This is a genomic window from Streptomyces sp. LX-29, assembly GCF_029541745.1.
Taxonomy (GTDB): Bacteria; Actinomycetota; Actinomycetes; order Streptomycetales; family Streptomycetaceae; genus Streptomyces.
Genome location: NZ_CP089746.1, coordinates 7120062 through 7177732 on the forward strand (window position 1 = coordinate 7120062; position 57671 = coordinate 7177732).

27 protein-coding genes and 2 pseudogenes (2 of these 29 cut by a window edge) are annotated in these 57671 nt (G+C 74.1%); 23 read left to right on the forward strand and 6 right to left on the reverse strand.

Annotated elements, in window-relative coordinates; genetic code table 11:
- Nucleotides 1-1398, forward strand: partial view of a 3-carboxy-cis,cis-muconate cycloisomerase gene (gene pcaB, locus LRS74_RS29785; RefSeq protein ID WP_277743900.1) — the 3' portion only. It extends 96 nt beyond the left edge of the window; 1398 of the gene's 1494 nt are visible here — the last part of the coding sequence; its start codon lies off the left edge, out of view; it ends in the stop codon at nt 1396-1398.
- 843 nt (nt 1399-2241) lie between these two features.
- Here pcaB and LRS74_RS29790 read toward each other — a convergent pair.
- Nucleotides 2242-2532: a type II toxin-antitoxin system Phd/YefM family antitoxin gene (locus tag LRS74_RS29790; protein ID WP_277743901.1), complete on the reverse strand. Its 291-nt coding sequence runs from the start codon at nt 2530-2532 to the stop codon at nt 2242-2244.
- A gap of 117 nt (nt 2533-2649) precedes the next feature.
- Here LRS74_RS29790 and LRS74_RS29795 point away from each other — a divergent pair, with 117 nt between their 5' ends.
- The 17 genes from LRS74_RS29795 (at nt 2650) to LRS74_RS29875 (ending at nt 46148) form a co-directional block, all read left to right on the forward strand.
- Entirely contained in the window at nt 2650-3492 is an 843-nt protein-coding gene (locus tag LRS74_RS29795; RefSeq protein ID WP_277743902.1) for a thioesterase domain-containing protein, read from the forward strand.
- 153 nt (nt 3493-3645) lie between these two features.
- Nucleotides 3646-4299: an ATP-dependent Clp protease proteolytic subunit gene (locus LRS74_RS29800; protein ID WP_277744990.1), complete on the forward strand. Its 654-nt coding sequence runs from the start codon at nt 3646-3648 to the stop codon at nt 4297-4299.
- Between the two features lie 108 nt (nt 4300-4407).
- Nucleotides 4408-4731, forward strand: coding sequence for a hypothetical protein (locus LRS74_RS29805; RefSeq protein WP_277743903.1), 324 nt, complete (start codon nt 4408-4410; stop codon nt 4729-4731).
- 513 nt (nt 4732-5244) lie between these two features.
- Complete coding sequence (locus LRS74_RS29810; RefSeq protein WP_277743904.1) at nt 5245-11601, forward strand: type I polyketide synthase; 6357 nt, start codon at nt 5245-5247, stop codon at nt 11599-11601.
- The gene (locus LRS74_RS29815) at nt 11594-17209 is read left to right on the forward strand and encodes a type I polyketide synthase (RefSeq protein WP_277743905.1); all 5616 of its coding nucleotides are present in this window, start codon (nt 11594-11596) and stop codon (nt 17207-17209) included. Before LRS74_RS29810 ends, LRS74_RS29815 begins: the two co-directional genes overlap by 8 nt.
- Nucleotides 17206-20373, forward strand: coding sequence for an amino acid adenylation domain-containing protein (locus tag LRS74_RS29820; RefSeq protein ID WP_277743906.1), 3168 nt, complete (start codon nt 17206-17208; stop codon nt 20371-20373). Before LRS74_RS29815 ends, LRS74_RS29820 begins: the two co-directional genes overlap by 4 nt.
- Nucleotides 20374-20486: 113 nt before the next feature.
- Complete coding sequence (locus LRS74_RS29825) at nt 20487-21251, forward strand: alpha/beta fold hydrolase (protein ID WP_277743907.1); 765 nt, start codon at nt 20487-20489, stop codon at nt 21249-21251.
- Nucleotides 21252-21374: 123 nt separating this feature from the next.
- A complete protein-coding gene (locus tag LRS74_RS29830; RefSeq protein ID WP_277743908.1) occupies nt 21375-22373 on the forward strand; it encodes a class I SAM-dependent methyltransferase in 999 nt (332 codons plus the stop codon).
- 267 nt (nt 22374-22640) lie between these two features.
- A complete protein-coding gene (locus tag LRS74_RS29835; protein ID WP_277743909.1) occupies nt 22641-23018 on the forward strand; it encodes a GYD domain-containing protein in 378 nt (125 codons plus the stop codon).
- A gap of 163 nt (nt 23019-23181) precedes the next feature.
- Nucleotides 23182-28404: a type I polyketide synthase gene (locus LRS74_RS29840; protein WP_277743910.1), complete on the forward strand. Its 5223-nt coding sequence runs from the start codon at nt 23182-23184 to the stop codon at nt 28402-28404.
- Nucleotides 28401-31844 carry a bifunctional LLM class flavin-dependent oxidoreductase/SDR family oxidoreductase gene (locus LRS74_RS29845; protein WP_277743911.1) on the forward strand — a complete coding sequence of 1148 codons (3444 nt, stop codon included), beginning with the start codon at nt 28401-28403 and terminating at the stop codon, nt 31842-31844. The genes LRS74_RS29840 and LRS74_RS29845 overlap by 4 nt, the downstream gene beginning before the upstream one ends.
- Nucleotides 31841-35254, forward strand: a complete 3414-nt coding sequence (locus tag LRS74_RS29850) for an amino acid adenylation domain-containing protein (protein ID WP_277743912.1) — start codon at nt 31841-31843, stop codon at nt 35252-35254. The genes LRS74_RS29845 and LRS74_RS29850 overlap by 4 nt, the downstream gene beginning before the upstream one ends.
- Nucleotides 35251-40566, forward strand: coding sequence for a MupA/Atu3671 family FMN-dependent luciferase-like monooxygenase (locus tag LRS74_RS29855; protein ID WP_277743913.1), 5316 nt, complete (start codon nt 35251-35253; stop codon nt 40564-40566). Before LRS74_RS29850 ends, LRS74_RS29855 begins: the two co-directional genes overlap by 4 nt.
- Nucleotides 40567-40646: 80 nt before the next feature.
- The gene (locus LRS74_RS29860; RefSeq protein ID WP_277743914.1) at nt 40647-41453 is read left to right on the forward strand and encodes a methyltransferase domain-containing protein; all 807 of its coding nucleotides are present in this window, start codon (nt 40647-40649) and stop codon (nt 41451-41453) included.
- 151 nt (nt 41454-41604) lie between these two features.
- The gene (locus LRS74_RS29865; protein ID WP_277743915.1) at nt 41605-43836 is read left to right on the forward strand and encodes an MMPL family transporter; all 2232 of its coding nucleotides are present in this window, start codon (nt 41605-41607) and stop codon (nt 43834-43836) included.
- 114 nt (nt 43837-43950) lie between these two features.
- Complete coding sequence (locus tag LRS74_RS29870) at nt 43951-44658, forward strand: response regulator transcription factor (protein WP_277743916.1); 708 nt, start codon at nt 43951-43953, stop codon at nt 44656-44658.
- A 95-nt stretch (nt 44659-44753) separates the two neighbouring features.
- Nucleotides 44754-46148 (forward strand): HAMP domain-containing sensor histidine kinase, encoded by a 1395-nt coding sequence (locus LRS74_RS29875; protein WP_277744991.1) that lies wholly within the window; start codon nt 44754-44756, stop codon nt 46146-46148.
- Nucleotides 46149-46257: 109 nt separating this feature from the next.
- Here LRS74_RS29875 and LRS74_RS29880 read toward each other — a convergent pair.
- From LRS74_RS29880 to LRS74_RS29890, 3 genes and pseudogenes are all read right to left on the reverse strand, one after another.
- Nucleotides 46258-47363 (reverse strand): annotated as a pseudogene (locus LRS74_RS29880) (LLM class flavin-dependent oxidoreductase); the annotation flags it as partial.
- Between the two features lie 140 nt (nt 47364-47503).
- Complete coding sequence (locus LRS74_RS29885; RefSeq protein ID WP_277743917.1) at nt 47504-48280, reverse strand: hypothetical protein; 777 nt, start codon at nt 48278-48280, stop codon at nt 47504-47506.
- Between the two features lie 561 nt (nt 48281-48841).
- Nucleotides 48842-49659, reverse strand: a protein-coding gene (locus tag LRS74_RS29890) for an IS5 family transposase (RefSeq protein ID WP_277743918.1) whose coding sequence is annotated in 2 segments (ribosomal slippage) — nt 48842-49317 and nt 49317-49659 — 819 coding nt in all. Because the reading frame shifts where the segments join, the coding sequence is not laid out codon by codon here.
- A gap of 76 nt (nt 49660-49735) precedes the next feature.
- On the opposite strand from LRS74_RS29890, the gene LRS74_RS29895 reads away from it, so the two are divergent.
- The 4 genes from LRS74_RS29895 (at nt 49736) to LRS74_RS29910 (ending at nt 55139) form a co-directional block, all read left to right on the forward strand.
- On the forward strand, nt 49736-51730 hold the full coding sequence (locus LRS74_RS29895) for a glycoside hydrolase (protein ID WP_277743919.1): 1995 nt from the start codon (nt 49736-49738) through the stop codon (nt 51728-51730).
- A gap of 116 nt (nt 51731-51846) precedes the next feature.
- Complete coding sequence (locus tag LRS74_RS29900) at nt 51847-54123, forward strand: serine/threonine-protein kinase (RefSeq protein WP_277743920.1); 2277 nt, start codon at nt 51847-51849, stop codon at nt 54121-54123.
- Nucleotides 54124-54175: 52 nt separating this feature from the next.
- On the forward strand, nt 54176-54583 hold the full coding sequence (locus LRS74_RS29905; protein WP_277743921.1) for a RidA family protein: 408 nt from the start codon (nt 54176-54178) through the stop codon (nt 54581-54583).
- Nucleotides 54584-54683: 100 nt separating this feature from the next.
- Nucleotides 54684-55139 (forward strand): cold shock domain-containing protein, encoded by a 456-nt coding sequence (locus LRS74_RS29910; protein WP_277743922.1) that lies wholly within the window; start codon nt 54684-54686, stop codon nt 55137-55139.
- Between the two features lie 225 nt (nt 55140-55364).
- Here the strand turns inward: LRS74_RS29910 and LRS74_RS29915 are convergent.
- Nucleotides 55365-56288, reverse strand: a pseudogene (locus tag LRS74_RS29915) (LysR family transcriptional regulator); the annotation flags it as partial.
- Nucleotides 56289-56469: 181 nt separating this feature from the next.
- Here LRS74_RS29915 and snpA point away from each other — a divergent pair.
- A complete protein-coding gene (snpA, locus tag LRS74_RS29920) occupies nt 56470-57120 on the forward strand; it encodes a snapalysin (RefSeq protein WP_277743923.1) in 651 nt (216 codons plus the stop codon).
- A 148-nt stretch (nt 57121-57268) separates the two neighbouring features.
- Here snpA and LRS74_RS29925 read toward each other — a convergent pair whose 3' ends face one another.
- Nucleotides 57269-57671: the 3' portion of a siderophore-interacting protein gene (locus LRS74_RS29925; RefSeq protein ID WP_277743924.1), read on the reverse strand. Its footprint extends 323 nt past the window's final position; only the last 403 of its 726 coding nucleotides appear in the window; its start codon lies off the right edge, out of view; the stop codon is at nt 57269-57271.

Consider the following 57671-nt stretch of genomic DNA (forward strand, 5'->3'; position numbering starts at 1 on the left):
GAGGCGTGGCTGGCGGCCATGCTCGACGCCGAGGCCGCGCTCGCCCGGGCGCAGGCGCGCCTGGGCACCGTGCCGCCGAAGGCCGCCGAGACCATCACGGAGGTGGCCCGGGCGGGCGGGCTGGACGTACGGGCGCTGGCCGTCGCGGCCCGCGAGTCGGCCAACCCCGTGGTGGCGTTGGTGCGGATGTTCACCGAGGCGGTGGCGGCCGCCGACCCGACGGCCGCCGAGTACGTCCACCGCGGCTCCACCAGCCAGGACGTCTTCGACACCGCCGCGATGCTGGTCGCGCGCCGGGCGGTGCGGCTGATCCGCGAGGACCTGCGCCGCACCGCGCACGCGCTGGCCCGGCTGGCCGCGGAACACCGCGACACCGTGATGGCCGGGCGCACCCTCGCCCTGCACGCGGTGCCCGTCACCTTCGGACTCAAGGCGGCCGGCTGGCGCCAGCTGGTGCGGGACGCCGACGACCGGCTGGCGCGGGTGGAGCGGGACGGGCTGCCGGTCTCGCTCGGCGGCGCCGCCGGCACGCTGGCCGGATACCTGGAGTACGCGCGCCTGGACTCCGCCGCCCTCCCGGAAGGCTCCGAGGGCGCTGAGGGCTGTGGGGGTTTCGACCCCGCCGGATACGCCGTACGGCTGGCCGACGCGTTCGCCGACGAGACGGGGCTCGCCCGCCCCCGGCTGCCCTGGCACGCGCTGCGCACGCCGATCGCCGACCTGGCGGCCGCGCTGGGGTTCACCGCCGGGGCCCTGGGGAAGATCGCGGCCGATGTGCAGACCCTGGCCAGGACCGAGATCGGGGAGGTCGCCGAGCCCGCCGTGGCCGGCCGCGGCGCCTCCTCGGCCATGCCGCACAAACGCAACCCGGTGCTGGCCACGCTGGTCCGCAGCGCCGCGCTCCAAGTCCCCGCGCTGGCCGGCGGACTGACCCAGCTGCTGGTCTCGGAGGACGAGCGGTCCGCCGGCGGCTGGCACGCGGAGTGGCTGCTGCTCCGTGAGTGCCTGCGCCTGGTCGGCGGCGCCGGTTCGACCATGGCGGAGCTGGCCGAGGGGATCGAGGTGCGGCCCGAGCGGATGCACGACAACCTCCGCCTCACCGGCGGCCAGGTCGTCTCCGAACGCGTCAGCGCCGTGCTCGCCCCGAAGCTGGGCAGGACGGCCGCCAAACGCCTCCTCGACGAGGCGTCCACGACCGCGCGGCGCACCGGGCGACCGCTCGCCGAGGCCCTCGGACGACTCTCCGAGATCGCGGGCGTCCTCACCGCCGAGGAACTCGCCGAGCTGTGCGCCCCCGAGCGCTATATCGGCGCCGCCGCCACCCTGGTCGACCGCGCCCTCTCCCAGCCGGACGCCCACCCCGCCGACCAGGCACCGGCCCACCCGGCCGCACGGTAACCACCGGCGCCGCGCGCCACACTCGACACCGGCGACGCGAGGTGCGCGGGGCGCCGACCAGGCGCGCCGACGCCCGGCACCAAGGCCAGGTGCCAGGGCCCGGCACCGACGCCCGGCGCCAACGACGCGCCCTGCTCGGCGCCGGCCACGCGCGCTGTGGCCGGCGTCGACCACCCGAGCTGTGTTCGGTGCCGGCCGCGCGCGCCGCCGCCTGGCACCAAGGCCCGACACCAATGACGTGCGCCATGCTCGGCGTCGACCGCCCGAGCTGTGTTCGGCGCCGGCCGCGCGCGCCAACGACGCGCGCCATGCCCTGGCGCCAACGCCCGGCACCAACGCCCGGCCCAACGACGTGCGCCGTGGCCGGCGTCGACCACCCGAGTTGTGCCCGGTGCCGACCACGCGCGCCGACGCCCGGCGCCTACGACGCGCGCCATGCCCGGCGCCGACGCCCGGCACCCACGACGCGCGCCCTGCCCGGCGCCAGCCGGGTAAGCGCTCCGGGGGACGTGCCGCGACATGCGTCGATCGCCTGCGGGCCCGTGGTGGCCGGTCGCGCAGTTCCCCGCGCCCCTTCAGGGCGCTCCCGGTGTCGTGGCGTGTCCGAAGACGCCCCGGGGGATGGCTGGCGCCCCGCCCGACCCTCGACAGTGGCGCACGCCTCACCAACCGCGGGAGCGCATCGGGCGCCTCCCCACGATCGTGGGGGCTGACCGGCCGTCACGGCCGAGTCGCGAGGGCCGAGCCGCCACGGCCGTGCCGCGATGGCAGGGCCGCTTCGGCATGCCCGCGGGCGGACCGACGCCCGCCCCGTGCGTCCCGGCGCGGGTGCGCCGTACGGGCTCAGTACGACCCGTAGTTCCCGTAGGGCCTCTGGTACTCGGCGACGAGGCCGAACTGGAGCGGCTCGGCGGGGGTGGGCGGGACGTCCGACACGACGGACACGGTCTCGATCACCTGCTCCGGAGCCTCCTGTTCGGCGGATTCGAGCCGCTCCAGCTCCGCGGCGGACACGAGGGCGACGAGCGGCTTGCCGTGCCGGGTCACCACGACGCGTTCGCCGCCGTACACCACGCGGTTGATGAGCTCCGCCAGCTCGGACCTGGCTTGCGTCACCGGAATCTCATAGGCCATGCTGCGTATCCTACGTTCTGTACGTCCTGTACATTTGGCTGACAACGTTTTCGCCGGGGGGAACGCACGCGTTGCCCGTCGGTCGACCGTGTACGAGAGCGACAAGGAGCTGTTGAAGTGGGCGGGAACCTGGTCCGTCTCAGGGAGTCCAGCGGACGGCACGCGCTGGTCTTCATCCACCCGGCGAGCGGATCGGCGGCGTCGTTCCGTGCGCTGCAGCCGCACCTGGGCTCGGACTGCTCCGTGTACGCCTTCCAGGCGTCGGGCATCGACCCCTCCGCCCCCCGATCCATCGAGGGGATCGCGGAGACCTACCTCGCGCAGTTCCGCGCGGCCGACGCCGACGTGACGCCGATCTTCGTCGGCTGGTCCTTCAGCGGCCCGGTGGCCGTGGAGATGGCGCGACTCAGCGAGGAGCGGGGGCACGCTCCGGCGGGCGTCATCCTCCTGGACAGCGCGACCCACGACATCCTGGACGGCCGGACGACCGACCCGGTCACGGAGGTGGGCGGCCTCCTCGGGGTCGACCTCTCCGGCACGGGCGCCACCTCGGTCGACGAACTGCTCGACCACGCGGCGGAGTTCATCGCCGTGGCGAGCGAGACCCCCGGTCTGACCGGCGCGGACCTGCGTCCCTTCTGGGACGTCTACGCCTGGCATCAGGGGATCTTCGACGGGGGATGGCAGGCGCGGCCCTGTGCCGCGCCGCTGCTGATGATCAGGGCGCGCGACGAGACCGGCTGGAACGCGGCGCCGGACTGCCTCGGCTGGTCCACGGTCGTCGGGCGTCCGGTGCCCGTCGCGTGGGCCGGCGGCACGCACTACTCGATGATGGACGAGGGTCGGCTCGCCGACGTCGCCCGGGTGATCGACCAGGCCGTCGACGACTGGGCGGCGACACCGGCACCCCACGGCGAGCCGGCGGCCTCCGCCGGGGCCGGTGCCACGGCGCAGCGGTGAAGGCCCGCTTCCGGGTAGCCGCCCACACCGCGAGGTGCGGCACGACACCACCTCGCTCGCCTCGCGCGGTCCGCGGTCCGCGCGGTGCGCACCTTTCGTAGCTTCGACAATCGCCCGTCGGGCGGTTTCCGCCAGTTGAACCAGGAGGACTTCGTGAATCCGAACACCGCCGCCCACGCCGCCGACCGACTGCCCCGCGCCGAGGCGCGCTATGTGGTGCCGCGATTCGTCGAGCGCACCGCTCACGGGACCCGTGAATACGACCCGTACGCCAAGCTTTTCGAGGAGCGCATCATCTTCCTGGGCGCGCCGATCGACGACGCGTCGGCGAATGACGTCATGGCGCAGTTGGTGTGCCTGGAGTCGATGGACCCGGACCGGGACATCGCCCTCTACATCAACAGCCCGGGCGGCTCGTTCACTGCGCTGACGGCCATTTACGACACCATGCAGTACGTGAAGCCCGACATTCAGACGGTGTGTCTCGGGCAGGCCGCTTCGGGTGCCGCCGTGCTGCTGGCGGCGGGTACTCCGGGAAAGCGTATGGCGCTGCCCAACGCCCGGATCCTCATTCACCAGCCGTACACCGAACTGGGGCGCGCCCAGGTCTCGGACCTGGAAATTCAGGCCGCGGAGATCCTGCGGATGCGGGACCAGCTGGAAGAGCTCCTCTCCAAGCATTCCAACGCGCCGCTCGAGAAGGTCCGCGAGGACATCGAGCGCGACAAGATCCTGACCGCCCAGGAAGCCCTGGAGTACGGAATCGTGGACCAGGTCGTCGTGCCCCGCAACAACCAGCTGGGCTAATCGGCGTGCCGGGTGCCGGCGGGCCGCGCGCGGTCCGGCCGTCACCCGGCGCGGGAGAGGTCGCCGAGAGGGCATGGAGAAGTCGAGTACAGACAGGAGGTCGCGTCCATGATGTTTTCCGAAGGTCCCCGAGTCCCGGCTCTCACCGAGGCCGAAGGCCAGGTGGTGGATGCCTACCTGGCAGTGCTGAAGCGTCTGAGCAGCGTCAACCCCACCCAGACTACGGGGACGTACACGGCTCTGCGGGCCGCGCAGGCGCTCGTCTCCGAGACGCGAGCGCTGCGTGACGCGCTTTCTCTGATGTTCGAGCGTCATGAGAAGGAGATTCATGTACGCACGATGACCAAAGCTTTGCAATCTCTTGATGGCGACCGATTCCTTCCGCGTCTCGGTCCTTCCGGGGAGGAGGTGCCGCCCGGCGGCTCCTCCTGAAACATACCTCCTTCTGTGCGGGCACCCACGGCCTTGGATCGCCGTCGGTGCCCGTCCGTCGTTCTGCTTCGGTAAAGAAACTCCAAAGCGGCGCGGTCGAATGGGTGCCGCATTGCCATGAGGTAATAGTTGTAGACTGCATCTAGTTGCTTTTATCTCGCCGATCACATCGATTGCGTCTCGCTGGTCACGCGTCGTTATCGAGTGGCTCCGTAATGCCGTCAATATGACGGATTCTATGGGTCGATACCCGGAGATAACGGACATTCAACTGGTTCGCCGAGGAAATTGATTGACTGGTCTTCGTCGGTCGGGTTACAAAGAAGTTGATCTTCACTCGCGGCCTCCGGTTTTCCGGGTCGAGAGCATTCCGCGTTGCGGTGGTTCCGTGCTGCCCACGTATGCGCTCGGCTTCCGGCGAGAGGTTCCGCATTCCGGGTAAACAACCGGTCAGTTTCACGTCATGTTTCTCTCTTGGTTGTCATTCATCATCATGGAGCGGGGGGCGCGGAAGTGCGTACCGTGGACGGCATCGCCGACTGGCTTAGGCAAGAAGTAGAGAAAGAAGTCGGAACAGCGGTCCGCGACGCCGACATGGACACCCAGTTCCGGGATCTGGGGATGGACTCCGAGGGCATGACCGCCCTCACCGCGCGACTGGCCGCGCACCTCGGGATATCGCTCGCGCCCACCGTGGCCTGGCACTTCCCGACGATCGCGGGCCTGTCCGGCGCACTCGCCGACGGCGGTCCCGAGGCCGAGCCGTCCGCGTCGTCGCCCGGCCTCGGCGCCGCGGCGCCGGCCGACGAGCCCATCGCCGTGATCGGCATGGCCTGTCGCTTCCCCGGCGCCCCCGACGTGGAGGCGTACTGGGACCTGTTGCGCTCCGGAACCGACGCCGTCACCGACGTGCCCGCCGAGCGTTGGGACTCCGCGGCCCTGTACGACCCGGACCCGGCCGCCCCCGGGAAGCTGAGCACCCGTCGCGGTGGCTTCCTCACCGACGTGGACCAGTTCGACCCGCGGTTCTTCGGGATCAGCCCGCGCGAAGCCGCGCAGATGGACCCCCAGCAGCGGCTCTCCCTCGAACTCGCCTGGAGCTCCCTGCAGGACGCCGGGGTGCGCCCCTCGTCCCTGAAGGACAGCGGTACCGGCGTCTTCCTCGGCACCCTGTGGAGCGACTACGCACGTCTGGCCGGGCGTGGCCTCGACGCGATCGAACAGCACACCGCCACCGGCCAGGAGCCGAGCATCGTGCCCGCACGTGTCTCGTACACCCTCGGGCTCCAGGGGCCCAGCATCGGCGTCAACACCGCCTGCTCCTCCTCGCTCGTCGCCCTCCACCTGGCCTGCCAGAGCCTGCGGTCCGGCGAGAGCACCCTGGCCCTGGCCGGAGGCGTCAACCTGGTGCTCGCGCCGGAGGGCAGCGCCGCGATGTCGAAGCTCGGCGCCATGAGCCCGAACGGGCGGTCCGCGGCCTTCGCCGCCTCCGCCGACGGCTACGTCCGCGGTGAGGGCGGCGGCGTCGTGGTCCTCAAGCGCCTCTCGGCGGCCCTGGCCGACGGGGACCGGATCCACTGCCTGATCCGGGGCAGCGCGGTCAACAACGACGGCCCCAGCAACGGCCTCACCGCCCCCAACCCGGCGGCGCAGGAGGCCATGCTCCGCGCGGCCTACGCCCGCTCCGGCGTCGACGCGCACGACGTGCAGTACGTGGAGGCGCACGGCACCGGGACCCGACTCGGCGACCCCATCGAGGCGCACGCCCTCGGTACGGTCCTCGGCGCGGGCCGGCCGGCGGACGCGCCCCTGCTGGTCGGTTCGGTGAAGACCAACATCGGCCACCTGGAGGCGGCGGCCGGCATCGCCGGGCTCATCAAGGTGGTGCTGTCCATGCGGCACCGCGTGCTGCCCGCGACCCTCCACCACACCGCGCCCAACCCCGACATCGCCTTCGCCGACCTGCGCCTCGCCGTCCCGGCCGAGCCCACCGACTGGCCGGCCCGCGGCGACCGGCTCCTCGCGGGCGTCAGCTCCTTCGGCTTCGGCGGCACCAACTGCCACGTCGTCGTGGAAGGCCCGCCCACCAGCCCCGCGCAGCCGCTCGCGCTGTCCGGCCCCACCCCCGAAGACCTGAGGACGGCGGCGGGCGCGCTGCTGGACGCGGTGACCGACACACCGACGCACTCCGTCGCGGACTGGTGCGCGTCCGCCGCACTGAACCTCAGCGGCCACCCGCACCGCGTGGTGGCGACGGTCCGCACCCGGGACGAACTCGTCGGCGCCCTGCGCGACATCGCCGGCGGCGTCACCCCGCCCACCACGACGGCCCCCTCCCGCCTCGCGTTCGTCTTCTCCGGCCAGGGCTCGCAGTGGTGCGGCATGGGCCTCGACCTGCTGCACGGCGAACCCGCATTCCGTGCCGCGCTGGAGGAGTGCGCGGCCCTGATCGACGCTCAGTCCGGGATCTCCGTCGTCGAGGAACTGCGCCGCGGTGCCGCGGACTCCAGGCTCGACGACACGGCCGTGCTGCAGCCCGCCGTCTTCGCCGTCCAGATCGCCCTCGCCGCCCTCTGGCGCTCCTGGGGCGTCGAGCCCGACGCCGTCGTCGGACACAGCCTCGGCGAGGTCGCGGCCGCCCATGTGGCGGGCGCCCTCAGCCTGGAGGACGCGGTGCGGGTCGTGTGCGAGCGCAGCCGCCTGATGAGCCGGATCGAGGGCGACGGGGCCGTGGCCGTCGTGGACGTGCCCTTCGCCGACGTGCCCCGGCTCCTCGCCGACCACCCCGGCGTGGACGCCGCGGGCGCGAACTCCCCGACGACCTCGGTCCTGTCCGGCGACATCGACGCCCTCGACGCGCTCCTGGCCGACCTGAACGCCCGCGGCGTGCGATGCCGACGCGTGAACATGGGCGTCGCCTCACACAGCGCGCAGTGCGACCCGCTCCTGCCCGAACTGCGCGCCGCCCTGAGCGGGATCCGGACCACCACGGCATCCCTGCCGATGGTGTCCTCGGTGACCGCGGACGTCGTCGACGGCGCCGAACTCGACGCCGACTACTGGGCGGACAACCTGCGCCGGCCCGTGCTCTTCGCGCCGGCCGTGCAGCTGCTCCTGGACCAGGGCTACGACCACTTCCTCGAGGTCAGCCCGCACGCCGTGCTCACCGGCCCGGTGACGGCCGTCGCCGCCGACCGCGGCGCGCGAGTCCAGGTGCTGGCCTCCCAGCGGCGCGACGAGAGCGCCCGCGAGACCCTGCTGAGCGCCCTCGGCGAGCTGTACCGCTCCGGACGCGACCTCGCCTGGCGCAAGATCCTCCCCGCCGACCTGAACCCGGCCGAGCTGCCGCCCGCGGCGGAGAAGTTCGCCGACCCGGCCGTACCGGCCCACGGCGTGCGCGTCCTGCCCCTGAGCGCCCACAGCGCCCCCGCGCTGCGTCAACTGGCCCGCGACACCCGGGGACTGGTCGAGGGGACGGGCCGGGTCGACCTCGACGACCTGAGCCACACCGCCGCCCACGGCCGCGACCAGCACGAGCACCGCGCGGCCGCCGTCTTCACCACCGCGGGCGAACTCGCCGACCTGCTGGAGGCGTACGAGGCCGGCCGCGCGGCCGAGGGCCTCATGACGGGCAAGGCCCGGCGCACCACGAGCGGACCGGTCTTCCTCTTCTCGGGACAGGGCGCCCAGGCCGCGCGCATGGGGTGTGAACTCCTCGCCCACGAACCCGCCTTCCGCGACGTCCTCGAACGGTGCGACCGCTGGCTGACCGCACAGGCCGGCTGGTCCCTGATCGCGGAACTGCACGCGCCCGAGGACTCCTCGCGCATCGACGAGACGGAGATCACCCAGCCCGCCCTCTTCGCCCTCCAGGCCGGCCTCGCCGAACTCCTGCGCTCCTGGGGCGTCCGGCCCGCCGCCGTCATCGGACACAGCGCCGGTGAGATCGCCGCGGCCTACTGCGCCGGAGCCCTCACCCTGGAGGACGCGCTACTGGTCGCGCTGCACCGGGGCCGCACCCTGCAGAAGGCGACCGGAACCGGCCGGATGGCCGCCGTGGGCCTGGCGGCGCCGGACGTGGCGAAGCTCCTGGAGACCGGTTCCGGCGAGGTGTCCATCGCCGCCGTCAACGGGCCCCGCACCACCCTGGTGAGCGGCGAGACCCAGGCCCTGCGCGCGCTGCTCGACAGCCTCGCCCCGGCGGTCTTCCGGCGGGAGCTGCGCGTCGGCTACCCCTCGCACAGCTCGCGGATGCGCGCGTACGAGCAGGAGCTGGGCCGCCTCCTGGCCGACGTCCGGCCGCGGGCGTGCGACATCCCGGTGTTCTCCACCATCGACGCGGAGTTCCGCCCCGGAACGCACTTCGACGCCGCGTACTGGGTGCGGACGATCAGCGAGCCCGTCCGGTTCGCGCCGGCCGTCGAGGCGCTCGCCGCCGCGGGACACCGGACGTTCGTGGAACTCGGGCCGCACCCCGTGCTGGTGGCGCCGGCGGCGCAGAGCCTGGAGCACACCGGCCACGAGGGCGTCGTCGTCCCGACCATGCGCCGCGAGACGGGGGAGCGGCGGGCTCTGCGGGAGGCCGTCGGCACCCTCTGGGCCCAGGGACACCCCATCGACTGGAAGGCCGTACGCCCCGCGGCCGGGCGTCTGGTCACCACGCCGGAATACCCGTGGCAGCGCGAACGGCACTGGATCACCCCGGCGCCGCTGACCGCGACGGAGCCCGCCACGGGCACGCTCCTCGACCTGCTGGCCCGCGGCGAGGTGGACCGGGTCGCCGACGAGATGGCCCGCCGCGGCGGACTGTCGAACGCGGAGCGCGAGCTGCTCCCCGCGATCCTGCGACGGCTCGCGGCCGGCGACGAGGACGCGTACCCGTGGCTGCACCACCTCGGGTGGCACGAGCGACCGCTCACCGGCACGGCCGGGACCGCCGACCCCCACGCGTGGATCGTGCTGACGGACGACCCGGAGGGGCCGCTGACCCGCTCGGTCTCCCAGGCCCTGCGCACGGCCGGACAGCGCTGCACCGTACTCCCGGTCCCCGCGGAACCCGAGACCCATCTCCCCGACGCCCTGCGCCAGGCCGTCCGCGCGTCCGGCCCCGCCTGCCGCGGCGTGCTGCACCTGGTGGGCGACGCGCCGGACGCGACCCTCGAGGAGCACCTGGAGCGCTCGCTGCGCCCGGCGCTCGCCACGGTGCGCGCCCTGGCCTCCTGGGAGGACGGAAGGGCGCCGCGCGTCTGGCTGGTCACGTCGGGGGCGCAGCCCGTGGGCGAGCGGCCCGTCGAGGGCTCCGCCGGTCAGGGCGCGCTGTGGGGACTCGGGCGCGTCGTCGCCCTGGAGCACCCCGAGGTGTGGGGCGGTCTCGTGGACCTCGACCCGGCACCGGGGGACACGGCGGGCACCGCTCTCGTCGCCGAACTCCTCGCGGGAGACGGCGAGGACCAGGTGGCCTTCCGCGCCGGACGGCGCCATGTGGCGCGGGTGACGGCCGCGGAGAAGGAGCCCGGCACGACCGGACCGGTGACGATGCGGGCCGACGGCGGCTATCTGATCACCGGCGGACTCGGCGGAATCGGCCTGGTCGCCGCGCGCTGGATGGTCGACGCCGGGGCACGGCACGTGGTGCTGGTCGGCCGCCGCTCGCCCGGTGCGGAAGCCCGCGCGACGCTGGCGGAGCTCAGGTCGGCGGGCGCCCGGGTGGACGTCGTGCACGCCGATGTGACGCGCGCCGACGAGGTACGCGACCTCGTGGCCTCCTTCGGCCGCGAACGCCCGCCGCTGCGCGGCGTCTTCCACGCCGCCGGTGTCCTCGACGACGGCACCCTGCTCCAGCAGGACTGGGACCGGTACCGCGCGGTGCTGGCACCCAAGGTGCACGGCGCCCACCACCTGGACGTGTGCACCCGCGAGCTGCCGCTCGACTTCTTCGTGCTCTTCTCGTCGTTCGTCGCCGTCCTCGGCTCCCCCGGGCAGGGCAACTACGCGGCCGCCAACGCCGCGCTGGACACCCTGGCCCACCACCGCAGGGCGCTCGGACTGCCCGCCACGAGCGTCAACTGGGGCCCCTGGCAGGGCGTCGGTATGACGGACTCGACGGCCGCGGCGGCCTACCGGTGGAGCGAGCGCGGGGCCCGGACCATCGACCGGGCACAGGGCGCACCGCTGCTCGACCGGATCCTGGCCCGCGACACCCCCCAGCTGGGTGTGTACTCCGTCGACTGGGCCACGTACCGGAGCTGGCTGCCCGCCACCGCCAACAGCGACCTGCTCGCCCTCGTGCACGGTCCGGACGGAGCCGTCACCGAGGACGCCGCACCGGACGCGGAGGACACCGCCGCCGCGCTGTCGCTGCCCGACCGGCTGGCCGCGACCGAACCCGGCGACCGGCTGGAGCAGCTGATCGCCCACCTGAGCGCCCTGGTGGCCGACATCGCGGGCTTCTCCGCGGACCACACCGTCGACCCCGACACGGGCTTCTTCCAACTCGGGCTGGACTCACTGATGAAGCTGAAACTCGTGACGCGGCTGCGCGAGGACCTGGGAGACCGCCTGACCATCCCCGGGACGCTGCCGTTCGACCACCCGACCTGCGCCGCCCTCGCCGCCCACCTCCTCGACGAGCTGGCGCTCACCCCGGGCGCCCACGAGGCGGACGCCGAGCCCCCGCGGGACGCGAACGGCGCGCCCACCGCCCACGACGCCGACGCCGCGGACACCTCGGATCCCGCGGATCCCGCGGACCCGGACGACATGGCAGCACTGCTCGCCGAGGTGGAGAGCCTGTCCGCCGACGAGGCGGCCCGGTACCTGGACCAGCTCACGCTGGGGAACGAGCCCGGAGGGGACACGACCCATGACTAGCATCGCCGACCGCATCGCGGCGCTCCCCGCCGCCCAGCGGAGCCTCCTCGAGGAGCGCCTGCGCCGCCAGCGGTCCCACGCCACCCCGCCTCCCGAGCCGATCGCCGTGGTGGGCATGGGCTGCCGCTTCCCCGGAGGCGTCGACGACGCCGAGACGTACTGGAACCTGCTGCGGTCCCGGACGGACGCCACCTCCACCGTCCCCGAGGGGCGGTGGGACGCCGAGAGCCTGCACGACCCCGAGGGGGCACGCCCCGGCACCACGCGGGCCAGACGCGGCGGGTTCCTCGAGACGATCGACACCTTCGACGCCGAGTTCTTCGGCATCCCCCCGAGGGAGGCCGAGACGCTCGACCCGCAGCACCGGCTGCTCCTGGAGGTCGCCTGGGAAGCCCTGGAGCACATGGGGCAGGACCCCACCGCCCTCCGGGGATCCCAGACCGGCGTGTTCGTCGGCATCGGGATCGACGACTACAAGCTCCTGCAGACCGCCGACCTGACACGGCTCGACGGGCACATGGCCACCGGCAACCTGTTCTGCGTGGCGGCCGGTCGCATCTCGTACCTGCTGGGCCTCCACGGCCCGTCCCTGGCGGTCGACACCGGGTGCTCCTCGTCCCTGGTGACCGTTCACCTGGCGATGCAGAGCCTGCGCTCCGGGGAGTGCGACCTCGCGCTGGCCGGCGGCGTCCACCTCATGGTCTCCCCGGAGATGACCGTCGACCTGTCCCAGGCCGGGGTGCTCTCGCCCCAGGGACGCAGTCGCGCCTTCGACGCCGCGGCCGACGGGTACGCCCGCGGCGAGGGCGCCGGAATGGTCGTGCTCAAGCGCCTGTCGGACGCCCAGGCCGACGGGGACACCGTGCTCGCCGTGCTGCGCGGCTCCGCGGTGAACCACGGGGGCCGCGGCAGCGGCCTCACGGTCCCCAGCGGCAGCGCCCAGAAGGACCTCATCGCCACCGCCCTGAAGGCCGCACGGGTGGCGCCCGCGGACGTCGACTACGTGGAGACCCACGGCACCGGCACCCCCATCGGCGACCCCATCGAGGCGAACGCGCTCGGCGCCGCCTACCGCGGCGGGCGCTCACCGGAACGCCCGCTCCTGATGGGCACGGTGAAGACCAACCTCGGTCACCTGGAGGCGGCCGCCGGCGTCGCGGGCCTGATGAAGGTGGTGCTGTCGCTCCAGCACCAGGAGATCCCGGCCCATCTGCACCTGGGGGAGCGCACCCCGCAGGTCTCCTGGGACGAGCTGCTGCTCGACGTGCCCGCCGAGGCCCGCCCCTGGCCCCGGGGCGAGCGGCCCCGCACGGCCGGGGTGAGCTCCTTCGGCATCGGCGGCACCAACGCCCATGTGATCGTCGCCGAGGCCCCCGCCGTCTCCCCGCCCCCGCCCGCGGCCGGGGACACGGCCCGCCCGGCCCTGCACCCGGTCGCGCTGTCCGCGCGGGACGAGGCCGCCCTGGGCCGCGTCGTCGAGCGCTACCGTCGGCACCTGGAGCTCCACCCCGAACTCGACTGCGCGGACCTGGCGTACTCCGCCGACACCGGACGGGCCCACTTCGCCCACCGCGCGTTCTTCGCCGCGTCCGACACCGAGGACCTCGCCGTCCAGCTCGCCGCCTGGCGGGCGCCGGCCACCGGGTCCGCTCCGCGCGGCGGCGGCCGGGAGTTCCGCACCGCCTTCCTCTTCACCGGGCAGGCCTCCCAGTACGTCGGGATGGGCGCCGGTCTGTACGCCACCCAGCCGGTGTTCCGCCAGGCGCTCGACACCTGCGCGCGGCTGCTGCGGGAGCGGTACGGCTGGTCCCTGACGGACCTCCTGTACGCGGACGAGGCCGACCCGACGCTCATCGACCGCACCGAGTACGCCCAACCCGCCCTGTTCTCCCTGGCCTACGCACTGGTATCGCTGTGGCAGTCGTGGGGCGTCAAGCCCTCCGTCGTCCTCGGCCACAGCATCGGCGAGCTGTCGGGCGCCTGCGCCGCCGGAGTGCTGCGCCTGGAGGACGCCCTGACGCTGGTCGCCGAACGCGGCCGCCTCATGGGACGGCTGCCCGGCGAGGGCGGGATGGCCGTCGTCGCCGCCGACGAGGACACCGTCCGGGCCCTGCTGACCCCCTTCGACGGCCGGCTGAGCGTCGCGGCGGTCAACGGCCCGCACCAGACCGCCGTCTCCGGCGCCGCCGACGCCCTGGACGAGCTGCTGACACGGGCCCAGGCCGAGGGGGTCGGCGTCCGCCGCCTCACCACCTCGCACGCGTTCCACTCGGCGCTCATGGATCCGATGCTGGAGCCGTTCGGCGCCCTGGCCGCCGACGTGCCGCACGCGCCGGCGACGGTCCCCGTCATCTCCACGGTGACCGGCGGGCGCGTCCGCGGTGAGGACATGGCGGGGGCGGACTACTGGCGGCGCAACGCCCGCGACGCGGTCCGCTTCCTGCCCGCCGTGGCCACGCTGCTGGAGCGGCGCTTCGACGCGGCCCTGGAGATCGGCCCCGACCCCGTCCTGACCCGCCTGGTCACCAAGCAGGGCCTGGACCCGCGAGGGGATCGGCTCTGGCTGCCCTCCCTGTCCCGCCGCACCGACGACGAGCGGCAGATCCTCCAGACCCTGGGGCAGCTGTACGAGGCCGGGGCCGACATCGACTGGCGGGCGGTGCACGCCGGATCGGGCGGACGTCGGGTGTCCCTGCCCACGTACCCCTTCGGACGCAAGCGCTACTGGCGGGACACCCGGGGCGCACGCGGCTCACGGCCGGCGGGCACGCCCGTCTTCCCCGGCACCCGGCTGAGCTCGCCCGCGCTGCGCGACACCGTCCACCAGACCCGCTTCACGGCCGACTCCCCGGCCTTCCTCGCGGACCACGTGCTCTTCGACGAGGTGGTGGTCCCGGCCGCGTCCCACCTCGCCATGACCGTCGCCGCCGTGCACGACCTCGCCGCGGGGCAGGGGACCGGCGGGCGCGCCGTGCTGGAGGGGGTCTCCTTCCCGCAGGCGCTCGCGCTGGACGACGCCGAGCGCGACATCCAACTGATCATCGCCGGGCCGGACGGATCCGACGGCGTCCCGGGCCCCGCCGCCGGCGAGGACACCGAGCCGCGGAACTTCCGCGTGGTCAGCGCGCCCGCCGGAACCACGGACCAGCGGGCCTGGACGACACACGCCGTGGGCACCGTGCGCACCGGCTCCGAGGCGGAGGTCCGCCCGCCCGCGCTCGGCGACCTGCTCGACCGGCCGGGCCGGCGACTCGACGGCGAGGACTTCTACACCGCCATGCGGGAGAGCGGCGCCGAGCTCGGCGACGGCTTCCGTCGCCTCGGTGAACTGACCCGCCATGAAGGCGAGCTGCTGATCCGGATGGTGCCGCCGGCCCACGACGGCGGGGACGGGCCGTTCCTGCTGCACCCGGGCCTCGTCGACGCGTGCGTCCAGGCCGTGGTGGCCCTGGCCTGGTCGGCCCGGCCCGAGGCGGAGCTCGGCGTGCGGGTCCCGATCCGGCTCGACGCGCTGCGCTTCCACAAGGAGCCGCCGTCCGCACCCCTGTGGTGCCGTGTGCAGGAGCGCCCGGAGCAGAGTCCCGACGGCGACACGGTCGTCGCCGACGTCCTGCTGCTCGACGACGACGGCGAGGCCGTGCTGCGGCTGGACGGCCTCTGGGTGCGCCGGGTCGCGGCGGACGCCCTGCTGCGCCGGGACACCGCCGTCGTCCGGCGCCCCGCGTGGAAGGCCGTGGACGCCGACCCCGCCGGTACCCCGGACGCCGATGACTGGCTGATCCTGGCCGACCGCGGGGGTGTGGGGGCGGCCCTGGCCGCACAGCTGGACGAGGCCGGGCAGCGGGTCACCCTGGTCGAGGCCACGGCCCGCGACGCGGACGGCGTCGCGACGCTTCTCCGGGAGCACGCCGGGTCCGAACCGCCCTCGAACGTGGCGTTCCTCTGGGGACTGGACGAGCCTCGGGAGGAGCCCACCGCGGACGACCTCGACCGGGCCCAGGAGAGCGGGACCGGAGCCCTCCTCGCCGTCCTCCAGGCACTGGGCGCCCCCGGGCACCGCGCGCGGGTCCTGGTGGCCACGCGGGGGGCGCGGTCGCTCTCCGCCCACCCGGTCCACGTCACGCACGCGCCGCTGTGGGGCCTCGCCGCCATCGCCAACGCCGAGAACCCCGACGTACGCTGCGTCCTCCTCGACCTCGACCCGGCCGGGCGGTCGCCGCGGAGCGAGGCCGCGGCGCTGACCGCCGAGGCACTCGCCCGCGGCGGCGACGACCAGGTCGCGATCCGCGACGGCCGGCGGTACGTCGCGGGAACGGAGCGGGTCGCCCCGCCCGGGACGGCCGCCCCCGAGGAAATCGTGCGACCGGACGGCACCTACCTGCTGACCGGCGGGCTCGGCGCGCTCGGCCTGCACACCGCCGACTGGCTGGTGCGGCGTGGTGCCCGGCACCTCGCCCTCATCGGGCGCAAGGCCCCCTCCGCGACCGCCGGGGAGCGCATCGCGACATGGCGGCGGGCGGGCGTCGAGGTGGTCGTCAACCAGGCCGACGTCTCGGACTTCGACGCCGTCGCGCGGGTCCTCACCGACGTGGCCGCCGCCATGCCGCCGCTGCGCGGCGTGATCCACGCCGCCGGCGTCCTGGACGACGGCAGCGTGCGGCGGCAGAACGCCGGCCGGCTGCGCGCGGTCATGGCCCCCAAGATGCGCGGCGCCTGGAACCTGCACCGGCTGACGCGCGACGCCAAGCTGGAGTTCTTCGTCCTCTACTCGTCCGTGGCCGCTCTCATGGGCTCGCGCGGCCAGAGCGGATACGCCGCCGCGAACGCGTTCCTGGACGCCCTCGCCCATCACCGGCAGTTCCTCGGACTGCCCGCGACCAGCGTGGCATGGGGGCCGTGGAGCGGTTCCGGGATGGTCGCCACCCTCGACGAGCACGCCGGCCGCCGGGTGCGGGAGAGCGGCTTCGGCATGCTGGAGCCCGAACCCGCGTTCCACGCCCTGGAGGACGTGCTGCGCACCGGCGTCCACCACGCGTACGTCCACGCCGGCGAGGCCGGCGGCAGGCGCTCGTCCGCGGCGGACACCGCGGCCCGCGCCCGTCGCGACGGCCGGTCCGCCGACCGGCAGACCGTCTACGACCGCCCCGACACCCTCGGACCCGCCGTCGCGCCCCGCGACGACCGGGAGGCCGCGCTCGTGACGATCTGGGAGTCGCTGCTCGGCATCCACCCCATCGGCGTCGAGGACGACTACTTCCGGCTGGGCGGCGACTCCATCACCAGCCTGCGCATCGTCAGCAGGGCCAAGCAGGCGGGCATCCGGCTCACCGAGGCCGACTTCTTCGCCCACCCCACGATCGCCGAACTCGCCGCGTCGGCCGGCACGGTGACCCCGCCGCCCGCCGACGAGCGCGACCGGCCGGCCCCGGAGCCCGACGCCCCCGCGCCCTCCGGCGTGGCCGGCAGTCACCTGGCCGAGGGCGACCTGCAACGGCTCCTCTCGCGCATCGGCGCCGTCATGACCGACGAGCCCGCACCCGAGGCTTGCACGGACGCGGCCGACGACACCCAAGCCGACGACAGCACCACAGAAAGGCGGAGCCGATGACCACGAGCATCGAGGGAGTCCACCCCCTCTCCCCGCTCCAGCAGGGCCTCCTCTACCACACCATCCTCGACCCCGGTACGTCCTTCTACGTCGACCAGATCATCCAGACCCTCGACGGCGACCTGGACACCGACGCGCTGGAACGGGCCTGGCAGCGGGCCGTCGACCGGCACACCATCCTGCGCACCTCGTACCACTGGGAGGAGATCGCCGAGCCGGCGCAGGTCGTGCACGCCCACGGCTCCGCGCGCATCGAGCGACACGACTGGCGGGACGCCGACACAGGCGAGGCGGCGGGCGTCGAGGAGCGCCTGGAGGACTTCCTGCGCGCCGACCGCGGTCGCGGCTTCCAGCTGGACCGCCCGCCCCTGTTCCGGCTGCACCTCATCCGGGTCGCCGAGCGGCGCCACATCTTCGTCCTGCGCTACCACCACATCCTGCTGGACGCCTGGTCGGCCCTGATGCTGCTGGAGGACGTGCTCGTCGGCTACGACCGCCTCGTGCGCGGCGAGACGCCGCCCACCCCCCGCGTGCGGCCGTACCACGACTACGTCACCTGGCTGCGCGGCCAGGACATGCGCGGCACCGAGGAGTTCTGGCGCGCCCAACTCGCCGGCTTCCGGCCGGCACCGCTGGCCGTGGCGGCCCCGCAGCACCTGTCGGAGCGGCCGAACGGGGCGCAGGGCGACGACCGGGAGAACCCGGAGGTGACGCGAACGCTTTCCAGGGAGACCGGCGACGCCCTGCGCCGCCTCGTCCGGGAGCACCGGCTCACCCTCAGCACCGTGCTGCAGACCGCCTGGGGCCTGCTCCTGAGCCGCTACACCGACCAGTCGGACGTCGTCTTCGGGATGACCATGACGCACCGCCCGGCCGAGCTCGACGGGATCGAGGACACGCTCGGACTGTTCATCAACACGCTGCCGCTGCGGGCCCACCTCGACCCGCACCGCCCGTTCGTCGAGGCCTGCGCGCGCATGCAGGCCACCCAGACCGGTGTACGGCAGCACCTCGCCAGCCCCCTGGCCGAGGTGCAGCAGTGGAGCGACGCGGAGCCGGGCGAGCCGCTGTTCGACAGCATCATGACGATCCTCAACGTGCCGAGGATGGGCAACCTGGGCAACCGCAGCGGCGAACTCGCCGTCCGGCGGGGCGAGTACCGGTACCACACCAACTATCCGCTGGCCGTCCTCGTCATCCCCGACGAGGAGATCAGCCTGCGCATCGGATACGACAGGAGCCGCTTCGACGCGGCCACCGTCGAGCGCATGCTGGGCCACTACGCCACGATCCTGGAGACCCTGGCCGCCGACCTCACGCTCCCGCCGCGGGACATCTCCCTGCTGACCGACGAGGAGCGGCGCGCCGTCGACGCGTGGGGACGCGGCGAGACCGTGGCACCCTCCACGCTCTGCCTCCAGCAGCTCTTCGAGGAGCGGGCGGCGCTGTCCCCGGACGCCCCGGCCCTGACCTTCGGCGACAAGACGCTGACGTATCGACAGCTCGACGACCGCGCCAACCAGATGGCGCACCTGCTGCGCGAACACGGCATCGGCCGCGAACTCCGGGTCGGTCTCTGTCTGGACCGCTCGACGGACCTGATCGTCGCGATGCTCGGGGTGCTCAAGGCCGGCGGCGCGTTCGTGCCGCTCGACCCCGCCTACCCCGAGGAGCGCCTGGCCTTCATGAGCCGGGACGCCGGGCTCTCCCTGCTGCTCACGAGCGGCACGGCGTGCGGACACCTGCCCGAGCTGGACGTCCCCCGCATCCTGCTGGACGAGCCGAGCGCGGCCCTCGACCGGTGGCCGACGCAGGCCCTCCCCAGCGGCGTCGAGCCCGACGACCTCGCGTACGTCATCTACACCTCGGGGTCCACCGGACGGCCCAAGGGCGCCCTGGTCACCCACGGCGGAGCGGTGAACAGCTGCCTCGCCCAGCGGGAGGCGTTCGGCGCCGGCCCGGGGGACCGGGTGCTCCAGTGGGCCTCCCCGAGCTTCGACGCCTCGGTGTTCGAGGTCTTCCTCGCCCTCGGCACCGGCGCGGTCCTCTGCCTGGCCACGCGGGACGACGTCATGCCCGGACCGGCCCTGGTCGACCTGCTGGAACGCGAGCGCGTCAGCTGGCTCGTCATGGCGCCCTCCGCGCTGGCGGCCCTGCCGCTGGACGCCCGGACCCGACTGCCCCATCTGCGCGGGATCGTGCTCGGCGGCGAATCGGTCTCCCCTGAGCTGCTCGCCCGCTGGTGCCCCGACGTCCGCGTGTTCAACGTCTACGGGCACACGGAGACCAGCATCTGGGCCACGGTGGAGGAGTGCGCGGCCGACGGGAACTGGCCCTCGGTCGGGCGCCCGGTGCGGGGCGTGCGGCTCCATGTGCTCGACGGCAACGGCCAGCCCGTCCCCGTCGGCATCCCCGGCGAGCTGTGCCTCGGCGGTGTCCAGGTCGGCCGCGGCTACCTCAACCGCCCGGAGCTCACCTCCGAGCGCTTCCCCGCCGACCCCTTCTCCGACGTGCCCGGCTCCCGCCTCTACCGCAGCGGGGACCTGCTGCGCTGGCGGCCCGACGGACGGCTGGAGTTCGTCGGCCGGGTGGACGGCCAGACCAAGCTCCGCGGCCTGCGCATCGAGACCGGCGAGGTGGAGAGCGCGTTGCGCGACCACCCGGCGGTGAAGGACGCCGCCGTCGTCGTCCGCGACGGCGCCGGAGCCGGCGACCAGCTCCTGGTCGCCTACCTGGTCCTGGCGCCCGACGCCGGACAGGCGGCGGACGACTGGCGCGAGGTGCTGCGCAAGAGGCTGCCGGACTACATGGTGCCCAACGCCTTCGTCACCCTGGACTCCCTGCCCCTGACCGCCAACGGCAAGCTGGACCACGCGGCGCTGCCCGAGCCGGAGCGGGCCGCCCCGGCCGGCGCGGACACGGCACCCGCCACCCCGACCCAGCGCAGGATGGCGGAGCTGTGGGCCGAGACCCTCGGCCTGGAAGAGGTCGGCCTCCACGAGGACTTCTACGTCCTGGGCGGCAACTCCATCAAGGCCACCCGCATCGCCTCCCGCGTCCGCCAGGAGTGGCAGGTCGACTTCTCCGTACGCGCGGTGCTGGAGAACCCCACCGTCGCGTCCTGCGCCGCCGCCCTCGACCCCACGTCGACCCCAGGCTCCTGACCCCACGGGCACACCGGCAGCCCGGGAGACCACCCGGCCGCGCCCCGGGCGCCACCGACCATCCCCCCGCGGGCAGGCCCGACGGCCACCGCTCGCTCATCGGAAAGGACCTCATGAGCCCCACACGCGACGACCCCGCCGTAGTGTTCCCCTTCGGCCTGCCCGACCCCGAGGCGCCGGTCCGGGTCTTCTGCCTCCCCTACGCGGGCGGCGGCGCCGGCCTCTACCGCACCTGGGCCCGACGCGGCGACGCCGACGCGGCGTTCGTCCCCGTGCAGCTCCCGGGCCGCGAGAACCGGCTCCACGAAGAGCCCGAGAAGGACTTCGACTCCCTCGCCGAACGCCTGGCGACGGTCATCGCGCCCTGGACCGGAGACCGCTACGCCCTCTTCGGGCACAGCATGGGCGGCATGCTCGCGCACGAACTCGCCCGCCGCCTGGAGGAGTTGACGGGAACTCCCGCGCGGCTGCTCGCGGTGTCCGCGTGCGCGGCCCCCGACGTGGAACGCCCCGAGTGGCGCATTCACGACCTGCCCCGCGAGGAGTTCGTCGCGCAGGTGCGGCGACTCAACGGCACCCCGCGCGAGCTGTTCGAGGACGAGGACCTCCTCGACCTGTGCCTGCCGCGGATCCGCGCCGACTTCTCCGTCCTGGCGAGCTACCGCTACCGACCGCGGTCGCCGCTCGCCATGCCGGTCACCGCCTTCGGCGGGACCCGCGACGACCAGGTGCCCACCTGGTCCGTGGAGAACTGGCGCGAGCACACCGACGGCGACTTCCGGCTGCACCTGGTGGACGACGACCACTTCTTCCTCCACCGGCACGAGCAGGCCGTCGCCGAGCACATCCGCGACGCGCTGCGCCGCGTGGACGCGTAGGGCCCCATGGACCGCCCACCACCGGCAGCCGCCGGAGCCACCGAACCGACAGACCCCACCGATCCGACCCAAGCAACCGCAACAGAAGCAGCAGAAGCAACAGAACCCCACGAGGAGTACGGCGTGAACAAGACTGGCGCGACGATGACCGAGGTGTACAACCACGCCCTGGCGGCATGGTCGATCAGCGCGGCGTGGGAGATCGGCGTCTTCGACGCGATACGCGAGCAGGGCTCCCTGGAGATGGGGGCGTTCGCGGCCGGACAGGGGCTCGACGCGGCCTCCCTGCGGGAACTCGTGCGGGTGCTGGCCTCGGCCGACGTGGTCAGCCGGGACCCCGACCACGAGGACGCCGTCCGGCCCGGCCCGAACTTCGCGGAGGCGGACCGCTCCAAGTCCCTGTTCCACTGGATGACCCGCGGGTGTGGGGAGCTGTTCAGCACCCTCCCGGACCTGCTCCGCACCGACAACCGGGTCGGCTCCTTCTACCGGCGCGACGCGGCCGCCATCAGCGTCGCCTGCCGTGAGATCAACGCGGAGTGGTGGGACCCGGTCTTCCTGCCGGTCGTGAACGAGCTGGACTTCAGCTACGTCGCGGACCTCGGCTCCGGCAGCGGCGGGCGCCTGATCCGGCTGGCCCAGTCCCGGCCCGGCGTGCGGGGTCTCGGCATCGACGCGGCCGACGGAGCCATCGACGTCGCCACCAAGGCCGTCGCGGAAGCGGGCCTCGCCGACCGGATCACCATCACCCAGGGCGACGCCACGGCCCTCGAGCCGCGCCCCGAGTACGCCGGGGTCGACCTGCTGACCTCCTTCATGATGGGCCACGACTTCTGGCCCCGTGCCGAGGCCGTCGCCTCCCTGCGCCGCATCCGGGAGGTCTTCCCCGACCTCAAGCACTTCCTGCTCGCCGACGCCACCCGCACGACCGCGTACGGGGACCGCGACATGCCCATCTTCAGCATGGCCTTCGAGTTCGCGCACGCCGTGATGGGTGACTACCTGCCCACCCTGGAGGAGTGGGGCCCGGTCTTCGAGGAGGCCGGCTGGCGCGTGGCGGGACAGCACCCCATCTCCGTCCCGGCGGACAGCGTGATGTTCCACCTCGTTCCCGTGGAGTGACGTGTCGACGCCCCGGTGCCCACAGCGGCGCACCGGGGCGTCGGCCACCGCGCCGTCAGGGGCGCAGACACCCGTCTGCGCCCCTGACCCGTCTCCGGGACACGCCGACGCCGCACCGCCGCTCACGCCGGTGAGCTCACCGCCCGGACACCGCCCCGTGGCCGCAGCGCGACAGGGCCTGTCGTCTTGCTGACAGAGGTCTGTCGCGGCCCCGGCCCGCCAGGCAGCATCTGCGGGAAAGCTGGTTTTTCCTTGAGGGGTGTTGTCGTGCAGTACCTGATTCTTGCCCAGTATTCACAGGAAGTCGTCCGGGGTGTGCTGCACAATCCCCAGGGCATCGTCGCCCGGGACGAGCACGCTTTCAAGTTCTACGGTTCCCTCGGCGGAAAGGTCGTGAACTACTGGTTCACCCGCGACGTCGAGTACAACTTCGCCGTCGTCGTCGACTTCCCGGACCTCGAGGCCGCCCACGCCGCAGTGCTGACGGGCTACTCGACCGGCGCCTTCAGCAACAGCAAGCTGATTCCGCTGGTCGACACCGATGAATTCGTCGGTGCTCTGAAGCGCGCCGAGCCGGCCCGTGACCTCTTCTACCCGCCGCAGTCGCCGCCGGAGTCCGAGGACGCCGAAAAGGCCGCTGAGTAGTTTCTCGCCCATCTACCGGCGGAAGCCGTCGTGAATTCGACACGACGGCTTCCGGCGGTGTGCCGGCGCGCCCGCGGCGCATGTGTCCTGAGCCTGTCCGAAAGAGGAAGACGTGAGCAGTTATCCCTCAATAGCGCGGCCGGCCCCCTCGGCCGGGAACCTGGTGGAGCTCCTTCGGCTACGGAGCGCGGAAGACGGGCGACGGCCGGCGTTCACCTATCTGGCCGACGGCGAGGCCGTCACGGAACGACTCACCTACGCCGACCTCGATCTGCGGGCCCGCGCCATCGCCGCCGAGCTGCGCCGCCTGAACGCCCCGGGCGAGCGGGTGCTGATGCTCTACCCGTCCGGGCCCGAGTTCGTGGCCGCGTTCTTCGGCTGCCTGTACGCGGGCATGGTCGCCGTCCCCGCCTATCCGCCGCGCTCCGACAAGCACGCCGCCCGACTCAACGCGGTCGCGGAGGACTCGGGCGCCTCGATCGTCGCCGCCCCCGGCTGGCTGCACGACCAGCTGGCCGGCACCTACCACGCGCAGGCGCGCTGGGTGGCCACCGACCGGGTGCCGCTCTCCGCCGCCGAGGACTGGCGCGAGCCGGCCGTCGAACCGGACGAACTGGCCTTCCTCCAGTACACCTCCGGCTCCACCGGCAACCCCAAGGGCGTGATGCTCAGCCACGCCAACCTGCTGCACAACTGCGCGATGATGGCCGAGGCGATGGGCCACAGCGAGCGCCCGGTCTTCGTCTCCTGGCTGCCGCTCTTCCACGACATGGGGCTGATCGCCAACCTGCTCCAGGCCCTGTTCTGGCACGCCGAGCTGGTCTACATGCCCCCGGAGGCGTTCCTGCTGGAGCCGATCCGCTGGCTGCGGGCGCTCTCCGACCACCAGGGCACCCTGAGCTGCGCGCCCAACTTCGCCTACGAGCTGTGCGTGCGCCGCACCCGCCCCGAGGACCGGGCCGGGCTCGACCTGAGCCACTGGCAGGTGGCGCTCAACGGAGCGGAGCCGATCCGCGCCGAGACGCTGGAGCGCTTCGCCCGCGCCTACGCCGAGCACGGCTTCCGTGACACCGCCTGGTACCCCGGCTACGGCCTCGCCGAGAACTCCGTCTTCGTCTCCGCCGACCGCCCCGGCGACGGCGCCACCGTCTACCACCTGGACGGCGCCGCCCTGGAGCAGGACCGGATCGTCGAGGTCGCCCCCGGCACCCCCGGCTCCCGCGCGGTGGTCGGCGTCGGCCGCGCCCACCTCGACCAGCGGCTGGCCGTCGTCGACCCGCGGACCCGGCGCGCCGTGCCGGACGGGCAGGTCGGCGAGGTCTGGCTGAGCGGGCCCAGCGCCGGACACGGCTACTGGCAGCGGCCCGAGGAGACCGCCGAGACCTTCGGCAACCGGCGGGCCGACGAGCCCGCGGACGCCGCCGCCACCTGGGTGGCCACCGGCGACAAGGGCTTCCGCTCCGCCGACGGCCGGCTCTGCATCACCGGACGCATCAAGGACATGATCATCGTCCGCGGGCGCAACCTCTACCCGCAGGACATCGAGCGCACCGTCGAGGGCGTCGACCCCGTCTTCCGGCCCGGCTGCACCGCGGCCTTCGCCCTGGAGCCCGAGGCGGGCGCGGACGGCTCCACCGGTGAGGAGCGCGTCGTCGTCGTCCAGGAGGTGCGCGGCGACGAGATCGACGAGGCGGACGCCGCACGGCTGGGCGCCGCCGTGGCCGCGGCCGTCGCCGCCGAACACGACGTTCCGCTGCACGCGTTGGTCCTGCTGCGCACCCGGGCCGTGCCCAAGACCTCCAGCGGGAAGATCGCCCGCCGAGCCGCCAGGCGCGGCTACCTCGACGGCACCCTGGCCACGGTCGCGACCTGGACCGCGCCGACCCCGGCCGGGCCCGCGACCTCGTCCGGGGAGACGGGCGAGGCCGGCCACGACGACCTCGTACGGCTGGTGACCGAGACCGTCGCCGACCACCTCGGCCTGACCCCGGAGCAGCTCGACCCCCGTGCGAGCTTCAGCGTCTACGGCGTCGACTCGGCCTCCGCGATCGCCATCTCCGGCGCCCTCCAGCGCGCGCTGGGCCGCCGGCTCCCCGCCGCCCTGCTCTACCAGCACCCCACGGCCGAGGAGATCGCCCGCCACCTCGCCGGCGACGACGCCCCCGTGGCGGAGCCGGCGGCCTCGGGCGGCCCCGACCGCGACGAGCCGATCGCCGTCGTCGGCATGGCCTGCCGGCTGCCCGGCGCCGAGGACACCGACGACTTCTGGAAGCTGCTGCTGGAAGGCACCGACGCCATCGGCGAGGTGCCCGCGGAGCGCTGGGACGCCGACGCGCTCTACGACCCGCGGCTGGGCCGACCCGGCACCACCAGCACCCGCTGGGGCGGCTTCCTGTCCCGGGTCGCCGACTTCGACCCGGAGTTCTTCGGCATCGCCCCCAGCGAGGCCGCCGCCATCGACCCGCAGCAGCGGCTGCTGCTGGAGGTCGCCTGGGAGGCGCTGGAGAACGCCGCGCTCGTCCCCGACGCGCTGGCCGGCAGCGCCACCGGCGTCTACGTCGGCATCAGCAACAACGACTACACGCGGCTGACCGCCGGCGCGAAGGAGGCGCTCGACGCCCACTACGGCACCGGCAACGCCCTGAGCATCGCGGCCAACCGGCTCTCCTACCTGCTCGACCTGCGCGGCCCCAGCATGGCCGTGGACACCGCCTGCTCCTCCTCGCTGGTCGCCGTGCACCAGGCGTGCGAGGCGCTGCGCCGCGGCGAGGCCACCCTGGCGCTGGCCGGCGGGGTGAACCTCATCCTCAGCCCCGACTACACCGCCGTCTTCTCGCGGGCCCGGATGATGGCCGCGGACGGCCGCTGCAAGGCGTTCGACGAGCGCGCCGACGGATACGTGCGGTCCGAGGGCTGCGGCGTGGTGGTGCTGAAGCCGCTGTCCCGCGCCCAGGCCGACGGCGACCGGGTGCTGGCCGTCATCCGCGGCTCCGCCGTCAACCAGGACGGGCGGTCCAACGGGCTGACCGCCCCGCACGGGCAGGCACAGCAGGACGTCATCCGGGCGGCCTGGGGCGCGGCGGGGGTGTCCCAGGACGAGCTCGGCTACATCGAGGCGCACGGCACCGGCACCGCGCTGGGCGACCCCGTCGAGTACGAGTCGCTGACCGAGGTGCTCACCCGGGGGCCGGGCCGGAGCGAGACCGCCGGGCCCTGCTACCTGGGCTCGGTCAAGACCAACGTCGGACACCTGGAGTCCGCGGCGGGCATCGCCGGCCTCATCAAGGTCGTGCTGGCGCTCCAGCACCGCACCATCCCGCCGCATCTGCACCTGACCCGGCTCAACCCGCACATCGCCGACCTCGACACACCGCTGGAGATCCCGGTCGAGCCGCGCGAGTGGCCCGCCGGGCGGCGCACCGCCGGCGTCAGCGCCTTCGGCTTCGGCGGGACCAACGCCCATGTGGTGCTGTCCGAGGCGCCCGCCGCGGCCCCGCCGGGGTCGTCCGGCGCCCTCGGTCGCGACTCGGCCGAGGGCGCCGCGGACGGCCCCGCCGACGAGGTGCTGACCCTGTCGGCCCGCGGCCCCCAGGCGCTGCGCGAGCTCGCCGCCCGCTACGCCGAGCTGCTGGCCGACACCGCCGAACCGCTCGGCGACATCGCGCACACCGCCGCCACCGGACGCGCCCTGTGGCCGCACCGGCTGGCCGTGGCCGCCGCCACCGCCGAGGAGGCGGGCGAGGCCCTGGCGCGCTTCGCGGAGAGCGGCCGGCCCTCGGCCGCCGTGGCCCGCGGCCGGGCCCCGCGCCGCGCCCCCGCCCTGGCCTTCCTCTTCACCGGGCAGGGCTCGCACCGGGCCGGCATGGGCACCGAGCTCTACCGCGACTGGACCGTGTACCGCGAGGCGTTCGACGAGTGCGCCCGCGTCCTGGACAAGCGTTTCGGCTTCGATCTGCACGAGGTCATCGGTGACGCCGAGGCGCTGGCCAGGACGGAGTACGCCCAGCCGGCCATCTTCGCCGTGGAGTACGCCCTGGCCGCGCTGTGGCGCTCCCTGGGCGTCGAGCCGACCCATCTCCTCGGCCACAGCGTCGGCGAGTACGTCGCGGCCTGCCTGGCCGGGGTCTTCGAGCTCGACGACGCGCTGACCCTGCTGGGCACCCGCGCCCGACTGATGCAGGGCCTGCCGGCCGGCGGCGCCATGCGGGCGGTACGGGCCGGCGAGCGGGAGGCGCTGGAGGCGCTCGCCCCGTACGCCGACCGGGTGGCGCTGGCCGCCGTCAACGGCCCCGAGGAGGTCGTGCTCTCCGGCGAGGCCGAGGCGGTCGCCGCGGTGGCCGAGGGCCTGCGGAAGCAGGGCCGGACGTCGAAGGGGATGCGCACCTCGCACGCCTTCCACTCGCCGCTGCTCGACCCGGTGCTGGAGGAGTTCCGCCGGGCCGTGGAGCAGGTGACGCTGCGTCCGCCGCGGCTGCCGCTGGTCTCCTCGCTCACCGGCGCGCCGGCCGGCCCGCGGATGGCCACCGCCGACTACTGGGTGGACCAGATGCGGCACGCCGTACGCTACGCCGACGGCGTCGCCACCCTCGCCGCCGAGGGCTGCACGCTCGGCGTCGAGATCGGCCCCGACGCGGTGCTGGCCCCCCTGGCCCGGCGGATCGCCAAGGGCGCCAAGTCCACGGGCGAGGGCGCGGGCGAGACGCTGTGGGTCTCCTCGCTGCGCGCCGGCCGCGCCGAGGGCCGCGCCCTGGCCCAGGCGCTGGGCGCCGCATGGGCCGCGGGCGTGTCCGTCGACTGGCCGGCGGTGCGCGCAGGGCGCGGCGGTCGCCGCGTCCAGCTGCCCTCCTACCCCTTCCAGCGGCGCCGGTTCTGGCTGCCCGACGAGCTGCGCGCGCCCGCCGCCGACGAGACGGGCACCTGGGACGGCGCGGCCGCCGGCCGCCACCCGCTGCTGGGCCGCCGACTGCCGGGCATCGCCGGCGATCCCGGCCGGCACGCGTGGCAGCGCGCGCTGGCGCAGGACCAGGTGGCGGTGCTGGACGACCACCGCATCCAGGGGCGGGTCGTCGCCCCCGGCACCAGCTACATCGAGATGGCGCTGGCCGCCGCCCGCGAGCTGGACCCGGAGAGCACGTACACCCTCCAGGACGTGGCGTACCACAGCGTCCTGAGCGTCCCGCCGGACGGCGCGCGCGTCGTCCAGGTCGGGCTGCACGGCCGGCCGGGCCAGCCGCTGGCCTTCAGCGTCCACAGCCGCGGCACGGCCGACACCTCCGGGTGGACCCAGCACGCCACCGCCCGGCTGGTCCGCACCGCGGCACCGGAGTCCGCGGTGTCCGACGGCGGTGCACGCACCGAGGTGAGCAACGGGGAGCGCACGTCATGAAATTCAGCCTGATGTTCTTCGCCAGCGACGAGAACGCGCTGAACGGGGAGGACCGTTACGAGCTGCTCGTCCGCAGCGCCCGCTTCGGCGACGAGCACGACTTCCTCAACATCTGGGTCCCGGAGCGGCACTTCACCCCGCTGGGCTCGCTCTACCCGAACCCGGCCCTGCTGCACGCCGCCCTGGCGCGGGAGACCAGCCGGATCGGGCTGCGGGCCGGCAGTGTGGTGCTGCCGCTGCACGACCCGCTGCGGGTCGCCGAGGAGTGGGCGGTCGTCGACAACCTCTCCGGCGGCCGCGCCGGGATCTCCCTGGCCGCCGGCTGGAACCCGGACGACTTCGCCTTCTTCCCCGACCGTTACGCCGGCCGCAACGAGCACCTGGACGAGGCGCTGCCGGTGCTCCGCGCGCTGTGGCGCGGCGAGTCGACCCCGGCCACCAGCGGCACCGGCAAGCCCATCCGGGTCCGTACCCATCCGCGCCCGGTGCAGCCGGAGCTGCCGCTGTGGCTGACGGCCGCCAGCTCGCCCGCCAGCTTCGCCAAGGCGGGTCGGGTCGGCGCCCACCTCCTCACCCACCTGCTCGACCAGGGCGTCGACGGGCTCGCCGACAACATCGCCCGCTACCGCAAGGCGCGCGCCGACGCCGGGTTCCCGCCGCAGGACGGCCGGGTCACCGTCATGCTCCACACCTTCGTGGGCACCGAAGCCGAGGCCGTCACCCAGCTCGCCCGCGACCCCTACGTGCGCTACCTCAAGGGCAACCTGGGCCTGCTCAAGGGGCTGGCGAAGAGCCGCGGCCGCGGCGACGACATCGACATCACCGCGCTGCCGGACGAGGAGCTCACCCAGTTCACCGGCTTCCTCTACGACCGGTTCGCCTCCTCCCGGTCGCTGATCGGCTCGCCCGAGTCCTGCCTGCCGCTGGTCCGCCGGCTCGCCGAGATCGGTGTGGACGAGCTGGCCTGCCTGCTCGACTTCGGGCCGCCCGCCGAGGAGGTGCTGGCGGGCCTGCCGCACCTGGACCGGCTGCGCACCCTCGCCGAGGGGGACCCGGAGGTCCAGGGCGCCGCCACGGCACGCCGCGAGGGCCCGATCCCGGTCGCGCTCCCGGTGCCCGCCCCGGACCCTCGGGAGGCGGCGGCCCGAGGACCGGTCTGGGACCCCGACATGGAGGCCGTCAAGGCCCGCGGCCTCGCCGAGGTGGACGCCGGCGAGTTCTTCGACCGGGTCGAGACGGCGGGCGCCGGATACGGGCCGCGGATGCGCTGCCTGGAGCGGATGTGGGTGGGCGAGGGCGAGGTGCTCGGCCGGCTGCGGCTGCCCACCGGGCCCGAGGACGACGCCTACGAGTTCCACCCCGCCCTGCTGGACAACGCGTTCCTGCTGCTGGGCGCGCTCGCCCCGGAGGCACTGACCGGGGGAGCGGTGCTCGCCCTGCCGATCGGGGTGCGCTCGCTGGAGCCGTACCGGCGCCCCCGAGGCACCGTCCACTCCCACGTGGTGCGCACCCCCGAGGCGGAGCCCGAGGGGGAACTCGTCGCCGATGTGCGGCTGTACGACGACGACGGGCTGGTCGCCCGCGCCGAGGGGCTGCGGATGCGCCGGGTGGAGTCGGCCGAGGAGCCCACCGACGTGGGCGCCGAGCTCTGCTACCGCACCGACTGGACCGAGGTCCCCGCCCCGCCGGCCGCCGCGGACGCGGCCGCCGGCCGCTGGCTGGTCCTCGCCGACGCCACCGGCACCGGCGAGGCGCTGGCCGCGGAGCTGGCCGGCGCGGGCCACCAGGTCGAGGTGGTGCACGCCGACGAGGCGCCCGACACGGCCCGGATACGCCGCGCGCTCTACCGGGCCGTCGCGGCCGGGCCACTCGACGGCGTGGCCCTGCTCTGGCCGCTGGACGTCCCCGAGCTGCCCGACGCCACCACCGACGAGGTCGTCACGGCCCAGCGGGGCGGCAGCGAGGCCGCCCTGGCGCTGGTCCGTGGCGCCCTGGAGCTGGACGACCCCACCCGCGGCGGGCGGATCTGGCTGATCACCCGGGGCGCGCAGCCCGCGGGCGGCACGCCCGTCACCGCCTCCGGCGTGCTCCAGTCCCCGGTCTGGGGCCTGGGCCGGGTGCTGGCCGTCGAACACCCCGAGCTGTGGGGCGGCCTGGTCGACCTCGACCCGTCCGACGCCCTGGCCGTGCCGCGGCTGGCCGCCCTGCTCACCGCCGAGCGCGGGGAGCACACCGAGGACCAGCTCGCGCTGCGCGGCGAGCGGCTGCTCGCCCCGCGCCTGGTGCGCGCCGAGGCGCTGACCGCGCCCGCCGACCCGCTGCCGCGGCTCGACCCGGCCGGCACCTATCTGCTCACCGGCGGCCTCGGCGACCTCGGCCTGGTGCTGGCGCGCCGGATGGTGGAGCGGGGCGCCCGCTTCCTGACGCTGACCGGGCGCGGCGGCGTCAGGACCGACGCCCAGCGCGCCGCCGTCGCGGAGCTCACCGCGCTGGGCGCCCGGGTGCACATCGCCACGGCCGACGTGGCCGACCCGGCCCAGGTGGAGGCGGTGCGCGACCGACTGGCCGAGGCGGGCCTGCCGCCGGTGGTCGGGGTGGTGCACCTGGCGGGCGTCGTCCGGGGCGCCATGCTCAGCGGCCTGGAGCTGGACCGGCTGCGGGAGGTCGCGGCCCCCAAGGTCGCCGGCTCCTGGAACCTGCACCAGGTCTTCGCCGACGCCCGGATGTTCCTCATGGTCTCGGCGCTGCCCGCGGTGTTCGGACCCGTGGGCGTCGGAGCGGCCAACTACGCGGCCGCCAACGCCTTCGTCGACGCGCTCGCCCACCACCGGCGCGGCGCCGGCGGCGCGGGCGTCGCCCTGGGCTACGGCCCGTGGAACCAGGTCGGCATGGCCGTGCGCGAGGACGGCCTGGACCAGCTCGCCCGCGTCGGCGTCGGCAGCATGACCCCCGCCGAGGGGCTGGAGGTCTTCGACCGGGTGCTGCGCCAGGACCCCGAGCAGGTCACCGTGGCCCGCCTGGACTGGCCCGGCGTCTTCGCCGCCTTCCCCACCGCCCGGAGCACCCGGCAGTTCGCCGGCTTCCTCGGCGAGGCGGGGGACTCCGGCTCCGCCGAGCTGCTGCGGCAGCTCACGGAGGCGGACGCCGAGCGGCGCCTGGAGCTCGGCGCCGCGTACCTCACCGAGCGGCTGGCCGCCGTCCTGGGCAGCGACGCCCAGGAGATCGACCGGCAGCAGCCCATCACCGAACTGGGCCTGGACTCGCTGATGTCCCTCGACCTGCGCAACCGCGTCAAGGCCGACCTGGGCGTCGTGGTCCCGGTGGTGCGCTTCCTGGAGGGGTCGAGCGTCGAGGAGCTCACCCAGCACGTACTCGACCTGCTCGCCGACGTGCTGGACGAGCCGGCCGACGACGGGGAACGAGAGGAGATCACGCTGTGAACGGGGGACCCATGAACGAGGCGGCCGAACTGACGGCCCTGTTGGACGACGTGGCCGCGGCCCGCATCAGAGTCACCGCCGACGGCGCGGAGCTGCGCGTCTCGGCGGCCAAGGGGGCGCTCACCCCCGAGCTGCGCGACCGCCTGCGCGCCCACAAGCCCGGCCTGCTCGCCCACCTCACCGCCGAGGCCCGGGCCGCCGCGCCCATCACGCCGCTGCCGCGCGACGGCCGCACCTTCCCGCTCTCCGCGGGCCAGGAGGCGCTGTGGCTGCTGGACCAGGTCGAGGGCCACCAGCCGACGTACGTCATCAGCGGCGGCGTCCGGCTGACCGGCGCGCTGCGCCCGGAGCTGATGGTCCGCTGCCTCACCCTCGTCGCCAACCGGCACGAGGCGCTGCGCACCGCCTACCGCTCCGGCCCCGACGGCATCCCCGAGCAGGTCGTCCTGGCCGAGGCCGCACCGCCGGTGCGACAGGTCGACCTCGGCGCGCTGCCGGAGGGGGAGCGGGCCGCCGAACTCGCCCGGCTCGCCCGGGAGTCCGCCCGCGAGCCGTTCGACCTGGCCGAGGGCCGCATGCTGCGCGCCCTGCTCGTCACCACCGCGCCCGACGAGGCGTACCTGGTGCTGTCGGTGCACCACATCGCCGCCGACGCCGGCTCGCTGTCGGTGCTCTTCCGGGAGCTGTTCGCGCTCTACGAGGCCGACGCCGAGCCGGCCAGCCTGCCGCCGCTGTCGGTGCACTACGCCGACGCCGCCGAGTGGCAGCGCGCGACGCGGTCCCCGGTCGCCGAGCACCGCCGGCTGGACTACTGGAAGAAGCAGCTCGAGGGCGCGCCGCCACTGCTGGAGCTGCCCACCGACCGGCCGCGCCCCGCCCGCCAGTCCTTCCGCGGCGGCCTGGTCGACTTCTCCTTCGGCCCCGAGGACACCGCGCGGATCACCGACCTCGCCGGCCGGGCCCGGGTCACCCCGTATGTGCTGCTGCTCGCCTGCTGGGCCGCGGTGCTGGCCCGGCACGCCGGCACCGACGAGGTCGTCGTCGGCACCCCGGTCAGCAACCGCGAACGCCCGGAGGCGGCCTCCCTGGTGGGCTTCTTCGTCGGCACCCTCCCGCTGCGCGTCGACCTCACCGGCGACCCCACCTTCACCGAGCTGCTCGGCCGGGTCCAGCGCACCTTCCTGGACGGCTTCGAACAGCGGGACGTGCCCTTCCAGCGGATCGTCGCCGAACTCCAACCGCAGCGGTCGCTCAGCCACGCCCCGGTCTTCCAGAACATGCTCACCTACTACGAGACCCCCTACCAGGGCGGTCGCGTCGGGGAGCTGGAGGTCGCCCGCGAGGGGGTGCACAACGGCACCGCCAAGTTCGACCTGACGCTGTTCGCCGAGGACCGCGGCGCGTCGCTGGACTGCTCCCTGGAGTACGCCGAGGACCTCTTCGACCGGGCCACCGCCGAGCGCCTCGCCGCCGCCTTCCAGCGGCTCACCCGAGCCGCCCTGGAGCAGCCCGACACCCCCGTCCACCGGCTCCCGCTGCTCACCCCCGACCAGCGCGAGGAGCTCCAGACCGCCGGGCGCGGCGAGGTCCGGGAGATCGACCTGGACCGGCCCGTCCACCGCTACCTCAGCGAACAGGCCCGGCTGCGCCCGGAGGCGACCGCGCTCGCCTTCGGCGCGGAGACGCTGAGCTACGCCGAACTGGAGGCCGAGAGCAACCGGCTGGCCCGACTGCTCACCGACCGCGGGGTCACCCCCGGCGCCCTCGTCGGCCTCTACGCCCACCGCTCCGTCCGGCAGCTCGTCGCCATGCTCGCCATCCTCAAGGCCGGGGCCGCGTTCCTGCCGCTGGACCCGCAGCACCCCGCCGAGCGGACCGCCGAGATGCTCGCCGAGGCCGGCTGCCCCGTGGTGCTCGCGGACGCGCCCCTCGACGTCCCCGCCGACGCCACCCTGCTGCGGCTGGACACCCTGGACTGGTCCGGGCAGGACGCCGCCGAACCGGCGCCGGCCACCGGCCGGGACGACCTGATCTACGTCATCTACACCTCCGGCTCCACCGGGCGCCCCAAGGGCATCGCCATGCGCCACGGCGCCCTCGCCAACCTGCTGGCCTGGCAGACCCGCGCCTTCCCGTTCGCCGAGGACGACCGGGTGCTCCAGTTCAGCCCGCTCCACTTCGACATCTGCATGATGGAGACCTTCGGCACCTGGGCGGCCGGCGGCACCGTCGTCCTGGTGGACGCCGACACCCGCCGCGACGCGCTGCGGCTGCTGCCGTACCTGGACGAGCAGGGCATCACCCGGCTCTTCCTGCCGTACGTCGCCCTCCAGCAGCTCGCCGAGGTCGGCGCCGCCCGCCGGACCTGGCCCACCGCGCTGCGCGAGGTGTTCACCGCCGGCGAGCAACTGCACGCCACCGCCGAACTGCGCGTCTTCTTCGAGCGGACCGGGGCCGCGCTGCACAACCAGTACGGGCCCTCCGAGGCGCACGTGATCACCTCCCACACGCTGCCCGCCGCGCCCGCCGACTGGGAGGCGCTGCCCCCGGTCGGACGCCCCGTGGACAACGCCCGCATCTACCTGCTGGACCCGCACGGCACCCCGGTGCCGCGCGGCGTCGCCGGCGAGCTGTGCGTGGCCGGCGACTGCCTGGCCCGCGGCTATCTGCACCGCGAGGACCTGACCGCCGAGCGCTTCGTGCCCGACCCCTTCCACCCCGGCGAGCGGATGTACCGCACCGGAGACCTCGCCCGCTACCGCGCCGACGGCGAGCTGGAGTACCTCGGCCGCATCGACCACCAGGTCAAGGTGCGCGGCTTCCGCGTCGAGCCGGGCGAGATCGAGGCCGCGCTGCTCACCCACCCCGGTGTCAAGGCGGCCGTGGTCGAGGCGCGCGGCACCGGCGCCGCCCAGGCGCTGATCGCCTGGGTGGTCGCCGCCGACGGCGAGCCGCCGTCGGTGGAGGCGCTGCGCCGGTACTGCGCCGACCGGCTGCCCGAGTACATGGTGCCCACCGTCTTCGTGCCGCTGGACGCCCTGCCGCTGACCGTCGCCGGCAAGGTGGAGCGCAGGCGGCTGCCGGAGCCGGAGCGCACCGAGCGCGGCGGCACCGAACCCGGCACCCCGCTGCAGAAGTCCGTGGCCGCCGTCTTCGCCGAGGTCCTCGGCGTCCGCGAGGTCGCCGTCGAGGACGACTTCTTCCGCCTGGGCGGACACTCGCTCGCCGTGACCCGCGCCGCGCTGCGGCTCAGCGAGGAACACGGCGTCGACGTCACCGCGCAGGTGATCTTCGCCCATCCCACGGTGGGCGGCGTCGCCGAGAGCCTGGAGACGCTGCTGTGGGCCGCCGACGGCCCACCCACCGCCATCGCCGGTACCGACCATGCCCGGGAAGAGGGAGAGCTGTGACATCACCGGTCGAACTCCTCGCGGAGCTGCGGGCCCGCGACATCCGGCTCTGGGAGGAGGACGGGCGGCTGCGCTTCAGCGCCCCGCCCGGCGCCCTCGACGCCGAGCTGCGCGGCCGGATCACCGCCCGCCGCGACGAACTGATCGCCCTGCTCAAGGGGGTGCGCGGCGGCCGCGCCGCCGAACGGCCGCCGGTCACCCCGCTGGACCGCGCCGCCGGCCCGCTGCCGCTCTCCTACGGCCAGCAGCGCATGTGGGTGATGGCCGAGATGCTGCCCGACAGCGGCGCCGCCGCCTATGTGCTCTCCGGGCGGATCACCCTGGAGGGCCGGCTCGACGCCCCCGCCGTGGCCGCCCTCCGCCGCGCCCTGACCGAGCTGGTGCGGCGCCACGAGGCGCTGCGCACCGTGGTCCGCGTCGGCGAGGGGCAGCCGTACGCCGAGGTCCTGGCGGATGTCGAGGTCCCGCTCCCCGAACGGCATCTGGCCGCCGGCGAGAGCGTCGCCGAACTGGCCGCCGCCGAGGCCCGGCTCCCCTTCGACCTCGGCACCGCCCCGCTGCTGCGGGCCGTCCTGGTCCACGACGGACCCGACCGCGCTCATCTGCTGCTGTCCGTGCACCACATCAGCGCCGACGCCTGGTCGCTGGGCATCCTCTACCGGGAGCTCTTCGCGCTCTACGGCGGCTACGCCCAGGGCGTGGAGCCGGTCGGACTGCCCGAACTCACCGTGGGCTACGCCGACTACGCCGGCTGGCAGCGCACCCACCTCACCCCCGAGGCGCTCGCCGACGACGTCACTTACTGGCGGGAGCGGCTGGACGGGCTGCCCGCGCTGCTCGACCTGCCCGCCGACCGGCCCCGCCCGGCCGTCCAGTCCTACCGGGGCGCCGCCGAGCCGTACCACCTGCCCGCCGAACTCCTCGACGGCGTACGGAGGCTGGCCGCCACGCACGGCTGCACCCCGTACATGGTGCTGCTCGCCGCCTGGTCGCTGGTGCTCTCCCGGCTCAGCGGCGCCACCGACCTGGCCGTCGGCACCCCGGTCGCGGGCCGGCCGCGGCCCGAGGTGGAACCGCTCATCGGGTTCTTCGTCAACACCCTGGTGCTGCGCGTCGACACCGAAGGCGACCCCGGCTTCACCGAGCTGCTGGAGCGGGTCCGCGCCACCTCACTGGCCGCCTTCGACCACCAGGACCTGCCCTTCGAACAGCTGGTGGAGGTGGTGCGGCCGGAGCGGACGCTCAGCTACAGCCCGCTCTTCCAGCACATGTTCATCCTCCAGAACGCCACCGCCGACACCTTCGAGCTGCCCGGCTTCCGCTGCCGGCTGGAGGAGACGCACACCGGCACCGCCAAGTTCGACACCACCCTCATCGCCGAGGAGGGCCCCGACGGGCTGCGCGGAACCCTGGAGTACGCCACCGACCTCTACGACGCGGCGACCATACGCCGCTACCTCGGCCACTGGCGCACCGTGCTGGAGGGCGCCCTCGCCGCCCCCGACACCCCCGTCTCCCGGCTGGAGCTGCTCGGCGGCGACGAGCGGCGGCGCATGGTCGCCGACTGGAACGACACCGCGCTCGACGTCCCGGCCGCCACCGTCCACGAGCTGGTCGAGCGGCAGGCCGCGGCCACCCCCGACCGGCCGGCGGTCGTCCAGGGCGACGGCGGGCTCAGCTACGCCGAGCTCGACGCGGAGGCCGAGCGGCTGGCCGGGCTGCTGCGCGAGCGCGGCGCCCGCCCCGGCACCCTGGTCGGGCTCTGCCTGCCGCGCACCCCCCGGCTGGTCACCGCGCTGCTCGCGGTGCTCAAGTCCGGGGCCGCGTACCTGCCGCTGGACCCGTCGGCCCCGGCCGAGCGCAACGACCACATCCTGGCGGACGCCGGGGCGCCGCTGGTGCTCACCGTCTCCGCGCTGCGCCCCCGGCTGACCGTGCCGGAGGGCACCGCGGTGCTCTGCCTGGACGAGCAGGACCAGGCCGCGGCCACCGTCGACACGGCCACCGTCGACACGGCTACCGTCGACGCGGCGGCCGGAGAGCCGGCCGCCGCCGGGCCCGAGGACCTGGCGTACGTCATCTACACCTCCGGCTCCACCGGCCGCCCCAAGGGCGTCATGGTCGAGCACCGCAACGTGGTCAACTTCCTGGCCGCCATGAGCGAGGAGTTCGGCGCCGAGAGCGCCGGCACCTGGCTGGGCGTCACCACCGTCTCCTTCGACATCTCCGTGCTGGAGCTGGTGTGGACCCTCAGCCACGGCTCGACCGTGGTGCTCCAGCCGGACGCGCCGCGGCACACCGGGCGTCGCCCCGGCAAGGTCGCGGACCTGAGCCTGTTCTACTTCGCCAGCGCCTCCGACACCACCGGCCCGTCCGCCCCCGGCGCCTACCGGCTGCTGCTGGAGGGCGCGAGATTCGCCGACCGCAACGGCTTCGAGGCGGTCTGGACGCCCGAGCGGCACTTCCACGCCTTCGGCGGGATCTACCCCAACCCGTCCGTGGTGGGCGCGGCCCTCGCCGCCGTCACCGAGCGGGTCGCCATCCGCGCGGGCAGCGTGGTGCTGCCGCTGCACAGCCCGCTGCGCGTGGTGGAGGAGTGGGCCGTCGTCGACAACCTCTCCGGCGGCCGGGCCGGCATCTCCGTCGCCTCCGGCTGGCAGGCCGACGACTTCGTGCTGGCGCCCGACCACTACGCCGACCGCAAGCAGGTCATGCTGGACGGCATCGACACCCTGCGCACCCTGTGGGCGGGCGGCTCCGTCGAACTCCCCAACGGCTACGGCAAGCCCACCGCCGTGCGCGCGCTGCCCCGGCCCGTCCAGGCCGAGCTGCCGCTGTGGGTCACCGCCGCCGGCAGCCCCGACACCTTCCGCGCGGCCGGCGAGTCCGGCGCCAACGTCCTCACCCACCTGCTCGGCCAGGACCTCGCCGACCTCGCCGCCAAGGTCGAGATCTACCGGCGGGCCCGGGCCGAGGCCGGACACCAGGGCCCGGGCCGGGTGACGCTGATGGTGCACACCTTCCTCGGCGAGGACCCCGAGGCGGTACGGGAGCGGGTGCGCGGCCCCTTCCGCGACTACCTCGCCTCCTCGCTGGGCCTCATCGGCAACCTCGCCCGCACCATGGGCCTCGGCGACGACCTCGGCGCCCTGCCCGAGGAAGACCTCCAGACCCTCCTGGACCACGCCTTCGAGCGCTTCTACGACACCGCCGCGCTCTTCGGCACCACCGAGCGGGTCGTCGAGCGGCTGGACGCCATCGCCGACACCGGCGTCGACGAGGTGGCCTGCCTCATCGACTTCGGCCTCGACGACGACAGCGTCCTCGACGCGCTGCCGCTGCTGGCCCGGGCGCGCGAACAGCACGCGGACCGCGGCGCCGAGGCCGCGCTGTCGGTGCCCGCGCTGATCGAGAAGCACGCCGTCACCCGGCTCCAGTGCACCCCCTCCCAGGCCGCCATGATCCTCGCCGAACCCGGCGGGCCCGAGGCCCTCGGCCGGCTGGAGCTGCTCCTGCTGGGCGGCGAGGAGCTCCCCGCGGCCCTGGCCGAGCGGCTCGTCGGGCTCACCGACGCCCGCGTCCACAACATGTACGGGCCCACCGAGACCACCATCTGGTCCACCACCCACCGGGTCGACCCCGACGGCTCCGCGCTCATCGGCCGGCCCATCGCCAACACCGCCCTGTACGTCCTGGACGCGGCCCGCAACCCGGTGCCCGTCGGCGTCCCCGGCGAACTCCACATCGGCGGGGCCGGGGTCACCCGCGGCTACCTGGGCCGCCCCGAGCTCACCGAGGAGCGCTTCACCGCCGACCCGTTCGCGACCGCGCCCGGCGCCCGCATGTACAACACCGGCGATCTGGTGCGCTACCGCCCCGACGGCACCCTGGAGTTCATCGGCCGCACCGACCACCAGGTCAAGGTGCGCGGCTACCGCATCGAACTCGGCGAGATCGAGGCGGCGCTGCGCTCCCACCCCGACGTCGCCCAGGCGGCCGCCACCGTGCACGGCGACGGCGTGGACCGACAGCTCGCCGGCTACGCCGTGGCCCGGCCCGGCGCCCGGCTCTCCGTGCCGGAGCTCCGCGCCCACCTCGCCGAGCGGCTCCCCGGGTACATGCTGCCGGCCTCCCTGCGGGAGCTGCCCGAGCTGCCCTACACCCCCAACGGCAAGGTGGACCGGCGGGCGCTGCCGGCCCCCGCCGACGCCGCCCGCGCCGAGACCGAGTGGATCGCCCCACGCGGCCTCACCGAGATGCGGCTCGCGGTGCTCTGGGAGGACGTCCTGGGGACGCGTTCCCTCGGGGTGCGGGACGACTTCTTCCACCTGGGCGGCAACTCGGTGCTCGCGGTGATGCTGCTGGCCGAGGTGGAGCGGCAGTTCGGCCGCCGGCTCTCGCTGGCCACCCTCATCCAGGGGCCCACCATCGCCGAGATGGCCCACACCCTGGACCAGAAGGGCGACACCGGCCGGCGCTCGCTGATCCGGCTGCGGCCCGGCGGCGAGACCCCGCTGTACCTGCTGCCCGGCGCCGGCGGCAACCTCGTCTACTTCCACGAGCTGGTCGGCGCGCTGCCGGAGCGGCTGGCGGTGCACGGCCTCCAGCCGTCCTTCACCCAGGACATCGCCGCCGCCACCCTGGTGCCCGAGCTGGCCGACCAGTACCTGCCGCTGGTGCTGGAGAACCAGCCCGAAGGGCCGTACCACTTCGTCGGACACTCCTTCGGCGGGCACATCGCCATGGAGCTCGCGGCCCGGCTGCGCCGGCTCGGCAAGGAGGTCGGGCTGGTCGGCCTGGTGGACACCGCCGCGCCGCTGCCGGAGCGCCGGGAGCACTTCGACGACTGGGACCAGGCCGCCTGGCTGGCCACCCTGGCCCGGGTCTTCGCCCGCATCTTCCGGCGGGAGCTGGAGCTCGGCGAGGAGGAGCTGCGCGCGCTGCCGGAGGGCGAGCAGCTGGGCCGGCTGCGCCAGGTGCTGGCCGAACAGCGGGTGCTGCCGCCGGAGTTCGACGACGACACCCAGCTGAACGGCTTCGTCCGCGCCTACATCGCCGACCAGCGCAGCCTGTACGCGCCGGCCGAGCCGCACGAGGGCACGCTGACCTTCTTCCGCGCCGCCGAACTGCACCGCGACAACGTGCCGCCCCCGGCCCTGTCGTGGATCCTCGACGACCCGGCGCGCGGCTGGGGCCGCTTCTCCACCCGCCCGGTGGAGGTCCACGAGACCTCCGGCGACCACCTGACCATGCTCACCACCCCGCACGTCGACCAGCTGGCGAAGTTCATCGACGAGCTGACCGGGGACTGACCGGGCGGCACCACCGCACCGGCGGGCCCCACCCCGACCACCCGAACCCCACCCGTTGTCAAGGAAAGCGAGAACCACCCATGCCGGTCCAGCTGCTGGATCTCCTCGCCTGTCCCGCCTGCGCGGGAACGATCGAGCGCACCTCGGCCCTGGAGATCGCCTGCACCTCCTGCGTCCGCACCTCCACGGCGACCGAGGGCTTCATCGACATGATCCAGGAGGCCGGGAAGCCCGACCCGGCCGCCCCCACGACCGCCCAGAAGCTCATGGAGTCCAAGGCGTTCGTGCGGCTCTACGAGGTCGCCATGCGGCCCTTCTTCGCCCGGCTGTTCGCCGGCTTCGGCAGCCATGTGCCCAGCTACGCCGAGGAGTTCCAGGTCTACAACGACTGGCTGAAGCTGGACGAGGAGCGCACCGGCGCCTGGCTCGACCTGTCCTGCGGCGCCGGCTACTTCACCGACCGGCTGGCCGGCGCGGTGCCCAACGCCACCGTGGTCGGCCTCGACATCTCGGTGGCGATGCTGAAGAAGGCCCTCCATGAGACCGTGGGCCGGCCCAACGTGGAGCTGGTCCGCGGCGACGTGCGCGGGCTGCCGTTCCGGGACGAGGTCTTCGACGGCGTCAGCAACCCCGGCTCGCTGCACCTGTACGCCGACCCGCAGTCCGCCTACCGGGAGGTCTTCCGGCTGCTCAAGCCGGGCGGCGTCTACACCGCCTCCACCTTCGCGCTCAACGACTACCCCACCAGCAAGCTGGGCGTGAAGCTGACCGGCATCCGGCGCACCGACCTCTCGACGCTGCCGGAGGAGCTGGAGAAGGCCGGCTTCGTCAACTACCGCCTGGTGAAGTTCGGCTCCGCCTTCGTCTTCGCGGTCACCAAGCCCTGACCGCACCCGGGCCGCGCCCCGGACCGGGCTCACGGCCCGGCCCGGGGCGCCCGGTCGTCCGCCCCCGGCCCCGCTCCCGGGGCGGCGGCCCGTCCCGACCCGACCTGAACCGAGTCCCGCTCCTCGCATCCAGGCTGAATTGGGGTACCGCATGTCCCTGCTGCTGCGCATCACCGCACGTCCGCGGTTGTTACTGTCCCTGACCGTCCTGCTGCTGATCGGCGCCGTGCTGGTCGGCGGCGGGCTCACCGACCGGCTGAAGCTCGGCGGCACCGAGGATCCCGCCGCCGAGTCCAGCAGGGCGGCGCAGGTGATGGACGCCAAGTTCCCGGCCAGCCGGCCGAACCTGGTGATGCTCGTCGACAGCGGCGCCGACACCGACACCGGCGCCGACACCGACAGCGGCGCCGACGACACCGAGGTCGCCGCGCAGGGCACCCGGCTGGCGGACCGGCTGGCGGGGGAGCGGGGGGTCACCGGCGTCGTCCACTACTGGCAGCGCAAGGACCCGGCCCTGCGCGCCGAGGACGGGAGGCACGCCCTGATCGTCGCCCGCATCACCGGCGACGAGACACAGGCGGGCAAGGTGTTCGACCGGCTGGACGACGACTACCAGGGCCGGATCGGCGACCTGGACGTCTCCCTCGGCGGCACCGTCGCGGTCCGCAACGAGGCACAGCGGCAGACCGCCGACGACCTCGTCAAGGCGGAGGTCATCGCGCTGCCGATCGTGCTGGTCATCCTGGTGCTGGCCTTCGGCAGCGTGGTCTCGGCCCTGCTGCCGCTCGCCATCGGCGTCATCGCCATCATGGGCACCAGCGCGGTGCTGTTCCTGATCACCGAGTTCACCGACGTCTCGATCTTCGCGCAGAACCTCACCACGGCGCTCGGCTTCGGCCTCGCCATCGACTACGCGCTGCTGATCGTCCGGCGATATCGGGAGGAGCTCAAGAAGGACCCCGACCCGTCCGCGGCGCTGAGCGCCACCCTGCACACCGCCGGCCGCACCGTGCTGTTCTCCGCCTTCGTGGTGGCAGTCTCGCTGGCGGCGATGCTGATCTTCCCGATGTACTTCCTGCGCTCGTTCGCCTACGCCGGGATCTCCGTGGTCATCCTGGCCGCGTTGGCCGCGCTCACCGTACTCCCCGCCCTGCTGCGGCTCCTCGGCCACCGGGTGAACGCGCTGCGGATCGTCCGCGGCGACCCGGCCGCCCGCGAGGCGGCGGCCGACCGGCGCTGGCGCGCCCTCACCGGCGGCGTGATGCGCCGCGGCCCGATCGTGGCGGTCTCCGTCACCACCCTGCTGGTGCTCCTGGGGCTGCCCTTCCTCAAGGTGGAGTTCGGCACCGTCGACGACCGCCAACTCGGCAGCTCCGCACAGGCCAGGGCCGTACACGACACCATCAGGGAGTCCTTCGCGGGCAGCCCGACCGGCGGTGTCGACGTGCTGGCCGAGGACGCCCCGGCCGACTCCTTGAGCACCTACGCCGCGCGGCTGTCGAAGGTGTCGAAGGTGGCCCGCGTCGACGCCCCCACCGGGAGCTACCGGGCGGGGGAGCGCGTCGCGCCGCCCACCCCCGCCATCGCCGCGCAGCGCACCGTGTCCGGCACCGGCTATCTGACCGTCTGGCCCGCCCACGACGTGGAGGACATCTCCGCCGAGAGCCAGCAACTGGTCGAGGACGTGCGCGCGGTCGAGGCGCCGTTCGACGTGAAGGTCGGCGGCCAGGCGGCGATGCTCGTGGACAGCCGGGCCGTCATCGGCGACCTCCTGCCCTACGCGCTGCTCTTCATCGTCGTCGTCACCCTGCTGATGGTCTTCCTGATGACCGGCTCCCTCGTGCTGCCGCTCCAGGCCGTGGTCCTCAACGCCCTCAGCCTCACCGCGATGTTCGGCGCCGCCGTCTGGGTCTTCCAGGACGGCCACCTCAGCGGTCTGCTCGGGGTGACCCCCACCGGCTTCATCGAGACCTCGCTGCCGGTGCTGATGTTCTGCCTGACCTTCGGCCTGTCGATGGACTACTCCCTCTTCCTGCTCTCCCGGATCAAGGAGAACTACCAGCGCACCGGCGACCACCGCGGCGCCGTCCTCGCCGGTGTCTCGCAGACCGGCGGCGTCATCACCGCCGCGGCCGTCCTGCTCGCCGTCGTCATGATCGCCATCGGAAGCTCGCAGATCTCCCTCACCAAGATGCTCGGCCTCGGCACCGCCCTGGCCGTGCTCGTCGACGCCACCATCGTCCGCTGCCTCCTGGTCCCCGCCCTGATGGCCGTCTTCGGCCGCACCACCTGGTGGGCCCCCAAGTCCTGGCGCACCGAGCGCTTCACGCTCAGCGAGGAGGGACCGGCAGCGCGGCGACCGGAGCCGACCACGCGCCGGTGAGGGACGGCTCGTCGCCCACCTCCCGCGGAGCGCCGAGCGGAGCCCCCTAAGAAGGTTCTAAGAGACGCTTCTGGCAGGGTGTGGGCAGATCCACGCCACAGAGAGACCTCGCCCATGCCCGCCGCCGCCACCAAGACCGTGCTCGTCGTCGACGACGACCCCGAGGTCCGGGCCGCCGTCGCCGACGGGCTGGCCGTCGAGGGCTACGCGGTCCGAGAGGCGGCGGACGGGCTGGCCGCGCTGGCCGCCGTCGCCGCCGACCCGCCCGACGCCCTCGTGCTGGACGTGGCCATGCCGGTGCTCGACGGGCTGGCGGTGTGCCGCCGGCTGCGCGCGCTGGGAGACCGCACCCCGGTGCTCGTCCTCACCGCCCTGGACGAGGTCAGCGACCGGGTGGCCGGGCTGGACGCCGGCGCCGACGACTACCTCGTCAAGCCGTTCGCCCTCGACGAGCTGCTGGCCCGGCTGCGCGCGCTGCTGCGCCGGGCCGCCCCCGAGCCCGCCGCGGCGGAGGCCGCCGACGAACTGCTGTCCTTCGCGGACCTCACCGTCGACCCGGCCACCCGCACCGGGGTGCGCGACGGGCGGCGGCTGGAGTTCACCCGGACCGAGTTCGCGCTGCTGGAGATCCTTCTCCGCCACCCCGGCCAGGTGCTGCCGCGCGAGCTGATCCAGGAGCGGGTCTGGGGCACCGACTTCGGGCCCGGCTCCAACTCGCTCGCCGTCTACATCGGCTATCTGCGCCGCAAGCTGGAGGCCGGCGGCGCCTCGCGCCTGGTGCACACCGTGCACGGCGTCGGCTACGAACTGGCGCAGCGGTGAGCGCCGCGCGCCCCCGCCGCCGACCGTGGCCCCGGCTCCGTGGGCTCCGGCTCCGTGGGCTCCGGCTCCGAGGGCTCCGGCTCGGCCGCAGACCGCTGCGCACCCGACTGGCGCTGATCACCTCGGCGGCGGTGGCGCTGGTGGCGCTCGGCGGCTGCGCGGCCGCGTATGTCGTCATCCGCCACGAGCTGGTGCGCCAGCTCGACCTCCAGCTCACCCAGCAGGCCACCCTCGTCCACCAGGAGAAGCGCGGCCAGGGGCCGGGACCGCTGTACGGGGAGTGCGTCTGGCTGGCCGCGCCCGCCTGCGCGCAGATCGTCACCGACCGCACCGGAACCCCCGGCGGCCCGCGCGACGAGGACCTGGTGCTGCCGGTCGGCGAGGCCACCCGCCAGGTCGCGGCCGGCGGCCGCGCCGCGTACTACAGCGACATCACCCTGCGCGGCCACCGGATGCGGATGCTCACCACCCCGCAGCCCGGCCACCGCGCGCTCCAACTGGCCATCCGCGCCGACACCGTCGACCAGGGCGTACGGCGGGCCGGCCGGCTGCTCGCCGCCGTCGGCGCCGCCGGGGTGCTGCTGGCGGCCGTCCTCGGCTATCTCGCCTCCCGCGCGGCGCTGGCCCCGGTCACCCGGCTCACCGCCACCGCCGAGCGGATCGCCGCCACCCGCGACCCCGCCCACCGCATCGAGCTGCCCGCGGCCGAGGCCCACCGCCGGGACGAGGTCACCCGGCTCGCCGACAGCTTCAACACCATGCTCGGCGAGCTCGAACAGTCCGTCGCCGCCCAACGCCGGCTGGTCGCCGACGCCTCCCACGAGCTGCGCACCCCACTCACCGCGCTGCGCACCAACGCCGAGCTGCTGGCCCGCGCCGAGCGACTCACCCCCGCCCAGCGCGACCGGGCCGCGGGCGCTCTCGGCCGCCAGCTGCGCGAGGTGACCGGGCTGGTCAACGACCTGATCGAGCTGGCCAGGGACGAGGAGCCGCAGCCGCTGGTGGAGCCGCTGCGGCTGGACCGACTGGCGGCCCGCTGCGTCGAGGACGCCTGCGGCCACTGGCCGAACACCTCCTTCGGCGCCGAGCTCGCCCCGTGCGTGGTGCACGGCGTCCCGGCCCGGCTGGCCCGGCTGCTGTCCAACCTGCTCGACAACGCCGCCAAGTTCAGCCCGCCCGGCACCCCGGTCGAGGTGGCGCTGACCGTCTCCGTCCGGACCGTCTCCGGTCGGACCGTCCAGCTCACCGTCCGCGACCACGGCCCCGGCATCGCCGCCGCGGACCTGCCGTACGTCTTCGACCGCTTCTACCGCTCCCGCGAGGCCCGCGCCCTGCCCGGCTCCGGGCTCGGGCTGGCGATGGCCCGGCAGATCGCCCGCGCGCACGGCGCCGAACTCACCGCGGAGCGGCCCGAGGACGGCGGCGCCCGCTTCCGGCTACGGCTGCCCGGCGAGGCCGCTTCCCAGGAACCCGCCGAGGCCGCTTCCTAGAAGTCCCCGAGGCCGTTTCCTGGGCACAGGCCCGAGACAGTTCCCCAGGCCGCTCCTGAGACAGTCCCCGAGGCCGCTTCTTAAGCGCCACGTCCATCGGCGGTTCGGCCGGCAGTTCATAGGCGTCCGCGATCAGTTCGTACGAGCGGAGCCGGGCCTCCCGGCCATGCCCCACCGCCGTGATCTTGACCTCGTCCACGCTGGTGCTCTTGATCAGGTCGTTGAGCCCTTCGCGGACCGCGTCCGGCGTTCCGAATGCGACATTCGACAGCCAGCTGGTCACGAAGTCCCACTCCATATCGCTGAATTCATACGCCTCGGCCTCCTCGGGCGTGGGCACCAGCCCGGGCCGCCCGGTGCGTAGCCGCAGCATGGAGAGCGCGCCGGTCATCACCTGCCGCCGGGCCTCCCGCTCCTCCTCGGCCGCGAAGGCCGAGACGCCGATGGAGGCGTACGGCCGGTCGAGGACGGCCGACGGCCGGCAGCTCTGGCGGTAGAGGTCGAGCGCGGGGAGGGTGTTGGCGGAGGAGAAGTGGTGCGCGAAGGAGAACGGCAGCCCCAGCGTCCCGGCGAGCCGGGCGCTGAACCCGCTGGATCCCAGCAGCCACACCGAGGGCCGGTCGGCGGACTGCACCCCGCCGGGCACGGTGCCCTGGACGGGGCCGGGGACGGCGTGGATACGGGCGTACCGGTGCCCGTCGGGGAAGTCGTCATCGAGGAACCGGGTCAGCTCCGCGAGCTGCTGCGGGAACTCGTCGGCGCCCTCATGGAGCCGGTCGCTGCGGCGCAGGGCCGCCGCGGTGGCGCCGTCGGTCCCCGGCGCCCGGCCCAGCCCCAGGTCCACCCGCCCCGGTGCCAGCGCCTCCAGCGTGCCGAACTGCTCGGCGATCACCAGCGGCGCGTGGTTGGGAAACATGACCCCGCCGGAGCCGAGCCGGATCCGCTCGGTGTGCGCGGCCAGGTGGGCGAGATCACCGCCGGGGAGGAGCTGGCCACCCCCGGCATCGAGTGGTGCTCGGCCACCCAGAACCGGTGGAACCCCCGCCGCTCCGCCTGCTTCGCCAGCTCGGTGGTGGTGCGCAGCGCCTGGGAGACGGTCAGTCCGCTCCCCACCGTCGCCAGGTCGAGCACCGACAGCGGCACGGGCGCGGTGCCGCGGGCCGTGCCCCGGATGGTGTCGTGCCCCCCGGCATGTCCGCCCTGCTCCTCGGCCACGGTGCGCGCCCTCTCTGTGCTCAGCACTGCTACGGAGTCTCCCGCCAGCACAACCGGAGCACGACTCCGCTTTATTCCCGTACGGGCCCCACGGCGGGGTGCGCCGTGGGGCCCGTACAGGTGCGGAGAAGGGTGAGGGGTCAGACCTCACACGCGATCTCGCTGCCGAAGAACGGAAGGTCCTCCTCACAGGTGTCGGTGCCGGAGCCGCCGTTCACGGTGCCGGTGCCTCCCACGCCCACGTGCAGGCTGTCGTCCCCCGCGCCACCCAGGATGTTGCAGTCCAGGGCGATGTCAACATCGATGACGTCGTTCTCGCCGTTGCCTGCCAGGGTGCTGTTGGTGCACGAGGCGACATTCACGGTGTCGTTACCACCGCCGCCTTCAGGGCTGTTGCTGTTGAGGACGGCGGCGAGGTTGAAGATGTCCGCGCCCAGACCACCGGAGATCGAGTCGAAGGTCACGGTGCCGAGGACCGTGATCCGGTCCGCGCCACCACCGAGGGAGACGGTGCCCGAGCTGTTGCCGTCCACGTTCACGACGTCGTCATCGGCACCGGTGTCGAGGGAGCCGGTGGCGACGCCGAGGATCGTCACGGTGTCGGCGCCGCCGGCCGTGGAGATGCTGCCCCCGAGGGCAATGCCGCCGACGGTGACGTCGTCGGCACCGGCGCCGGCGTTAACCGTGCCACCGGCACTGGCGACGACCGTGATCGAGTCGTTGCCGCCACCGCTGTTGACCGTCTGCCCCACCAGCAGGAACGGGCAGAGGATGTTGTCGTCGCCGCTGGTCTCCGACCCCACGCACTGCAACGGCAGCGCGGAGGCGGAGGTGGCCGACAGCCCGACCGTCCCGAGAGCGATCAGCGCCACGGTGCCCATCCAGGCAAGGCCGTGACGCAGCGAGATCCGTTTCATGAGGTGCTCCTCTCCGCCCGGCGGCGTCGTTCGTCCACGACGGGCCGGTGCGGCGGGTAGCGAGGGGAAGGGGTGGAGTGAACCGCGCGAATCCCATGGATTCCCGCGTGAAAGGCCCACTCGGGCACCGAAGCCCTGAGGGGGAGTCACCGGCGTACACCAGCCGCGGCAATTGGCCCCAGAAAGCCGGGAGTCGAGGGGCGACAGGGAGGTGGATTGCGGTCTCTCGCGAGCCGGAATCCACCGATGCGCACAGCGTGCGCCCGACCCCCCGTCCTGGGAAGGCGCGCAGCGGGAGCGCGCGGTGGTGAGATTCCGCGATCGCGGGACGAATGACTACTCGAATTCAACCGGATCGCCCGGCGGGCCTCAGGAGGGCTCGATCGCCGGGGTGACCTGGGGCACGCGGGGCTGATACCGGACCGGGACGGTAAACCCGGACCTCACATGCCAGTACCTCAAACCACCCCGGACGGTGAGCTGAAGAAGGGCTGGTACGTCCTTGAGTTCTGATCCGGCACGTCGCAAGGGGCCGTGGCCTGGGGGCACTTAGACCGTGTCCTATGTGGTGAGGCGGACGAGTCGCTTGTAGCAGCAGATTGCGGCGGCAAGTCCGAGGAATGCCAGGTAGTTGCGGGGATCGCGTTCGTAGCGGGGCGAGAGTCGGCGGTAGCCGGTCAGCCACGACATGGTGCGCTCGATCACCCACCTGCGGCGGCCGAGGCGTTCGCTGGACTCGATGCCCTTGCGTGCAATGCGGACGCCGATGCGCTTGCCGCGGAGCCATTTCCGCAGATGGGGAACGTCGTATGCCTTGTCCGCGTGCAGGCGCTGGGGTTTGAAGTGGCGGCCGCGGTGGGGATCGTGTCTCGTTTGGTGACCGGTCACCATGGGTTTCAGGGCTTCGCTGTCGTGGGTGTTGGCGGCGGAGACGCCGACGACGAGGGGCAGCCCGTTCTGGTCCGACAGGACGTGCATCTTGGAACCCGGCTTGCCCCGATCCACGGGCGACGGGCCTGTGAGTTCGCCCCCTTTTTCGCCCGTACATGGGCGGAGTCCAGGACGACGCGGGTCACGTCAATCAGACCCGCGTCGTCGAGCCGGTGCAGGACCGCCTCGTGCAGCCGTCCCCACACGCCAGCGCGCGACCAGATCAGGAACCGGCGATGAGCGGTCGACTTCGATATGCCGAAGCACGGCGGCAGTGCCCGCCAGGCACAGCCGCTGACCAGCACGTAGATGATCGCGGCGAACAGCGTTTCATCAGGCGTGTCCTGCGTGCCGCCACCCTGTGGCCGAACCTTCGACGGTGGGATCAGCGGCTTCGCGATCTCCCACAGCCCATCCGGCACGATCCAGTCCCACGTACCCCGCCCCATGACCGGTCAACGCCCGCCTCACCACATAGGACACGGTCTTAGAAAGCCTCTTACAACCGCTCGTTATCAAGTCCCCATGCGCACCATCACCTCATCCCGCACCGCCCGCGCCGCGGCCGTGGCTCTGGCGGCGTCCCTGACCTGCGTCCCCGTCGTCTCCACCGCCCACGCCGGGCCGGTGGCCACGCCGACGGCCCACCTCCACGGGCACGTCGTGGACCTGCCCGTGCGGGGCGGCACCGTCACCGTCGACACCGTATCGCTGCGCGTCACCGCCCACACCCGCGGCCGGGCCGTGGAGCTGTCCGCCCCCACCGCCACCGACCTCGGCAGGCCCGGTCGGGCCACCCCGGTGAAGGGCGGCGCCCGCTGGAGCTACCCCGACCGCGGGCTGACCGTCACCGCCCGTGCCGAGCGGGGCCGCCTGCTCGTCACCCACACGGCCACCGGCAGCACCGACTCCCGGCTGGCCTGGCCGGTCACCGGCACCGATCGCGCCGCCTCCGCGGTCCAACTGCCGCGCGGCGAGGGGCTCTCCATCCCCCTCGCCGACCGCTTCTGGAACTCCTCCGAGGCCCAGCTCACCGACGCCGACCTGGCCATGGAGTCGGCGCTGTCCCTGCCGCTGTGGGGCCACACCCTCGGCAAGGGCCTGGGCGTCGGCTACCTCGTCCCCACCGACATCGGCACCTCGCTGCGGTTCACCTCCGAGCGCGGCCGGCTGCGCACCACCGCCACCCACCACTTCTCCCGCGCCGAGGGCACCACGGAGTACACCGTCGCCTTCGCGCTCACCGACGGCTCCCCGGTCGCCCCCGCCGCCGACTACCGCGGCTGGCTCACGGAGCACGGACAGCTCGGCAGCCTGCGCGACAAGATCCGGCAGACCCCCGCCACGGCGAAGCTCCTGGGCGCCTTCCACGCCTACCTGTGGGGCGAGGCCCGCACCGCCGAGGGGGTGCGACGGCTGCGCGCGCTGGGTGTTTCCCGGATGTGGCTCGGCTATGACGCCGACGACCGGCCCATGGACGCGGCGGCCGTCACCGCTGCCAAGAAGGCGGGATACCTCGTCGGCCCGTACGACTCCTTCGCCAACGGCCAGGACCCGAAGACCGCGGACGCCCCCACCTCCGTCTGGCCCGACCCGGTCTACCCCGACTTCTGCGTCCAGGGCGCCGACGGCAAGCCCGTCCCCGGCTTCCACGACCGCGGCTGCTACCTCAGCACCGAGGCGTTCGAGCGGGCCGAACCCACCCGCCACCACCTCGCGAACCGCACCCGGGCCATGACCGCCAACGGCGCCGACAGCTACTTCCTGGACGTCGACGCCGCCGGCGAGCTGTTCCGCGACCACGACCCCGCCCACCCCATGGACAGGGCGCGCGACCGCGCCAACCGCCTGGCCCGGATGGAGCGGCTGTCCGCCGGCGACCACCTGGTGCTCGGCTCGGAGTCCGCCGGCGGTTGGGCCAACCAGGTGCTCGCCTTCGACCACGGCTCCGGCACCCCGGTCGCCGACGGGCTCTGGCAGGTCCAGAGGGACAAGGAGAAGTGGGGCGGCTACGCGCCCGCGAACGCCCCCGCCGTCTTCTTCAAGCCCGCCGAGCTCCCCGCGGCGGTGGCCAAGGCGATGTACGACCCCGCCTACCGCGTCCCGCTGTACGAGACCGCGCTGCACGACTCCCTGGTCAACACCGAGCGCTGGGAGCTGTCGTACGACAAGCTGCCGAAGCAGAAGACGACCCGTGCGCTGCTGGCGATGCTCTACAACACCCCCCTCAACGTCGTCCTCGACGGACCGTCGATCGAGAAGCGGGGCGCCGAGCTCGCCGCGCTGCAGAAGTACTTCGCGCCGCTGCACCGCGCCGCCGGGACCGAGCCGATGACCGACTTCCGCACCCTGACCGCCGACCGGCTGGTGCAGCGCACCGAGTTCGGCGACGGCACCCTCACCGTCACCGCCAACTTCGGCACCACCGCCCACGAGGGACTGCCCGGCGGCTGCGTGGACGCCAGGCTCCGCGGCGACACGGAGCCCCGTCGGCTCTGCCCCGACGCCGTCGACCGCTGACGCGCGGGAGCCGGTCGCCCACCACGGGTGTCGGAGGGAGGGTTTCCGGACACCATTCATGACGACGGTGGGAGGGCGGCCGGCTCCCCGAGGGGCACCGCGTGGGGGGAACGCCGATGGTCGAAGCGCTGACAGCCGGGGACCCGCGCTGGTTGGGGCCCTACCGGATCACGGCCCGGCTGGGCGCCGGCGGCATGGGGCAGGTCTATCTGGGCTGCTCCCCGGGCGGGCGCGCGGTGGCCGTCAAGGTCATCCGGCCGGAGCTGACCGACGACCCCGGCTTCCGCGCCCGGTTCGCCCGCGAGGCGGCCGCGGCCCAGGCCGTCAGCGGCGCCTTCACCGCGGCCGTGGTCGGCGCCGACCCGCACAGCGTCCCGCCCTGGCTCGCGACGCTCTACGTCCCCGGACTCTCGCTGGCCGAGGCGGTCGCCCGGCACGGCCCGCTGCCGGCGCGCTCGGTGTGGGCGCTGGGCGCCGGGCTGGCCGAGGCGCTCCAGGCCATCCACGCGGCCGGGCTGATCCACCGCGACCTCAAGCCGTCCAACGTGCTACTGGCCGCCGACGGCCCACGCGTCATCGACTTCGGCATCGCGGTGGCCTCGGAGGCGGCCGGCACCCTCACCCGCAGCGGTCTCGTCGTCGGCACCCCGGGCTTCATGGCCCCCGAGCAGCTGACCGGCGAGCCCGTGGGCACGGCCACCGACGTGTTCTGCCTGGGAGCCGTCCTGGTCTTCGCCGCCTGCGGCCGCGGCCCGTTCGGGCAGGGCACCACCCCGGCCCTCGGCTACCGCGCGGTCCACGAGCCGCCGGACCTGACGGACGTGCCCGAGGAGGTGCGCCCCGTCGTGGACCGCTGTCTGGCCAAGGCCCCGCCCGCCCGCCCCACCGTCCCGGAGCTGCTGCGCGAGCTGGCCGAGCGCGTCGTCCCCGAGGCCGCCTCGCAGGCCCCGGGCGGCGGCGCGGAGACCGTGGTGCTCGCCCTCCGCGGCGCCCACTGGCTGCCCACGCCGGTCGCCGACGCCGTCGACCGCGCGCACACCCGTGCCGCCGCCGGCGCCCCGGGCGCGCCCCCCGACAGCCGTGTCGACCGCGCGGCGACCGGCTTCGGCGCCGCGCCCCTCGCCGGGGGCCCGGCGGGACCGGGCGGCGGGGCCGGGACCCCGTACGGGCCGACGGCGTCCGGCCCGGTGCCGCCCGCCGTACGCAAGGGGGCCCCACCGCGCGACGGCGTCGACCCGGCGGCCCCGCCACCGGGCGAAGCGTCCGACGCCGGGGCGGGCGGCCGCGCGGCCACGCGGCGACGGGTGCTGGCCGCGCTCGTGGGCACGGTCGTCGCCGCGGCCGCCGGCCTCGGCGCCCGGCGGCTGTGGGGCGCGGGGGAGGGCGACGGCGCCGACACCGCCGGGCGGGACTCCGGCGAGCCGCGACGCCCGCCCGGGCGGGTGGCGTGGCGGTTCACCACGGGCGGCGCGGTCACCGCCGCCATGGTGGCCGCGGGCGGCGTGGTCTACGCGAGCAGCAAGGACGGCAGCCTCTACGCCCTGGACGCCGCCTCCGGCGACATCCGCTGGCAGTTCACCACCGGCAACGGCGTCTACTCCTCCGCCACCGTCACCGGAGGCGTCGTCTACATCGGCAGCGCCGACTACGCGCTCTACGCGGTGAACGCGGCCACCGGCAAGGAGAAGTGGCGGCTCGACACCGACGGCGAGGTCAACTCCTCGCCCGTGGTGGCGGGCGGGGTCGTCTACGTCGGCAGCGACGACCGCCATCTGTACGCGATCGACGCCCGCACGGGGAAGCGGCGCTGGCGGTTCCCCACCGGCGCCTGGGTGCGCTCCTCACCCGTCGTGGCGGGCGGGGTCGTCTACGTCGGCTGCAGGGACCGCAGCCTGTACGCCGTCGACGCCCGCACCGGCGAGCAGCGCTGGCGGTTCCGCACCGGAGCGGCGGTCAAGTCCTCCCCGGCGATGTGGGGCCGGGTCGTCTGCGTCGGCTCCTACGACGGCAGCCTCTACGCGCTGGACGCCGACACCGGGGAGGTGCGCTGGCGGTTCCGCACCGGAGCCGGCGTCGGCTCCTCCCCGGCGGTCGCCGGAGGCGCGGTCCACGTCGGCAGCGACGACGGCCACCTGTACGCGGTCGACATCGCGAGCGGCGAGCGGCGCTGGGCCTACGACGTCGGCCACATCGTCTACTCCTCTCCGGCGGTCGCCGGCGGAGTGGTCTACGTCGGCGCCAAGAGCGGCAGCCTCTACGCGGTCGACGCCGACACCGGCGAGCGGCGCTGGCGGTTCGCCACCGGAGCGGACGTCAAGTCCTCCCCGGCGGTCGCCGGCGGACTGGTCTTCATCGGGAACGACGACGGCGTGGTGCACGCCCTGCGGGCCTGAGCCCACCGAAAAGCATTGGCGGACGGATAGCGGCGCGGTGATACTGCGCCCCATGTCGATCACCAGGATCAATCCCCCGGAACTCCACCCGACCGCCGGCTACTCCCACCTCAACCTCGTCGACCACGCCCGCACGCTCCACCTCGCCGGCCAGATGCCGCTGACCCGTGACGGCCGGCTCAGCGGGCCCGACCTGGACTCCCAGGTCGACCAGACCGTGGCCAACGCGATGACCGCCCTGACGGTCGCGGGCGCGACGCCCGAGGACGTGGTGCGCACCGTCATCTACGTGGTGAGCTCCGAGGCCGACGTGTTGGGCGGAGTGTGGGACCGGCTGCTCGCCTCACCTCTCGCGCCGGCGTTCACCTCGGCCAGCACCCTGCTGGGCGTGGCCGTGCTGGGGGTCCCCGGCCAGCTCGTCGAGATCGACATCACCGCCGCGCTGCCGCTGCCCGGCTGAGCCGGCGCAGGTTGACCCCACCGCCCGGCAGCGGCAAGGATGGAGCGGCGCATTGGGCGTGTTGTGTGGATTGTGGCCAGCGAGTGATTGTGGGGTTGGTGTGGCGACGGCGACGGGCAAGGTCCTGAACTTCGACGAGTTCCGGGGGTACGGGTTCATCTCGTCGACCTCCGCCAGCGAAGACGTCTTCATGCACGTCAACGATCTGCTGGACGACAAGTCGCTGCTGCGCCCCGGGGTGTTGGTCGAGTTCGAGATCGACACCGGCGACCGCGGCCTGAAGGCGTCCAGCGTGCGCATCCTGGACCGGTCGGCCGCCACGGGCGGCGCCGCGCACGCCACCCGCCGGGCCGCGCCGGCCGTCGAGGGCGCCGGCCGACAGCAGGTCGGGCCCGAGGACGAGCCGCTGTGCGACGTGCTCTCCGAGAAGGAGCTGCTCGGCGAGGTGACGGAGGCGTTCCTCAAGGCCGCCCCGGAGCTGACCGCGGCGCAGATCCTGCTGATCCGTCAGCGGGTGCTGGACATCGCCCGCTCACACAACTGGGTCGAGCCCTAGCCGCGGACGCGGAAGACGGCGGCCCGCCACCGGCACCACGCCCCCCGGCGGGGGGCCGTCGCCCGCCACCGGCGCGAGCGGGCCCGGAACCGCCGGGGCGTGGCCGTCCCGCGCGGTCGGCCGCGCCGCGCCGCGGTCCGCCACCTCGACCCGCTCGCGCGCCGCGCCGGGGCGGCCGGCCGGGCTGCTCGCCCCGGCCGCCGGCATGCGGTCCACGCCCGAGCTCATGAGCCACTGGCGGTACGCGGCGGACTGCCAGGCCGCCTCCCAGTAGGCCGCCTCCAGGTCGGCGTAGACCGCGTCCAAGTCCTCGGGGTACGGGCCGACGCGCCGGGCCAGCAGCAGCCGGACGGCCAGCGGGTCGCCGCGCAGCGGCCGGATCACCATGTCGGAGCGGGACCGCGAGGTCGGCTGGCAGGGGGTGACCACCTCGCCGACGGCGACCAGCGTGGACGCCGTGAGGTAGTCGCCGTGCAGCACATGGGGGTTGAGCCCGGCGTCCTTCAGCACCCGTCGTAAGCCGTCCAGTTCGCCGTCCACGGTCGGGTCGGCCATCCAGCGGTCGCCCGCGAGGTCGGTCAGGTCGACCACCGGCCGCCGCGCGGCGGGGTGGTCGACGGCCATGGACACGAACTGCGGCTCCCGCTCGACCAGGACCTCCAGGGTCAGGCCCTCCGGCACGCGCAGTGGGGAGCCCTCCACCTCGTGGACGAAGGCGATGTCCAACTGTCCGGCGGCGACCAGGCGGAGCAGCCGCTGCGCCGAGACGTCCATGTTCAGGGTGGTCTCGGTGTCCGGCAGCCGCACCCGCAGCCGGCTCAGCCAACCGGGCAGCGCGCGGCTGGCGGTGGAGCCGATCCGCAGCCGGGGGCCGGCGGCCCGGGCGGCCGCCGCCTTGGCCTCGGTGAGGAGGGCGGACATCTCGGCGATCAGCGGCCGGGCCCGGCTGAGCACCACGCTGCCCAGCGGGGTGGGTCGGCAGCCCGTGCGCTCACGCGAGAAGAGCATCCCGCCCAGGGAGTTCTCGATGCGCCGGAGCTGCGTGGTCAGCGAGGGCTGGGTCAGCCCCAGCTGGCGGGCCGCCCTGTGCAGGCTCCCGGTGTCGGCGATCGCGCAGATCGCGCGCAGGTGTCTCACCTCCAGCTCCATGCACTGAGAGTAAGGCGGTGGCCTGAGTCACACCAGCGAATTCAGGTACGGGTTTCACCTTTCTCGCACCGGTGTCCGTCGGTGATGCGATGAGGCTATCGCCGGTTGACATCATCCCCACGGGCCCCACCGTCCCCGACGATCCGGGTACCGAACCGTCTCAGACGAGTAGGAGCCCCCCATGAGACACCGCAGGACCGCGCTGTCCGCTCTTGCCGGACTGGGCCTGGCCGCCGCCACGTTGGCCGCCGTCCCCGCCCAGAGCGCCACCGCCCAGACCACCACCGCGACCAAGAGCGCGGCGGTCTCCTCGTACGCCCAGTACGAGGGGTCGAAGGAGAACGCCGCCAACAACAAGGCGTTCTACCAGGCCGTCATGAAGTCGGTCGCCAAGAAGCGCGCCGCCAACCCGGGCGCCACGGCCGTCACCGTGGTCTACAACGCCTCCAGCGCGCCCAGCTTCCGCGCCCAGATATCCCGTAGCGCGCAGATCTGGAACTCCTCGGTCTCCAACGTGAAGCTCCAGGAAGGCTCGAACGCGGACTTCCGCTACTACGAGGGCAACGACTCGCGCGGCTCGTACGCCTCGACCGACGGCCACGGCCGCGGCTACATCTTCCTGGACTACCGCCAGAACCAGCAGTACGACTCCACCCGCGTGACCGCCCACGAGACCGGTCACGTGCTCGGCCTGCCGGACAACTACCGCGGCCCGTGCAGCGAGCTGATGTCCGGTGGCGGCCCCGGCCCGTCCTGCACCAACGCCTACCCGAACTCCACCGAGCGGGCCCGGGTGAACAGCCTCTGGCGCTACGGCATCAAGGCCGGCTGACCCCGCGGGAGCTCGACGGCCGAGGCGTACGGCGCCCGTGAACCGGGTGCCGTACGACCGAAGCCCCCATGCACTCTCCCCACACAAGCACCGTGCCCGCCCGGCGAACTCGCCGGGCGGGCACGGTGTCGTTCTCGGGGCGGGCGGCTCAGACCGTGCGCCAGTAGCCGAGGGCGTTGACCCGGTCCTTGGGCAGTCCCAGCTCCTTGCGCACGAACGAGGTCAGGGTGCGGGTGGTCAGGGCGTCGCAGGCGATCCAGACGTAGGCGTCGGCCGTGTCCGCGAGAAGCCCCGGCAGCGCCGCCTTCACCTCCCGGACCAGATGCGCGCCGGCGTCCCGGCGCTCCACCATCCGCAGGTCGTGGTGGTCCGGGCGCACCCGGAAGGGCAGCTCGCGGTCGGAGGCGTGCGGCGTCTCGAACCAGACGGTCGCGGGCACCTCGCCGGCCGCGTCGAGCAGCGAGTTGACGGCCGGCAGCGACGCCGGGTCGCCGATCACGAACAGCCGGGAGGGCAGCGGGTCGGGCATCGTGAAGCCGGTGCCCTGGACG

Coding starts and splice junctions, on each gene's coding strand:
- LRS74_RS29865 (WP_277743915.1), top strand. CDS start 41,605: ATGTCCCTGCTGCTGCGCATCACCGCACGTCCGCGGTTGTTACTGTCC.
- snpA (WP_277743923.1), top strand. CDS start 56,470: ATGAGACACCGCAGGACCGCGCTGTCCGCTCTTGCCGGACTGGGCCTG.
- LRS74_RS29900 (WP_277743920.1), top strand. CDS start 51,847: ATGGTCGAAGCGCTGACAGCCGGGGACCCGCGCTGGTTGGGGCCCTAC.
- LRS74_RS29815 (WP_277743905.1), top strand. CDS start 11,594: ATGACTAGCATCGCCGACCGCATCGCGGCGCTCCCCGCCGCCCAGCGG.
- LRS74_RS29805 (WP_277743903.1), top strand. CDS start 4,408: ATGATGTTTTCCGAAGGTCCCCGAGTCCCGGCTCTCACCGAGGCCGAA.
- LRS74_RS29825 (WP_277743907.1), top strand. CDS start 20,487: ATGAGCCCCACACGCGACGACCCCGCCGTAGTGTTCCCCTTCGGCCTG.
- LRS74_RS29820 (WP_277743906.1), top strand. CDS start 17,206: ATGACCACGAGCATCGAGGGAGTCCACCCCCTCTCCCCGCTCCAGCAG.
- LRS74_RS29790 (WP_277743901.1), bottom strand. CDS start 2,532: ATGGCCTATGAGATTCCGGTGACGCAAGCCAGGTCCGAGCTGGCGGAG.
- LRS74_RS29870 (WP_277743916.1), top strand. CDS start 43,951: ATGCCCGCCGCCGCCACCAAGACCGTGCTCGTCGTCGACGACGACCCC.
- LRS74_RS29905 (WP_277743921.1), top strand. CDS start 54,176: ATGTCGATCACCAGGATCAATCCCCCGGAACTCCACCCGACCGCCGGC.
- LRS74_RS29885 (WP_277743917.1), bottom strand. CDS start 48,280: ATGAAACGGATCTCGCTGCGTCACGGCCTTGCCTGGATGGGCACCGTG.
- LRS74_RS29860 (WP_277743914.1), top strand. CDS start 40,647: ATGCCGGTCCAGCTGCTGGATCTCCTCGCCTGTCCCGCCTGCGCGGGA.
- LRS74_RS29895 (WP_277743919.1), top strand. CDS start 49,736: ATGCGCACCATCACCTCATCCCGCACCGCCCGCGCCGCGGCCGTGGCT.
- LRS74_RS29845 (WP_277743911.1), top strand. CDS start 28,401: ATGAAATTCAGCCTGATGTTCTTCGCCAGCGACGAGAACGCGCTGAAC.